The sequence below is a fragment of the Botrimarina sp. genome (assembly GCF_040219535.1).
Taxonomy (GTDB): Bacteria; Planctomycetota; Planctomycetia; order Pirellulales; family Lacipirellulaceae; genus Botrimarina.
Genome location: NZ_JAVJSH010000031.1, coordinates 1 through 57,302 on the forward strand (window position 1 = coordinate 1; position 57,302 = coordinate 57,302).

A 57,302-nucleotide genomic window follows, 5' to 3' on the forward strand; every position below is an offset into this window, starting at 1 on the left:
CCGGCAAGAAACGTCGGAGCGGTACGTGGGCGACTTCTCGTGGAAGCCGGTCGAGCCCAGCAAGCGGGAGAAGTCGCCAGCCGACTACGAGCCGCCCAGCGGCGACGACTACGAGTTCCTGAAGCTCGAGGCGGCGACCGCGTCGCAGCTGGCCGCCGAAGCCGCGGCGGAGTGCGAGCGGCTGAGGCAAGCGATTCGAGACGAGTGACAGAGTGCGCCCGCGCGGTCGGGTCGAGGGTCAGGGGCTAGGGCCTTCGCCCCGAGCTTTCGACCCGGCCCGCACGGGTGAGTGGTTCCCGCCGGTTCACCGGCTTTCACCTGGTGATGAACCCGATGAGAGACCCCCGGCTTGTCGAGAACTTCCACGGCGGCGGCTGGCGATTCGGACCGGACGCCAAGCGACCCGACGCCGGAAGAGATACGAGAGGCCTGCGCCGCGATCAGGGCGACGTGGGACGCCGAGACGCGGCGCAGACGAACGGTGGTCGAGGCACGGCCGGTCGAGCTGGCGATCGTGCGGGTGGCTGAGCTGGGGCAGTAGGCGCCGACGACGTTGTTGTCGACGCGATGGTCACGCTGCCGGTCGAGTGGGCGCCGCCCGTGGCGCCGGCGCCGTGGCTTGCTGGTTGGCGAGCCGCGGCGGCGTGACAGGCGCCGCGGCGCCGATCACTGGCGCCACCGCGACTACCGGCCGGCGGTACGCCGCAGCCTTCTCTGCCAATCGGGTCGGAAGCTCTACGGCTTCGGCGCGGCGGTCGGCATAGCGATTGGCATCGCCCAGGATGATGCATCGCTGATAGGCGAAGCCATCTTCTTCGCCGTGGGCGTGGTGCTGCTATTCCTCGGCATCCGCCTGACGATTGAGGGCACGCAAGTTCTCCTCGATATCGAAGAGAACACCCGGCGATCCGCCGAGCGGCGCCTGTGACCGCGATCACGGCGCCCCCGCCCATCCCGACCATGGTGTCGACGATCACGGCGCCGGCGATCACCACCACGACGCCCGTGTCGACCGGGTTCTCGGCGCCCTCTCTCTGTGAGCCCCCAGGAGCCCGTCTCACGCGTTTCGGCGCAGGGGCGGCTCCGTTGTCACGGGTGGGGCTTCGAGCGCGCTAGGCGGCGCGTGCGGGGCTCGTTTCTCCCCCGGTTGCCAGCTATCGCCGCTATCGGTATATATTTGGTCATGCCCGACCACCCGATCGCCGACCGGCTGCGCGAGGCCGTGCTCGCCGACCCTCAGTCCTACAACGCGTTGTCGCGTGAGACGGGGATCGCGCGGCCGACGCTGACCCGGTTCGCCGACGCGGTTGGCACGCTGCGGCTCGACCACGCCGAGACGCTTTGTCGGTTCTACGGCCTAGAGCTGCGCCCAACGAAGGAGCGGAACGCATGAACGACCAAGTCGTCGTGCACGTGGTCAGGTACAAAGACCGGCCGAACTGGGTCATGAGGTACACCGACCCGACGACCGGGAAGCAGGTGGCCAAGTCGACAGGCACCGATCGCCGAAAAGACGCCGAGAAGCTGGCGGCGCAGTGGGAGGCGGACATCCGCGCCGGCCGCTACCAAAAGGGCGCCCGCGTCCCCTGGGGCGCCTTCCGCGACCTGTTCATCGAGCAACACCTCGGCGACTTGGCGCCGCGGTCGAGGTCCAGCTACGTAGTCGCCCTCAACGCGTTCGAGCGGGTCGTGAATATCCAGTGGCTGCACGACGCGACGACTCCGACCGTGTCGCGTTTCCGGGCGGAGCTGCGCAACAAAGGGCTCAGGCCGACGACTGTTGCCAACTACCTCCGCCACCTCGCCGCCTCGCTGAAGTGGGCTCAGCGGCACGGGATGCTCGCCGAGGTTCCCGACTGCCGGCCGCCGAAGGGCGCCGGGTTGGCCTCCGGGATGAAGGGGAGACCGATCACGACCGAGGAGTTCGATCGGATGCTGACCGCCGTGCCGAAGGTGGTCGCGAAGGACCTGGACCCGGACGCCGACGACGACGTTATCGACGCCGACCCGCGCGTCGCGACGTGGAAGTTCTACCTGCGGGGCCTGTGGCTCTCTGGGCTGCGACTCAGCGAGTCGCTGACCCTGACGTGGGAGGACGACCCGGACGCGATCAGCGTGGACCTGCGCGGGCGTAGGCCGATGCTCCGAATCCCGGCGGTGGTGGAGAAGGGGAAGAAGAACCGCGTGCTGCCGATCACGCCCGACTTCGCCGAGCTGCTTGAGACGGTCCCGGCGGCGCGGCGGCGCGGCCGCGTGTTCGCCGTGCACCGCCACGCGGTCAGCGTGTCGCAAGTGGTCTGCGCGATCGGGAAGCAAGCGGGCGTGAAGGTCACGGACAAGAAGTTCGCCAGCGCCCACGACCTTCGCCGCGCGTTCGGGACGCGGTGGAGCCGGTCGTTGTCGCCGGCGCGGCTCAAGGCGTTGATGCGGCACAGCGACATCGCCACGACGATGCGCTACTACGTCGAAGAGGACAGCGAAGAGCTGGCCGACGCGTTGTTCCAGACGCTCGACCCGGCCTCAGGTAACGTTCAAGGTAACGCTGCCCAAACTCAGAATCCGCCCGCGGGCCGAAAACCCCTTAAAAACAAGGGGTAAAAGAGAGCTGGGGATCAGGGACTTGAACCCCGACTAACGGAATCAGAATCCGTCGTGCTACCGATTACACCAATCCCCAAGAGGGCCCCGCGGCGGCTTGTGGCGACACCGGGCCCGAGGGACCAAAGGTAGAGCGCGCCGGGGTGGCGATCAAGGTAGGTGGCTGGCCGCAGGGCCCAGGGGGCAGGACCCTACCGAGACCCTCCGCTGGCCGTTTCCCGCTTCCCTCTTCCCGCTTCCCTCTTCCCTCATCCCCGCCACCTCCCCCCCAACCCCTCGCCCGCTCTCGGCAGGCGCTCTAAACTCCGTCGGTGGCCGTGGGTCGGGTCGTCGCCTGACGCGGCCCACAGCAGGCACCCCGACGCGCGTCGCGAATGGCATTGCTCCGAACGATTCTAGGGCTCCAGCCGGGGCAGGCATTCGATTTGCCGACGCCCACGGCGGTGATCGGCCGGTCGAGCGATTGCGAGGTCGCGCTGGACGTGGCCGCGGTGAGCCGGCGGCACGCGAAGGTCAGCCGCGATGGCGACCACTACCTGATCGAGGACCTCGGCAGCCGCAACGGCACGTTCGTCAACGGCGAGCGGATCGCCGCGCCGACCCCGCTGTGGCCCGGCGACCGGATCGCGATCTGCGACCACGAGTTCACGTTCGAAGACCCCGACGCGCCGCACCGGTCGCCGATGCTCAGCGGCCTGTCGGGCGAGACGTCGAGCCTCGTCGAGATGGTCGACGACACGCACGGCGGGGCGCCGATCGAGGGCTCCTCGGACCGCCTGGCCACGATCCAGCTCGGCGGCACGGAGACCACCGACACCGGCTGGTCGATGTCCGCCCGCCCCGAGGCGAAGCTCGCCGCGCTGGTCGAGATCTCCAAGGGCATCGGCCGCGCGATCTCGATCGACGAGGTGCTCCCGAAGCTCCTCGACAGCCTGTTCAAGATCTTCACCCAGGCCGACCGCGGCTTCGTCGTCATGCGGCCCCGCCCCGACGGGCCCCTCGTGCCGGTCGCCGTGAAGGGCCGCCGCGGCGAGCTCGAGGAGCAGGCGCGGATCAGCCGGACCATCGTCGAAGAGGCGATGACCGGCAAGAAGGCGATCCTCTCGGCCGACGCGGCCACCGACGAGCGGTTCGGCATGGCCGAGTCGATCGCCCAGTTCCAGATCCGCTCGATGATGTGCTGCCCGCTGATCGACAGCGAGGGCGAGTCCATCGGCGTGATCCAGATCGACACGCTCAACCAACGCAGCCGCTTCACCGACGAGGACCTCGAGGTCCTCGCCGCCGTGGCCAGCCAGGCCTCGGTGGCCGTCGACAACGCCCGCATGCACGAGCAGATGCTCACGCAGCAGGCGCTGCAGCGCGACCTCGAGCTGGCGACCCGCATGCAGCGGGCCCTGCTGCCGCCCGGCCCGCCCACCGTAAACGGCTACGGTTTCTTCGATTACTACGAGTCGGCGCGCCAGGTCGGCGGCGACTACTACGACTACGTGAACCTGCCGGGCGGCCGCTTCGCGGTGATCCTCGGCGACGTGGCCGGCAAGGGCGTGGCCGCGGCGATCGTGATGGCCAAGCTGTCGAGCGACGTGCGCTTCGCGCTGGCGACCGAGCCGGACCTCGGCGCGGCGGTGAACTACGTGAACCGCAACTTCGCCGCCCAGGGCCTGGACGACCGCTTCGTCACGATGATCTTCACCGTGGTCGACCCGGCCAAGAGCGAGGTCCAGCTCGTCAACGCGGGCCACATGCCGCCGATCCTCCGCCGCCGCGACGGCGACGCGGAAGAGATCTACGAAGAGATCACCGGCTTGCCGATCGGCGTGGTCGACGACTTCCAGTTCGAGTCGGCGACCCTCACCCTCGCGCCCGGCGAATCGCTGACGGCCTACACCGACGGCTTCAGCGAGGCGATGAACGCCAACCGCGACCTGTACACCACCGAGCGGCTGCTCGCGCAGGTGAAGCTGGCCGCGGCGAGCGTGGCGGACCTGGGCCAGCACGTGCTGGACGACGTGCAAAAGTTCGTCGACGGCCACGACCAGTCCGACGACATGTGCCTGTGCGTGTTCGGCCGCGACCCCGAGTGAGTCCCCACAGCCGCCCCGACCGGGGGAACCGCCAAGACGCCAAGAGCGCCAAGCAAGTGGAGCCCTCGCGCGTGATCGCGACCAACGTCGCGAAGAGGGATTCGCAACGCAGGCTGCTGTGCCGCGAAGCAGAATCGCACCATTCTTGGGTATGTCATACGATCAACGCGGTTCGGCTCCGTCGAATAGCGCCCTGTGAGCTACTCGCCGCCAAGCGACAGCTTGGACAGCTCGCCATCAAGCGTCGCCCACACCTTTAGCGATCTGTACTCCAATGCCTCGCACGGCTCCCAATTCGCGTCTGTGAAGCCCATCTCCCAGGCTCGGTGCTCGCCTAGCCGGATGATCCCCTGCGTCTGTAGTCGCCAACGAAGCGCTTCGCCTTGACCGCGCGATTCCTCTGCACTTCCAACGGACTCGAGCGAGTGCTTGTCCGAAAACTCGGACAGGGTTTTCTTCGCCAGTTCCGCGATCTGCTCGCCGAGAAGCACGCCCTCCTCACCGGTTGGGTCGCGATTCTCCAGCGCGAACTCGGAGCGGATGAACAGGCCCTCGCCGTTTACAGGAAAAGCGCTCCAAAGCGACACTTCGGGAGGGATCAACTCGCCGCTGCCAGTCGCGATGCCTTGGTAGACCCAGGGCGCCCCAGTGAATCCGGCCTCCGATGGGAAAATTTCCCACGAGACAAGCCAAAGGTACGAAGGCTTGTCGTGCGGCCACCCCAGACCACCGTGTCTTCGCCGAATGAGCGCGGCGTCTCGAAAGTGAAGTCGATGGCTCGGCAGTTGATCGTCAATCAATGCCTCGATGCGAGAGCTAGGGAAAGCTGTATCGATGACGTCCGGCACGGAAGCGAGGCCCTCCAGACCCTCGGCGCCCTCTTTGTCGTGGGGCTTCGACGGGGGTGGGTGAACGAACCGCAGGTCGCCTACTCTGAACGGCTTGGGATCGGCAATAGCCGGAACGAGATGCTCCTGGCCAAAGGCTGATGGGAAGCTCAGAACTTGGATCCCAACGACGACTGCTGCTAGTGCTGTTGCACCTTGGGGCAGTCCGAACGCTCGCATTCTGTTCTCCAGTGCGATAGGTCAGGATCCGCCTGACGCCCTTCCAGGTAGTACAGAGGTCGAGTCTTCGCCTGACGCTGATTCTCGTCGTGCGGCGAGGCGTCAGCAACGGCCCGACCTACGAAACTTACGGCCCCCGTTCGTTTGAAACAAACGCGGCGCGCCCGCGAACGCGTTGTCACGCTTGAACGTGTCGAAACCGGCGTTAAGCGCCTCGCCGCCAACGACTTAGCGAAGCGTTACAACTGCCCCGATCGGCTCCGGGGTGTAACGAAACGGCGCCGCTCCGCGCAACGCGCCTGCGGCGTTCGACGCTGGCTCGGCGCTTCTCACGCCGCAACGAACCCCGCATTGTCGCCCAAGCGGCGCGCCGCTAGTTGCGTTTTGGCCACGCCGGGGCGTGCGCCTAATCACCTGGGTGGCGCCAACAGTCGGCCGACGACAGCGTCGCGCTCGGGGTGAGCCCATTCAGCCGTTTGTCGGTGTCCGGCTCTTGGTCGTAAGTTCGTCGGGGGGCGTAGCGGCACGAGGCAACCGCTCCGCCTCTTGTGCTGCCGCACCCCGACAAGCGTTCGGACGACGTCGCTCGGTAAGCTAAGCCGCTCGCTCACGATTGTCGGGGCTACCCGCTGCGTCAGGCACAGCCTGACCTACGGAACTAGCACGTTTAGTTAGATCGCCTCAGCCTCACTTGTCCGACTCTGCATGATTGCGCAATTCGCGAATCCAATCGTCGGCATCGGCGCCATGATCAAGACCCGTTGCGTCACGCAGCATTTCAATGATCCGAGATTCAGCGTTCGACCTCGAACGCTCGACTATTCGGTCCAAAGCTGAGCCGTGTGTTTGTTTGGTGCCCGTTGGGTAGTATCCGTGGGTGTATTCTAGAAATCCAACAGCTGCTTTCACGTCCGGTGGTTGTCTCTTTAGTGCCTCGGTCGCCTTGCTAGTCATTTCGGAGAAGACCTCGGTTTGTTCATCCGCGAACGACTGCTGAATTGTCATCCAGGTGTTGCGGCCGTATTGCCATGCCGAAGCCGCGCACAACATAGCGATTACAGCAGCAATGAAAGCTGTGCGTATGCGGTTCATTCATTCGGCCGTCGTGATTGAAGTGCTTCCGACAAAACGACGGCGATGACCGGGCCGCGGCGAGCCAACCTTGGATTCAAGGCCGACGCGAACCGCGACTCCTCGTCCAACGCTTTGTTCTGCTTTCTTGTGTCAGAAATCCCAGATGGAAAGCCGGGTGCCATGCTCACCCCCGCAGGGGATGAGCATGTGAGCCCGCTTTTTCCGCGCCGCATGCTCATCCGCTACGCGTGTGAGCATGGCGTCCGGCTCCAGGCTACGCCAAAGGATCTAGATTCTCCACGATGTGCCACCAGAATAACGCGAGCGCACCGGCGCCGCCGAGGCAAACGGAGGCAATTGCGACGCCGACGAACCGGCGCGTGTCGGAAGAGCCGCAAGTGCAGCGACCGGCAGCGTAAGCAGCAATCGTCAGGAATGCCGCCTCGTTGACGATGACGGCGCCGCCGTCGTAGTAGCTGCGAAACGCTGGGGGTGTGAAAGCCGCGGAGAAAGCCACTGCCGCCGATATAGCGAGTAGGTCGGCGATGCGGAATCGAATCCGCTGTCGCCCAACAGCGAAGCTTGGCCAAGTCGCGACTAACGCTCCGATCGCCGACACAAGTCCAACGAACCAAAGACGATTGACAATTCGCCAACTGAGGAGATCGTCGGGCCGCGGGATCTTGCCGCCGTGCCACCGGAGTGCGGCGGCGTACCAATCGAAGTTTGGAAACGACTCTATTCTTACGGTTGGTACTACCAGTAATCTCGAACTTGATTCCGGTGCAGTTAGCGCCAAGGTGCGCCGTGGCAAAGGCGTCAAGGGCGTATCCCAACGCCCGAAGACAAAGCAGAGCGCCCGGTATTGCCGACCATCTTGGCCGCATACATCTACGCAGTCGTGGTAGAAGTAGCTTCTTGGCCATAGCGCCAGCGACAACACCAGGATGACGCAGCAGCAAACCGCCCCGGTCCAACGCAGCCAGAGGCGGGCGTAGCGGATAGGTCGGCTCACAGCATCACCACGGCGAACGGCGTGTCTGGCTGTCTGGCTGTCTGGCTGTTTGGCTGTTTGGCTACGCTAACCGACGAGGAGCTTGCGTCAAAGCGGTAGCACAATAGATCAGGCTTCGCCTGACGCCGGTTCCCGTCAACCGCGGCGGCGTCAGGCACAGCCCGGCCAACCAGCGGTCCTCGTTTCCCGCCCAACCTCTCTGCGTCTCTGCGTCTCTGCGTCTCTGCGCGAGTCGCCTCACTCCCCGCCGGTCGCCGGGGCGGGGGCGGCGGGGCGAGTTGCGACGCTCGGGCTGCCGGCGGCGGCCCAGCGGACGCCGTGGGCGATCAGGCCGTTCGGGCCGCCCGGTTTCTCTGGGTGGGGGCTGAACAGGATCACGCGGCCCTCGCCGTACTCGCTCCGGACGATCGCGTGCATGCCGACCATCGCCCCCTCCGGCGCCCCCTTCTTCGCGACCTCGGTCGCGTAGCTCGCCAGCACCTGGTACGCGGGCAGGTCGGGCTCGTCGTCGGGCGCGAGCATCGGCCCTTGGCCGTAGTAGCACTCGAGTTGGCCCGACGCGTCGAACAGCTTCTCCGCGGCCGGCGCCATCGCCAGGCGGACCTTGCCCGTGCCGCGGGCCCAGTGCACGCGGTCCCAGCAGCGCGCGTTGACCAAGCCGAGCGACCACTCGTACTGCGACGAGGCCAGGTACGCGCCCGCGCAGATGCCCACGTAGCCCCCGCCGTGCTCGACGAATTGCTTGATCGCGGCGCGGCCGCTTTGTTCGAGCTTCTCGGACTGCTTGCTGCCCGACCCGCCCGGCATGACGAGCACGTCGAAGCGGTCCAGCGCGCCGTCGCGGATCTGTTGCGGGGTGACCGGCCGGGTGTCGAACCGCGCGTCGGCGGTGAGGATGCGGGCGAGGTTCTCCGAACCTTCGTAGGGCTCGGAGTGGTCGTAGACGGCCACGCGCGGCGCCGCCGCGGGGTCGGCGGGCCGCTCGTCGGCGCGCCAGCTCGCCGGGGCGACCGGCGCGGCGAGGGCGGCTTGTTTGGCTTCGGCTAATTCCTTGACCATCGCGGCCATCGCCCAGTCGGCGGCCGCTTCTTGCCAGGCGATGATGTCGGCGACCGGCGCGTCGGATTCCGGCGCGAGGGCTGCCGCCCAGCGGTTCTTCTGCTCGAGCGTTTGCTCGACGAGCCGGTCCTCCTCGCGCCAGAGGTCGCTCCAGATTCCCGGCAGGCGCCGGCCGACGACGCCGTCGCGCCGGTGGGTCAGGTTCCAGTCGCGGAGCGTAAGGGCGATCTCGCCGATCTCGCCGCCGTGCTCGTCGGCCAGGTCGTCCGGCGCGGGGCCGACCGGGAACACGGGCGTGGCGATCGTGAAGCTCGGGTCGCCTAGCATCGTCCACATGGTCGTCAGCCGCGGGTCCTCGCCGGGCCGCACGCCGTGGAACACGACGGCCGACACGGTCGTCAGCCGGCTGATGGTGCTGGCGGTGGGGATCCGGTCGGGCAACGAGCCGTCGGGGCCGTTCACCGCGCCGGGGTAGGGCCGGCCCGACTGGTCGCTCAGGTCGCGCGCGAGGCGGCGGAGCAGCTCGTCGACCGAAACGCCGTCGGACTTGCACTCGGCGAGCAACGCGGCGGCCCGGCAGTAACGCTCGCCCGAGTAGACCTCGGCCAACGCGTCGGGCGTGGGCCGGGCCGGCAGGCCGCGGGCGGTGGTGGCGAAGTTCGCGCGCACGACGATCCCGTCGGGCGCCTGGTCGGGGTCGTTGGCGTCGAACGCCGCGTAGGAGTTCGGCCCGGTCTCGAACAGCACGGCGCCGCCGTGGGCGTCGATCACGCCGTAGTTGGCCAGGGTGGTGCGGCCGGACTGGTTGGTCTCGTCGAGCAGCCGGCGGAAGTCGTCGACCGTCGCGCAGCGGCCCAGCGCCATCCGCATGAAGCCGCCGTTGTTCGGGCCGGAGACTTCTTCGTCGACTTTCAGGTCGCGGCTCAGCGAGTTCTCGATGCAGAAGCCGGCCTCGTTGACGCCCATCCAGACCGACCGGCGCTCGCCCGCGTTGACGACAACGATCGCGCCGAACCGCTCGCCGTCGAGCAGGACGACCTCGTTGTGCTGGCTCGAGCGCGTGTCGCGGTTCTTCCACAGCAGCGGCCGCCCGTCGGGGGTCGCGCGGCCGCTGACCACGGCGGTCGTGCACGCGTGGCTGTGGGTGGGGGTGGCCGCGAGGAGGAGCGGCAGGCAGAGCGACAAGCGGCCGACGGCCCGGCTCGGGCGGCGTGTCGTGGTCACGATCTCGATGCCCTCGAGTTGGTAGGGAAGTTAAGAAACCCGACCCGCCCGGTCTCTCAGAGCATGGCCGCTGGCGCGGGCGGGTTCTACCCCCGGGGCTTGCGAGCGGGGGGACTCACTCGCCCTCGGCGCCGAGCGTGGCGAGGAACTCGCTCATCTCGGCGGCCGCGTGCGCGTCGCCTTGGGAGCGGGCCGCCTCGATGCCGTCGCGCAGGTAAGCGCGGGCCTCGTTGACCCGCTCGAGCCGCGCGAGCTGCTGCGCGGCCATGAAGAAGGCGGGCACGTACGGCGGGTCGTCCTTGGTCAGTTCGTCGAAGCGGGCGAGGCTGGTGTCGTGGTCGCCTTCCTTGTCGAGCTCCATCGCCAGGCTGTAGCGCAGGAACGCGTCGCGCGGATCGTCGGCGAGGAGGGCTTCGATTTTTTCGCGTCGGGACATGGCTTTGCTTGTAGAGATAAGCCGTCGGGCCTTGTCGAGATAAGGCGCCGGGCCTTGTCGAGATCTGGCGTCGGGACTTGTCGAGCGAGGGCGCCGGGCCGCCCCGTCGTCGCGGCCGTCGGCGGGTGACTCAGTCGGGCGGCCAGCTTAGCACGCGGCCGTCGCCCGTGGTCACGTACGCCGCGCCGTCGGTCGCGGCGGCGAGGGAGCGTGGGTCTTCGATCTCGGCCAGACGCTTGGCCACGCCGCGCGGGCGGCCGCTGGCGTCGAGATCCGAGTCGATTCGGCAGAGGCCGTCGGCGTCGATCGCGTAGAGGACCGCGTCGCTTGAGCGCCCGCCGAAGGCGATCGCTGTGGGTGAAGCGAGGCCCTCGACCGGCATCTCGACGGCCTGCTCGCCCGGCTCGGCCGGGTTCATCAGCGCCAGCCGCAGCGCGGTGTCGCCCTCGGTGGGGCCGAGCAGCGCGGCCAAGTAGCCGCGCGGCGCGAAGGCGGCGGCGAGGCAGTCGGCGCGGACCTCGCGCGATTCGGTCAGCCGGCCGGCCACCAAGCGGCTCCTCCGGAGCGAGCCGCTGTGTACCGTGAAAGCGTGGTCGGCGCTGGCGACCAGTGCTGTCGGCTTCCCGCCTGGCAGCTCGACCTGGGCGGCAGGCTCCGACGTCTGGGGGGCCGGCTCGTAGCGGGCGAGCAGGCCGTCGCTGGCCGCCAGGACCGCCCCGTCGGGCGTGGCGGCCAGGCGGGTCGGGCCGGGCGGGAGCTCTTCGATCACCGTCCGCACGGGCTTGCCGGCGTTCTCGCCGATCGGCAGCGCGACGACGCGGCCCTCCTCGGCCACGAGGAGCTCCGGCTCGCCCGTCGGCCGCCGCCACACGGCCAGGCCGCTCGGCGAGGAGAGCCCGTCGAGAACGAGGGTGGGCGCCGGCTCGGCCGCGGCGGCGCCGCAAGCCTGCAGGGCCGCCGCGCCGAGCACGAGCGCGCTAAGCCTGCGGCGCGGCATGCGTGTGGCGCTCCTCGAAGGCGGAGATCTTGTCTTCGTGCTCGAGCGTGAGGCCGATGTCGTCGAGGCCGTTGAGCAAACAGTGCTTGCGGAACGGGTCGACCTCGAAGCTGGCGGAGAAGCCGTGCTCGTCGGTGAGCGTTTGGGCCTCGAGGTCGGCCGTCAGCTTGTACGGCGCGTGCTGGGCCGCGCGCTGGAACAGGTCCTCCACTTCCGCTTCGCCGAGCACGATCGGCAGCATGCCGTTCTTGAAGCAGTTGTTGTAGAAGATGTCCGCAAAGCTGGGCGCGACGATCACCCGGAAGCCGTAGTCCTCCAGCGCCCAGGGGGCGTGCTCGCGGCTGGAGCCGGAGCCGAAGTTGCGCCGCGCGAGCAGCACGCTGGCGCCCTGGGCCTCGGGGCGGTTGAGCTCGAAGTCGGGGTTGGGTTTCCCCTGCTCGTCGGCGCGCCAGTCCCAGAAGAGGAACTGACCGAAGCCGGTGCGCTCGATCCGCTTGAGGAACTGCTTGGGGATGATCTGGTCGGTGTCGACGTTCGCGCGGTCCATCGCGGCGACGACGCCGGTGTGCTGGGTGAAGGGGGTCATCGAGTGCGGATTTCGGATTTCGGATTGCGGATTGCGGAATGTGCGCGTTGAGACCGCCGGCATCGAGTCATAGCGCGTCCTCTGCGGCTCAGCGGTGAGATCACTTCAGGTCAGCGTACTTCAGCGGAACAAGCCGATGTCCGAGCATATCGACGGCTACTCGCGAGCTTTCGAGCGGGATGTATCCCAATAGCGGTTCGGGTGCACCCTCGGCGCCACCCATCGGCAGAAAAAGGACTTCTCCGTAGATGGGGCTGAAACGCTCGATCGTGATGCGTGCAGGCCCGCATAGCCGAGCCTTCTGAGTGGAGCCGTCGGCAAGCCCGATCTCGATTGTTTCGTTCTTTTCAAACTCACCCAGTCGATCGCTCCACGATTCTGGGAGGGTGAGGTAGGTGGCTCCGGTGTCCACCATGGCGCTGGCTTCGATCCGCTTTTCGCGATCCATCGCGTTCTCGATCACAACTTGCGCAACAATCCGTCCCATTACCCGGTCCCCCACTCGCGCACGTCGACGAAGTGCCCGGCGCACGCGGCGGCGGCGGCCATGGCGGGGCTGACCAGGTGGGTGCGGCCGCCGCGGCCTTGGCGGCCTTCGAAGTTGCGGTTGCTGGTGCTCGCGCAGCGCTCGCCGGGGCTGAGCTTGTCCGGGTTCATCGCCAGGCACATGCTGCAGCCGGCCTCGCGCCAGTCGAAGCCGGCCTCCTTGAAGACCCGGTCGAGGCCCTCTTCTTCGGCCTGACGCTTCACCACGCCCGAGCCGGGCACGACCATCGCGTCGACGTGGCCGGCCACCTTGTGGCCCTTGATCGTGGCCGCGGCGGCGCGGAGGTCTTCGATGCGGGCGTTGGTGCAGCTGCCGATGAACACGCGGTCGAGCTTCAGCTCGGTGATCGGCTGGCCCGCCTTGAGGCCCATGTACTCGAGCGCCGCGGCGGTGGTCTTCTGGTCGGTCGGGTCGACGAAGTCGGACGGGTTGGGCACGCGGCCGTTCACGCCCGCCACCTGTCCCGGGTTGGTGCCCCACGAGACCTGCGGCTCGATGTCCGCGCCCTGGTAGACGTTCGACTTGTCGTACGCGGCGCCGTCGTCGGTCGGCAGCCCGCGCCAGCGCTCCAGGGCGGCGTCCCAATCGGCGCCTTTGGGGGCGTGTGTCTTGCCCTGGAGGTAGTCGAACGTGGTCTGGTCCGGCGCGATCATGCCCGCGCGGGCGCCGGCCTCGATCGACATGTTGCACACGGTCATGCGGCCTTCCATCGACAGGCCGCGGACGACCTCGCCCGTGTACTCGATGCAGTAGCCGGTGCCGCCCGCGGTGCCGATCTGGCCGATCAGGTAGAGGATCATGTCCTTCGCCGTGACGCCGGGGCCGAGCTGGCCGTCGACACGCAGCTCCATTGTCTTGGGCTTCTGCTGCAAGAGCGTCTGGGTGGCGAGCACGTGCTCGACCTCGCTGGTGCCGATGCCGAACGCGAGCGCGCCGAACGCGCCGTGCGTGCTGGTGTGGCTGTCGCCGCACACGATCGTCATGCCGGGCTGTGTGTAGCCGAGCTCGGGGCCGATCACGTGCACGATGCCCTGGTTGACGTCGCCCAGGCCGTAGTACCGCACGCCGAACTCCGCGCAGTTGTGCTCGAGGGTCTCGATCTGGAGCTTGCTGACCGGGTCGACGATCGGCAGGCTGCGGTCGGTCGTGGGCACGTTGTGGTCGGCCGTAGCCACGGTCCGCGCCGGACGGCGCACCTTCCGCCCGGCCAGACGCAGCCCCTCGAACGCCTGCGCGCTGGTGACCTCGTGGACCAGTTGCAGGTCGATGTAGAGGATCGTGGAGCGGCCTTCCTCGGCGTGGACGACGTGGTCGTCCCAGATCTTCTCGAACAGCGTGCGGGGCTTCGTTGGCATGGCGGTCGGCGAGGCCGGGTCAGGAACGCGGGGACAGACCCCTCAGTTTAAACGGCCCGGCGGGGCGGGCCCAGGCTCCGGGCCGCGGGTGCGTGGCTGCGAACGGAGGGCGGTTTGGTGATTCGCTCCGAGGGCATAAGCCCTCGGAGCGCACCAGAAAAAGCTTGCAAGCCCCGATGGAAGTGATAATTTGTTCACCACCCGATTGACCCGCGGAATCCGCATCAGGACCGACACCATGCCGCCAGAGTTCGCGTACTGGCTACTTACGAGCACGACCTACGGGACTTGGCTCCTACGGTACTTGGCTCCCGGGGGATCGCCGCGGCTCGGTGACCTCGGTCCGCGATCGGCGCCCCGGCGACCCGCAGTCGGACAAGCGAATCGAACACGATTGCTACGGCGACGCTCTGGAGCCGGCGATCGTAGGTCTCGCCCGGAGCAGCCGCGCTACGTTGCGAGGACCGGCAGTCCGGCTCTCACGTGAGCTGGCCCACGCGGTATGCGAGCAATTCCAAGCGACCGCGCGACAGCGCGGCTGGAAGCTGTTCGCGATCTCCGTGATGGCGAACCACATCCATCTGGTCATCGCGGCGCCGCACGCAATCCGCACCGAGACCCTCTTCCGCGACCTGAAGGGGTACGCGAGCAAGGCGATGAACGAGCGATTCGGCCGTCCGGCAAGCGGAGCGTGGTGGACCCGCAGCGGATCGCGTCGTCGGCTCCACGACGAAGAAGCGCTGTTCGGCGCGATCGACTACACGCTCAACCGGCAACGCGGAGTGCTGGCTCGATTCGACGCGAAAGTGATCGGCTCCGATTGCCCCTGCGAGCGACCACCGGAGCCGAGGGCACAAGCCCTCGTAGCGAATCACGGAACAGCTCAATCGCGCGAATGACTCCAAGCGCTAGCCCTCCGAGGGCTTATGCCCTCGGCTCGGGTGTCGATCGGTAAATCAGAACGGTATCGGCTCCGGCTCTCGGTCGCTGAGCAGAGGGTCCTGTTCTGGAGCACCGATGGGCTTGTCGGTCCAGAAGCCCGCGATTCAGACGGCCGCCGCCTCGAGCGCCGCGGCGGCCATCGCCTTGCGTTGGGGGCAGCCGTTGCAGCGCCACCACTCGGCCGCGCGGTCGGGGGACCACTCGTCGTCGAGCTGCGCGTCGAGCAACGCGTGCCGGAGGTCGTCGACCGATTGGAAGCGGTCCTCTGGGTCTTTCTCCAGGCAGTGCAGCACGATCTCTTCCAGCTCGGCCGGCACGCTGGGCAGGTGGTCGCGGAGCGGCGCGACCTGCTCCGACGCGTGCGCGATGATCACCTTCACCGCTTGGTCGTACGGGTACGGCGGCTTGCCCGTCAGCAGGTAGTACAGCACGCAGCCCAGCGAGTAGATGTCGCTGCGCGCGTCGGCCTCGCTCTCGCCGGTCGCTTGCTCGGGCGACATGAACATCGGCGAACCGGTGATCGCGCCCTCCTGGGTCAACGCGGCGTCGGCGGTTTCTGTGGCTTCGAGCGTCGGCTTGGCGAGGCCGAAGTCGAGCAGCTTCGCCACGTCGAACTCGCCGCCGCGGTACGCGCAGAAGATGTTCGCCGGCTTGATGTCGCGGTGCACCAGGCCCATGCCGTGGGCCTCGGCCAGGGCGCGGCAGACCTGGTCCATCAGGTACACGACCCGCGCCGGCGGCAGCGGCCCGCCGCGTTCGACCAGCTCGCCCACGTTGTGGCCCGGCAGGTACTCCATCGCGTAGTAGAACGTGCCGTCGTCGGTGCGGCCGTAGTCGTAGATGTCGATCGAGTTCCAGTGCGAGAGCTTCGCCGTGGAGCGAACCTCCCGCTCGAACCGGGCGAGCGTCCGCGGGTCGCCCGCCTTCTCGGGGCGGATCACCTTGATCGCGCAGGGGCGCTTCATCATCTGGTGTTCGGCCAGGTAGACCTCGCCCATGCCGCCGCCGCCGATGCGTTGTTTCAGGCGGTACTGGCCGAGCTGCTTGGCCTCGAACGCTTGCCGGCGGAGGGTGTTGATCGTCTGCACGCCGACCACCGCGATGAGCAGCGCGAAGAGCATTTCGAGGGCCTGCTCCGTGAGATAGTCCCCGTAGGCGGCCTGGGTCGCGCACTTTTGGTAGTAGGGGCAGTTGACCGCTTGGAAAGCGATCACCGCCAGCGGCAGGGCCGCCGCGGGGGCGAGGAAGCGGAGCGCGCGGCGCCACGAGTTGGGGATGAACAGGGCGTAGATAAAGATCAGCAGCAGCCACGGCGCCACGACGACCGGCAGGTGCGCGCCCTCGCCCATCGAGGCCGCCACGTGGATCCGGTTCTGGGTGATCAGCGTGAAGAACGCGGCCGCGGCGCCAAAGATCGTCCACTCGAAGACCCGCAGGACCGGGAACGACAGCTCGGCCTTGCGGGACAGCAACAGGGAGGTCAGGCCGGTGAGGCAGGTCACCGCCAGGTGCGCGTAGAAGACGTGCGTCGCCGACGCGGCGTAGGTCTCCTGGTAGAAGATCACGCCGCGCAGCAGGAACAGCACGAAGCCGCTGAAGAACAGCAGCGAAGCGATCAGCAGCCGCCGCTGCAAAACGCCGCGGGTCTCGCCGGACAGGTGGGGCGTGCTCCCCTCGACCAAGCGGACCAGGTTGAGCGCCGCCTCGCCGAGGCGACCCGTGCTGCGGGACCCGGAGCCACCGAACCCGGGATCCGCCGACCGCGAGCGCGAAAAGTGCGGCGCAGCCGCAGCGGGGGCCGCCGCAAACCCCCCCATAGGGGCTGCTATCGTTTCGGCATTTTCCAGCGAGTCACTCGACACAGCCGCTGCTCCTAGCCGCCAAGGCGGTCCGGCGGGCTCGGGTCCCAGCGGTTCGTGCTGAGGGCGGGAGCCAGGCCGAGCGTCTCCCCTGTGGGACGCACTAAAAGCTTAGTCGGTTCGGGACCGATTGGGCAGATTACCGTGGGTCCCGCTCCGGACTTCGTGCTGCCCACGTGTCGGCTAAGACCGGCAGCAACGGCGGGGCCTAGCCCTATGCGGCGAGGCGCGTCGGGCGAGCCGCCAGGCGCGCCACGGTCGAAAGCGGCACGACTTCCCACGCCCCAGCGGCTTCGGCATCGCTGCTGGCCGTCTGGCGGACAATCTGGGTGCCGGGGTGGCACATCCGCGGCACGAAGTACCAAGCGGCGGCGAGTCGCAGGTCGGTCGCGTCGCTGGTCAGGAGCAGCAAGTCGGTGTTCTCGAGCGAGTTCGACTCGCCGACCAGGCTGGCGATCGGGTCGCCCGGCACAAGGCGCAGCCGGACGCCTTTCTGCGAAAGGCGGCGGTAGGCGTCCCTCAGGGACAGCGGCGCCGCGCCGGCGGGCCGTTGGTCGAACTCGTCCAGCGCCGTGTAGTGAACGGGCTCTCCTCCCGCCTGCTTCACGACCGACGCGAGCAGCGCCTGGGTGATGGCGAACGACCCGATCCCGACCTCGACCACGCGCCGCACGGGCGTGGGCTTCACGAGCCGCAGCAACTGCTTCTCGGGCGTCGGCTTGGAGAAGAACGTCTCACGCGCGTACCGAAACAGACCGCCGACCGCCATGTCGCGCCCCGCCTGGATTGAGCCGACTCGAGCCCCGGTTCGCTTCCTTGCGACCGGCCACTCTCGTAAATCGGCCGGCGGGCGGTGGCGTATCGATGGGAATCGACCGGCGTCTGGTCCTCTGCCGAGTCGGCCTGAGAAGCCTTTCCGCCTGCGGGGCCCGTTGGGGTCGTCGCGCTGAGGTCGGCTCTTACGGCGAAGCGGGCTGGTCGTCGTCGTCGTTGGCCAGGGCGACCGGGATAGCGACGGCCGTCGCCACGACGCCCGCCACGAACAGCGGGTTGGCCATCAGCCGCTTGCCGCGGTCGAAGACCTGCTGGGTCCGCGGGTGAGCGTAGTGCTGCCCGCGCGCCACCTGTTGGTCTTCTACCAGCAACAGCGCGGGCGTGGCGCTGGGCGGAGCGGCGCCGGGCTTCCACGCACGGGTGACAGCCAGCGAATCGTTCGTCCAGACGGTGGCGAGGCCCTGCACGTCGCGGAAGGCGAAGCCGCCGTCGGCGTTGGTCGTGGCCTCGGCTTGGCGGCCGTCGGCGAGTGTCACCGTGACGCGCTCGCCCGGCAGGGGCCGGCCGCTCGCGTCGACGAGTTGGCCGACGAGCAGGTCCTGGGGTTGCAGCTCGACGTCGATCACCCGGGGGCGCGGGGCCTCGCCCCGCGCGGCTTGCGCGGCCGCAGCGCTGTGGTGCGGCGCCACCGGCGGCGGCGACTGCGAGCGGGCGACACAAGGAGCCGCGGCGAGCAACGCGGCGAGCAAGGCACGCAGCGCCGGGGCTCGGTGCGTGGGGAGTCTCATCGTTTCGCTCCAGCGAACGAGGGGCGGTCACGGCCGGCCTCGGCTCGTGAGCGCGGACCCTAGCGGAGCGTTTCAGCCGGACCAATAGCAAACCCCGCCCACCGCGGCTTGGTGCGGTGGGCGGGGTCAGGGGTGCGTTTTAGGGGCCGCGGCTCAGCGGCGAGCCGGCCGGCTCACGGCGAGGCCGGCTCGTCGTCGTCGTCGTCGGCCACAGCGATGGGGATCGCGATCGCGGCGGCGATGCCGGCGCCGACCAGCAGCGGGTGTTCGCGGACCCAGCCGAGGATGCCCGGATGGCCCTGGGGGACCGGTTCGCAATAGCCCGGGTACTGGCCGGCGAGTACCTCTTGGCCGGTCACGATCAACGCCGACTTGTTGGCCACCGGCGGCGCTATGCCGGCTTCCCACACGCGGTAGGTCACCTGGCCGTTGTCGGCGACCACCGTGTAGAGGCCGCTCCCGAGGCCCGCGACGGCGAACACGCCCTCGGCGTTGGTGGTCGCTTCGGCGACCGGCCGATCGGCCAAGCGCACCGACACCGGCGAATGGCCGACCGGCGCCCCCTGGGCGTTGACCACTTTGCCGGTGAACAGGCCGCCCTCGCCAAGGGCGATGTCGGCGACCGCCGGAACGGCCTGCGGCGCGGCGACTGGCGTGGCGGCAACCACCGGCTGCGCCAGCATACCCACACACGCGACCGCGGCCGCGACGCGCTGCATGAATTGGATTGTCATGGCGTTCTCCAGGAAAAAGGGGGCCGCCCTCGGTAGGGGCCGACCGCTTGGCTCGTTGTGTCGTTGGGCTTCAGCAGGGGGTATCGGCGCCCGCGGCCGAGCGGCTAGACCCTCGGCGCGGCGCCCAGCGCAACAGGCCCCCTGGGGTTGATCGGCAGAGCGGCGCCGAAGCGCACAGCCCGAATAGACCGCCGCGTCAGAAATCTCAGCCCTGCTTCGCGCGCGCCGAGGCGGCGCGGAGCACGTCGGGCCAACCGCGGAAGTGGTCTACGAACGACTGCGTCGGCGAGCGAAAAGCCGCGGCAAGCCGGTCCGACATCGCGCCGGGCGGCTCCCAGCGTCGGATCGACGCGAGCATCGCCCACAATTGCTGCGAAGCCTCGGCCGGCCCGTGCAACAAGAAGTGTGTCCACGCCCAAGCGGACCGGTAATCGGCCGGGGTCATCTCCCCCAGATCGCGGCGGCCCTCAAGCTCGGCGAGCGACGGCGCCACCCCGCGCCGCGCGTCGTCCAGGACCTTCGGCAGGTGGTCGGGGCCGTACGGTCGGGCGGCCGGTGGGGGCTCGAAGTACTCGGCGAGGCCCTCGTCGAGCCAAAGCGGCACCATCGGCAGGTCGGCGTGCAACAACGCGTGGGTGCCCTCGTGACGGAGATCAACCGCGAGGTCCGCGTGGCGGTACGCATAGATCACCGACCGACGGTTCGCCTTGAAAAACAGCGCTCGGCGGTACGGAGCGTCCGGGTGCCGCGAGCGGATCAATCGCTGGTGCTGGTGGGCGTCGTTGACCAGGAGCAACTCGATTTGCTCGGCGCAAGGCCTCAGCGCGAGCACGCGCCGGAGCTCGAGTTCGAGTGCGGCCAGGTCGGTCTGTGCGAGCAAGCGGTCGCCGAGCGGGAACGTCGATCGGCACACGAACGGCCCAAGCCGCCGCTGATCGACCCACAGCGGCTCGCTCGCGGCGGCCTCTCGCCCCAGCCCGGCGGTGAGCGTGGCGGCGCAGCCGGCCGCCAGCCAGCGGCGTCGGTCCAGGCGAGGTTCGGCCCCGCCGGACCGGTTCACGCGGCGCTCCGCTTGAAGAGCGACCACCCGCGTCGGGGCGGCCGGACAGCGTAATGCCCAGCCGGCACGTCGCGCCCTTGGGCCACGGCCATTGGGAACTCGACGCACCAGGCGTGGGCCGCTTGCTCGCCGACGAGGCTCTCAGCCTCGCGTAGGGCATCGCCCAAACGGGGGCGGCGGCGCGTCGCGCCGTGGGCGTCGGTGGACAAGAAATGGATCGCGCCGCGTTGCGCCATCTGACGCGCCAGCTCGCGGCTCGCCAGGCCAAACGCGCCGGTCAGGCTGCCCGCGGTGACTTGCATTAGGCAGCCGCGATCCACGAGGCTGTCGATCAGTTCCGGGCGGCTGAGGAGGCCGCCGTTGCGTTCGGGGTGGGACAACACGCCGACCATTGAAGCGGCGGCGAGCGAGTCGAGGAGCCCCTCGAGAGGAAAGTACAACTCGTGCGGCAACTCCAGCAGCACGTGACGGCCATGGTCCGCCAGGGTGAGCACGTCGCCCGACCGCAGGCGGTCGACCATCCCGTCCTCGATCCGCACGTCTGCCCCTGCTAGCACCCGCAGGGGTATTTCTGCCTGGTCGAGTTCCGCTTGCAGGCAGCCGACCCGATAGCGGATGTCGTCGCCGCGATTGAAGTGGAACGCGCCGAGCTGATGCGGCGTGCAGATGACCGTCCCGACGCCTTGCTCGACAGAGAGCCGAGCCATAGCGAGCGACTCGGTCAGATCCGCTGCGCCGTCGTCGATCTCAGGCAGCAAGTGACAGTGAATATCGACCAATTCGGTCATTTGTCGAACAGCGCATTGGATTTCCTAATGCCCGTCTGGTCATCCGTTGACCGTCCTCGGCGGAGGGGGCGGAGTGTAGGGAGCGAGCGGCCTGAGAAAAAGCCGGGATTTTTCGGGGCCCGATAGTCGGCGCCGTGGTTACGAATCGGCGCGTCCGGTCCAGCGCTTTGCGCCTGCGTGACGCTTGACGGATGAGCGCGCAGCGGCCCCGGCGAACGTCGCGCCGCGAGCCATCGCAGGGGGACCCCGACGGCCGATGTGTCGCGGGAGCCAAGAAGCCAAGAGACTTCCAGGAACCGCCCCGACGCGGCTAGCGCTGGGGAATGGAGCGTCTGCGGCCCGCTTAGTGGGTCGGTGGGGCGTCGCGCATCGCACAGGGGCTGGGACTGCTGCGTCTCAGTTCTGGAAGCCGCGTCCCAAATCGGGACACCATCCGTGCCCCCGCGATTAGGAGAATCTGCCTGTATCGGCGCGTGGGCAGCGGCTGCTTTCGCGAAATTGCCTGTTTTTCTCAATCCGCCGCGGGAGGCGATCGACACGACCGGCAAACCCTTCCCGATTGGCACGTAGATTGCTTTTCCGTCGCCGGACGATTCTCAGCTCACGCTGCGGCGGAGCCGCCCTCTCACAAAGCGTTCGGAGAAAGGAAATGCTCGTTCTTAGTCGGAAGGCCGGGGAACAGATCCTCATTGGTGACGACATCACGCTGGAAGTACGGCGGGTTGCCGGCAACCGGGTGACGATTGCGGTGCAGGCGCCCAACGACGTCCGCATCCTCCGCGGTGAGCTGAAAGAGGCGGCGACCGATTTCGAGCTGCACCACGGCCATCGCCAGTCGGGCCCGCACCTGTCGCTAATCGCTAGTGAATGCGAAGTCACGGCGGCTTCGGCTTGACGGCACGATCGGGTCTTCGATCGAGCGTCCGAGCAGCCGGTTGTCCGACTGCAGGACTCGGGTCGGCGCGACTCTAGCGGCGCCTTCCCTCTTTAGTGGTGCGTCCCGCATTGACCGCATCGGGCTTGGTGCGTAGCGTTCGCGGCGTTTGTGTCGAGTTCCGATAGGGCGGCGTCCCGGCCGCGCTTCGCGACTCCACTCGCCGACCGCCCACGCCCTGCTGGCGACTGCCTGTGCCCAGCCGCTTCAGCCCATTGATCGCCGTCCGGCTCGCGCTGGCGCTCGCGCTGCTGAGCGGCGGGTGCGCGACGACCGACCGCTGGATCGAGCAGCGCCCGCCGGACGTTTCTTGGGCCTCGCGGTGGATCTGGACCGACGACGCGGCGAAGCCGCTCTCCCCGTCGACGCACGCCGCGGCGAAATCCGTCGGCGTCGACGCGACCGACGCGAGCCAGCGGCGACGGCTGCTGGAGTTGCTCGAAGAGCAGGCCCACAGCCGGCTCGCCCCCGAGCTCGAGTTCGCTCTCTGCGAACTCGCCGCGGTCGAAGCGGAGCGGCTTGCCGGCGGCAAGCCGGACGAGGCCCTGGGCTTCTACGCCGAGTCGATCGTGCACGGCTATCGCGCGCTGGCGGCCGACCCGCACACGCGGATCGCCGGGACGACTCAGCGCTACAACGACTCGCTCAAGGCGTTGCTGCGTTTGCTGCGGCGGCAAGACAAGGTCCGGCCCGGCACGATCGTGCCCCTGCCGCTGACGCACTCCGCGTGCTCGATCGCGATCGACCTGAAGAGCAGCCGCTGGACGCAGGCGGACTTCCAGAACTTCGAGTTCGCGTGCGACTACCAGGTCACGGGCCTCAGGAACCACTACCACGCCAGCGGCGTCGGCACGCCGCTCATCGCGGTCCGCTACCACCCGGACCACGACCATCCCGCGGACCGCTACTACCCGACGAAGCTGTGCTACCCGCTCACGGCGGTCGCGCGGGCCGAGTCGTACGAGGCGGCGCCCGCCGGCGGGGTGCGGCTGGTGCTGGAGCTCCACGACACGTTGGAGCACGAGCACTTCCGTCTCGCCGGTCGCGACGTGCAGCTCGAGACCGACCTCACCACTCCGCTCGCGTACTACCTCGACCAGCCGGAGCTCCACGAGCAAGACGTGTCGACCCTCGGCCTGCTCTCACCGGGCCGGGTGAAGCAGCTCCAGGGGCTCTACCTGCTCGAGCCGTACGACGCGCGGCGTATCCCGGTGGTGATGGTGCACGGCCTCTGGTCGAGCCCGGCCACGTGGATGGAGATGTTCAACGACCTGCGTAGCGACCCGCGGTTGCGCGAGCGGTACCAGTTCTGGTTCTACCTGTACCCGACCGGCAACCCGTTCTGGGTCACCGCCGCCCAGATGCGGTCCGACATGGCCGCGCTGCGCCGCGACTTCGACCCGCACCGCGCCGCGCCCGCGCTCGACCAAGCGGTCCTCGTGGGCCACAGCATGGGCGGGCTGGTGTCGCGGCTGCAGACGGTCGACAGCGGCGACACGTTCTGGCAGACGGTGTCCGACCGGCGGTTCGATGAGCTCGACGCCGAGGACGACGTGCGCCAGTACCTGGGCAACCTGTTCTTCTTCCGCCCGAACCCCTCGGTCCAACGCGTCGTGACGATCGGCACGCCGCACCGCGGGAGCCGTTTCGCCAACGGCGTGACCCAATGGCTCGGCGCGAAGCTGATCGAGGTCCCGATGCAGACGCTCGCCGCGCAGCAGGACCTGTTCCGCCGCAACAAGGGCTTCTTCAGGCCCGAGGCGGCCGCCCGCGTCATGACCAGCATCGACTCGCTGTCGCCGGCGTCGCCGATGCTGTCGGCCCTGTTGGCGGCGCGGCCCGGTCCCTGGGTCCGCTACCACAACATCATCGGCGACGTGCCGCGTAGCCAGTTCACGAGCTGGTACCACAACCGGGGCGACGGGGTCGTGTCGGTCGCCAGCGCGCGGCTGGACGACCTGCCGCAGCTGGCCTCGCAGATCAGCGTGCCGGAGGACCACGTCGCGGTGCACCGCCACCCGCAGGCGATCGCCGAGGTCCGGCGGGTGTTGCTGGCGCACCTGACCGCGCTCGAGCCGCCGGGCTACGCCGCGGCGGCGCCCGGCCCGCGGCAGCGGCCGGTCGTCCGCGTGGCCGGCGCAACCGATTCACGCGTTGCCGACGACGTGGTCCACGCCATGGCCAACTGAGCCAAGCCCGCGAAGGAGGCCCCGTCGGCGCGGCGCCCTCAAGCGCTCGCGGCGTGCCGACGGTCGAGCATCTCCCGCAGGGGACCCGCGTCGCCGAGCACCTTCGGCAGCACCGACTGCACGCGCGACTTCTTCACCCGCGTGTATCGGACGACGGCGCCGTCGGCGCCGGCGTGGGCCGCTGGGCGATCGCCGTGCGGGGTTTGGTCGTTCGAATCGGCCGCGAAGGTGTCGCGCGCCGCGGCGAGTTCGCCACGCAAGACCGGCACGTGGGCGGGCGCCTCGATGCCAAGGCGGACCCCTTGGCCCTTGGTCTTGATGACCGTAATCGTGATGTCGTCGCCGATCCGGATCTTCTCTTGCGGCTTGCGAGTTAGAACCAACATTTGAGTCACTCCCTTAGTCGTTGGTGAAAAGCCGAGCGGGCTCCTGCCGCTCGCCGCGACCCCCACCGGGCGCCGGCGTGGCGTCCTCGGGCTGTCGCTGCCGGGAGTGCTACGCACGGGGCGTGCCACGGTTCGCGTTGTTTCGGCCGCGATTGCTTAACCCCTTGGGACGCCGCCACTTGGCAAAACGGCTCAAGTTTGCGTCGCTAGCAACCGGGCTTATGAGTTACAAACCCGGATTGCAGGAACGATCTGGCGCCTACGCCCTATTGGCGCCCCAGCCGCTCGACCACTTCCGGCAGCGGGTACTCCGTGATGGGCCCGCCGCGCTTGGGAAGCTCGCGCAAGCGGCGCCAGCCCCGGGTGACCAATTCCTCCCGGCGGGCGACGTACCCCGCGTCGAGGCGACGCTTGTCGAAGTCTCCCTCGCAGCCGACCGGCTCGAACCGCTCATCGACGATGTACTGCGCAAGCGCCGGGTTGCACCGCAGGTGGCGCTCCGCGGCGGTGTGGAGGACCTCGGGGTCGACCTCGCCGATCACGTACCGCAGGTAGAGGTCCGAATCGGTGATCGCGCCGACGTCGCGGCCGCACACCTGACAGAGATAGCCCTCATCGCACTTGGCCAATCTTCCTTCTCCTTCCCGTTGCTGGTGAGCCTTGTCGGTTCTCCGAACCGCCCGAAGCGCGCCGTCGAGTCTCTAAAGCCGCCGCCCGCATAGAGGGTGTGGCCCTGTCGCGGCACAGGCGTCACAATCGCGACGCCGCCGCCAAAGCCTACGGTCGCGCTCATCGTCGTTTCCCGGACAGCTCGCCGTTTGGCGGGCGGGCGGAAAGTCGGCTCGATGAGCTCACCGATCCTGACGAGAACGGTCGCGGGAGTCGCTCCGAGGGTCTGCGGCTTTTCTCGTGCGAGCGTGTTGATTGTATGCCGACTGACGTCTTCACCCCGAAACAAATCGCCGAGGCGCTCGGCGTCAGCGAGTCGTCCGTCAAGCGGTGGGTCGACAACGGTCGGCTGCCCGGCGCGAGGACCGTCGGCGGGCACCGCAAGGTGCCGATGGCGAGCCTCGCCGACTTCGTTCGTGAGACCGGCCAGGCCGTCGTGCGGCCCGACGTGGTCGGCATGGCGCCCGTGTCGCGGCGGCGTCGGCTCGAATCGTTGCAAGACACCCTGTTCGACGCGCTGATTAGCGGCGACGAAGCGGCCTGCCGCAACCTGGTGCTCGGCGCTTACCAACACGGGGACTCGGTCTCCGATCTGGGGGATCGGCTGATCGGGCCGGTCTTTTCCCAGATCGGCGAGGGCTGGGCGGCCGGCGAGGTCGCTGTGCGGCAAGAGCGCCGCAGCTGCGAGGTCATGATGGCGACCCTCCACGAGCTGCGTCGGTGGCTCGCCCCGGCGACCGACCGGGCGCCACGCGCCGTGGTCGCCACACCGCACTCGGACTTCGCCGAGGTCCCGGCGCGGCTCGTCGAGCTCGTGTTGCTGTCGGCGGGCTGGCGGGTCGAGGTCGCCGGCAGCGGCCTGCCGCTCGAGGAGATCCGCGCAGCGGTACAGTCCGCCGGTCCCCGGCTTTTCTGCTTGAGCGTCACCCACGTGGAAGACCCCGACCGCTTCTTACAAGAGCTGGGGTCGCGACTGATGCGGCCGCTCGGCCAGGCCGCTGCGGCCGACGGGGGTCGGATCCACCGCGCGATCGGCGGCAGCGCGCTGATGCGGCTGGCGTCGGAACCGGTCGAGTGCGAGCTGTTTGCGACGAGTTTGAACCAACTCGCCGCGCGCGAGCGCGACTTCCGCGACGCTTAAGGCGCCCCGGCGGCGCGTCGCGCGCGTCCGCGCCCCGCGGCGCCGCTTCGGCTCCCTTTTCACGGCCGCGCGAACCGGTCAGGTTGGGTGGGCGCGCCCGACCCACCCTCCTCCCCCAGGCAACCGATGTCCGATTTCCCGCCGCTCGCTTACATCGGAACCGGGATCATGGGCGCCGCGATGGCGCGCAACCTGCTGCGCGCCGGCGCGGAGGTGACCGTGTGCAACCGCACGCGCGCCAAGGCCGAGCAACTTGAGCCCGACGGCGCGATGGTCGTCGACACGCCGGCCGAGGCGGTCGACGCCGGCGCGCGGGTGGTGTTCGTCAACGTGCCAGACACGCCCGACGTCGGGGCGGTCCTCTTCGGAGAGGGGGGCGTCGCGACGGCCGCCGCCGACAAGCTCGATGGGCTGATCGTCGTCGACAACTCGACGATCAGCCCGATCGCCACCAAAGAGTTCGCCAGCCGCCTAGAAGAACGCGGCGCCCGGCTGGTCGACGCGCCGGTCTCCGGGGGCGATGTCGGCGCGCAGAAGGGGACCCTCTCGGTCATGTGCGGCGGCCAGCGCGAGGCCTTCGACGCGGTGCGGCCGCTGCTGGAGGTCGTCGGTTCGCGGGTCACCCACCTGGGCCCCCCGGGCAGCGGCCAGGCCTGCAAGGCTTGCAACCAGGTGGCTGGCGCGGCGGCGCTGGCGGGCGTGTGCGAAGCCCTCGCGCTGGCGTGGGCGAGCGGGCTCGACCTCGCGCAGGTGATCGGAGTGGTCTCCGGCGGCGCGTCGGCCAGCTGGCCGCTCGAAAACCTGGGCCCGAAGATCGCCGCGGGCGACTACGCGCCGGGCTTCATGGTCGAGCTGCTGCAGAAAGACCTGCGGCTGGTCGCGGGCGCCGCCGAGGAGCACGGCCTGCCGATGCCGGTCACGCGCCTGGTCGAGGCGTTGCTGCAATCGGCCGCCGCCGCCGGCCACGGGCGCGACGGCACGCAGGCGTTGGCGGACGCGTACCAACGGCTCGGCGCGTTCAGCTACGCGGGCGAGCCGAGCGGCGATCGCTGAGCCTGGCGCCGAGCGTACGCGGCTCAGCCGGTCAAAGCTCCACGGCGAGGGGGCTCTCGCTCTCTTCGCTCGGTGGGATGGCGACGGGATCGGCCGGGTCGCCGCCGTCGGGAGCGTCCGCCGAGGGCGCCGCGAGGTCGGCGTCGGCGAGCAGCAGCAACTCGAGGGCGGCGTCGACGGTCGCGGGCTCTAGCGGCTCCTCCGCTGGCGGGTCGGCCGAGGCCGTTGACTCGGGCGCCGCGGCGAACGCCAAGGGCGAGAGCGGTTCGGTCGTCGCGACGAACCCGACGCCGCTGGCGGACGGGAACATCACGGGCTGCGTAGCCGCGGCGAGCGTCATCAAGGAGTCGATCAGCGGCTCGCTTGGAACGAACGGCTGGACGAAACGGGCGATGGCCGGCTCCTCGGCTGGCGCCGCCAGCGATTCGGACGTGGCGAACGCGGCCGCGGCGGTCGGCTGGTAGTCGATCCGGCCGACCGAGCCGGTGACGTCGACATACCACATCCGCCCGTCGGGACCCATCGACATCTCGATCAGCGAGCCGATCCCGCCGGTGACGACCAGCGACCCGGCGAACGCCCCCTGCGAATCGAGCGTGATCGCCCGGACCGCGGGGTCGCCGAAATCCGTGAAGAACAACGCGTTGCGGAACTGCTCCGGGTAGGCGGCGCCGGTGTAGAAGTCGCCCATGACGATCGCCACCCCGCCCGCCGAGTGCGACCGGCTCCACAGCGGCGGCGTCGCCAGCGAGTCGCCGCCGGCCGCGTAGAACGCCTGGGCCTCGGGCAGGTCGCGGTAGCCTCCGGTGCGGCGGTTGACCGAGTCGCCGCCACTCGAACCGCTCGTGTCGCCCCCTTCGTAGTAGGGCCAGCCAAAGTTCTGGCCGACGCCGCCGTTGATCTCTTCCCAAGAGTTCCAGCCGACATCGCCCACGTACGGCACGCCGGTCGTCGGGTGGACCGCCAAGCGGAACGGGTTGCGGAGGCCGTAGTTGACGACCTTCGAGCGATCGTCGCTCGGGTCGCCCGTGTAGAACGGGTTGTCCGCATAGCCCATGCCGGTGAGCGGGTCGATCCGCAGCACCTTGCCCGAGAGGCTGTCGAGGTCTTGCACGCGGGTCGTGCGGGGATCGACGCGCCCGTAGCTCGTGCCGTCGCCGTTGGTGACATACAGCGACCCGTCTGGGCCGAAGTCGAGCGCGCCGATGGTGTGCGACTGGCTGTCGGTGATGAGCACGTCGGGGACCCACCCCCCGTCCGCGTCGAGTCCCGACGGCGGCAGGCCGATCTCTTGGGTGCTGTCGCGGTCCGGGAAACTGATGTTCTCCCACGTGCTGTTTGTGCCCAGCAGCACCACGCCGCTGCCCGGCGCGGCGGTCCGGAAGCCGCTGGCCGCGTCGGCCGTGAGCCTCGTCAGGCGCGCCACGCGGTTGCCGTAGTTGTCCGGCGCGGCGAGGCCGCTGGCGGACTGGGTTTCGGGAGGGTCGTACGTGTACAGCAGGTACACGTAGGGGTTGTTCTCGAAGTCGGGGTGGACGGCCAGGCCGAGCAGCCCCCGGTCGCGAACGTTGTTGACCGGCGTGCGGTAGTCGACGAACACGTCGGGCTGCAGCACGCCATCGACGGCCAGGCGGACGCGGCCGTCTTTCTGGGCGATGAACACGTAATCGCTGCCGCCGACTCGGGCGAAGTCGATCGCCGTGGGCTGAGTGAGGCCGGAGAAGAGCGTCTGGGCTACGAACTGCCCGTCGTCGGGAACGACCGCTTCGCTGTAGAGCTGCGACCGCGGGACGATCTGCAGCGGCTGGCGGGCGCTCTGCCAGCGGAGCTGTGCGACCGCGCCGCTCTGGTACTCGTTGTATTCCATCCGTAGGTCGTAGCGGCGGCCGGCTTCCAGCGCGATCTGGCCGGACCATTCGGTCGGCGCTTGGCCGGTCCAGCGGTCGACGATCAGCTGCCCGTCGACCCACAGCCGCACGCCGTCGTCGGTCGTGGTGCGGAAGGTGTAGGTCTCGCTGTAGAGCGGTTCGACCAGGCCGGTCCAAACGACCGAGAAGTTGTCGACAGGGACCTCGGCCGCCGGCGAGCCGAGCCCCCAAGTGAAGTCGATCGTGGCGTCTGTGCGTGTGAAGAGCGAGCTCTCGAAGTTCGCCCCCGCGAAGTACTCTCCGCGGAGGCCGCGGCCGTCGCCGGGCGAGGGCGCCTCGTCGTCTTGGATGGTGATGGTCGTCGTGCGGGGAGCGCCGAGGAACGCGCCGCCGGTCACACGGTCGGCCGCCAGGTTGAACGTTTCGGCGCCCTCTGGCGTGCTGTCGTCGAGGATCGCGATCCGCACCGTGCCCGACAGCTGGCCGTCGTCCAGCACGAGCGTCCCGCTGGCCGCCGTGTAGTCAAAGCCGGCGAGCGCTACGCTGTCGACCGTGGTGTAGTCGATCGTGACGGCGCCCCGCGCGGAGGTCCGCACGAACTGCACGTCGACGAAGCCACCCCCCTCGCCGACGGCGTACTGCGTGGCCCCGAGCGAGAGCACGCCGGCCTCGGCGTTGTCCTGGCCGTACCGCATCACACCGTTGGCGTGCAGCAGCTCGCTCTGCACGAAGCCCGGCCGCACGCCCAGCAGCGGCTTCCACGTGCCGGTGCTGAACGTGGTGACGGCCTCCGTCTCGTGCCGCACGCCCGCCAGCTCGATCGCGTCGATCCGCAGGTTGCGGTCGACCGGCGTGAGCGTGTCGTTGACGAACGCGACCTCGATCTGGTCGAGCCGCGTGCCCCCCGGCACGCTCGTGGCGAGCGGCACGAACACGCGGCCGTTGAAGTCGCCGCCCACGCCCGCGAACGTGGCGACCGTCGCGCCGTCGACGCGGACCTCGATCGTCTCCTCGCCGGTCTGCCCGGCCGCGTAGACGACCAGCGGCTCGGTCGCCACCGCCGCCTCGGCGTACCGGAAGTAGCCGTTGCCGTGGAGGTATTCCAGCTCCGGGTAGCCCGGCGTGATGGTGCCGTCTTTCCACGTGCCGGTGCTGAACGTCGAGGGCGCCTCCGACTCGTAGGTCACGCCGTCGACCGTGACGCCGTCCACCCGCAGGTTGCGGTCCGCCCCGGCCGCCGTGCGGCCATCGTTGGTGAACGCCACGCGCAACCGATCGACCGACACCCGCGCGGCGGGAGAATAGGCGAACGTCTGGAAGTTGCGGGCGTTGTAGTCGCCACCGACGTTCTCCCACGCGGCGACCTCGACGCCATCCAGGAGCAACGCCATCCGCTCTTGGCCCGTTGCGCCGGCCGCGCGGATCGCGATCTGGGTGTCCAGCGCCGTCGAGTACCGCAGCTCCCCGAAGTTTGCGTGCAGGTATTCCAGCTCCGCGTACCGCGGCACGATCGCCTGGGCCGCCACGTCCCACGCGCCGGTGTTGAACGTGGCGGGCGACTCCGACTCGTACTTGCGGCCGTCGATGACCACCCCGTCGACACGCAAGTCGCCGCCGCCGGCGGGGCTGTCGAGGAACCGCACGACGACGCTGTCGGCGGTAACCGTTGTCGGGTGGGTGTAGCTGAAGGTCTCGAAGACCCGGCCCGCGTAGTCGCCGCCCACGCCCGGCCACCGCGCGACCTCCACGCCGTCGATCTCTAGTGCGGCGGTCTCGAGGCCGTTGGCGCCCGCGGCCAGCACCTGGATCGGCGTGGCGGCGAGCAGTTGGCGGGGCTCCAGCCGCTCGACCCGGCGCCGCCGAGCGTGCAGGGAAAGCCGATTGCGGCGGCGGCGACCCATAGCGAGACTCCCCCGGATTGCGGCGGAAACTGAGCGAAGCCGCCGATCGACGCGGCCGGCGCGTAGGTGACAGTAGTCACGCGGCGGCGCCAGCACTACCTCCGCGGGACGCGTTTTTCTGTTGCTTCCGCGGCGATCGCTCTGGGTCGATCGAGGGCAGCCGTGGTAGCCTCCCGGCCCCGCTAGGGCAGCCGTCGCCCCCCCGACGCGCGGCGCAGGACGCGATCCGTGCGAGACGGCCCCGCCGATTGGACCCCGCTCCCGAGGACACGAGCATGGACGCTCTGTCGCGCTGCGCCGCCCGTATGCTGGCGGCCGCCGCTGTCGCCCTCCCCGTAACGATCGCCGTAGCGGCGCCGCCCGTTCGCGCGGTGTCGTTCGCGCGTTCGGCCGGCCACCGCACCGAGAACTTCACGGTCCGCGCCCCGACGCCACAGCTGGCGCGCGAGATCGGCGAGGCGGCCGAGCGCTGGCGCGCGCAGCTCGCCGTCGAGTGGCTCGGCGAGCCGATGCCCAATTGGAGCGAGCCCTGCCCGATCACCGCGAAGGTCGCCCCGAACCTGGGCGCCGGCGGCGCGACCTCGTTCATGTTCGACCGCGGCGAGGTCTTCGGATGGGAGATGAACATCCAGGGCAGCCGCGAGCGGGTGCTCGACTCGGTCCTGCCGCACGAGATCACCCACACGATCTTCGCCAGCCACTTCCGCCAGCCGCTGCCGCGCTGGGCCGACGAGGGCGCCTGCACCACGGTCGAGCACCGCAGCGAGATCGCCAAGCAAGAGCGGATGCTGATCGACTTCCTCAAGTCCAACCGGGGCATCGACTTCGTCCACATGTTCCGGATGACCGAGTACCCCAAGGACATCCTGCCGCTGTACGCGCAGGGCCACTCGCTGACGACCTACTTGATCGAGAGCCGCGGCAAGCCGGCCTTCATGGCGTTCCTGGCCGACGGCATGCGGCACAAGAACTGGCGCCGCGCGGTGAGCGACCACTACGGCCACGACAACCTCTACGCGCTGCAAGACACGTGGCTCGACTGGGTCAAGTCGGGCCGCCCCCGCCTGGACCAAGCCGCCACGCCGGCCGACGCGGTCGCCGTCGCGACGCCCGCGCCGCGGCCGGAGCCGACCGAGATCGCCGCGGTGGGCCGGAGCGTGGCGGGCCGCGCGTCGGTCTACGCGGTGCGCGACGAGGCCGGCGACACCCCGGAGCGTTCGAGCGTGTACGACGCGTCGAACCGCGCGCCGACCGTGTACCGGTAGGACTTGCTTACCGCCAAGACGCCAAGAGCGCCAAGGCCGCCAAGATTCCTGCTTGAGCCGTACGCGATATCGTCGGGCGATCGGAGGGTGGCCGCCACGCTTCGTTCGCCCGGGGCTAGCGCCCTCAGCTCGGCTCAGCTCAGCCCTGCAAGAACCACCGCACGGCGTGGTAGAAGACCGGCGCGGCGAAGCAGAGGGCGTCGGCCCGGTCGAGCACGCCGGGCTGGCCCTCGGTGAGCACGCCGTAATCCTGCACGCGGCGGTCGCGCTTGATCGCGCTCATGGTCATCGAGCCGGCGAAGCCCATCACGGCCACCAGCATCGAGGCCGCGGCCGCGTGCCACAGCTTCGTAAACGGCGTCGCGCCGATCTGGTAGAGCGCCGCGCCAACCAGGCCGATCGTCGCGCTGGAGCCGAGGAAGCCCTCCCACGTGCGGCTCTGGTTGATCTGCGGCGCGATCACGTGGCGGCCGTACAGGCGGCTCCACGCGAATTGCACCGCCTCGGAGAGCAGCGACAGCAGCACCAACAAGAAAAGCAGCCGCGCCGCACCGCTGTGGGTCAGGCCGGGCGCTTCGAGGTACAGCACGGCGGGCGCGTAGCTGAGGCAGTACACGCAGATCAGCATGCCGGTCTGGATCTTCGCCACGCGCTCGAGGAACCGCTTCGGGTCGCCGGCGATGGCCACCCGCATCGGCACGAACACGAACGCGAAGACCGGGATCATCACGCTGAACAGCGGGTACGCGTTCCGCCACACGAGCAGGTACTGCAGCGGCAAGAAGAAAAAGAACACCCAGAAGAGCGCGCGGTGGTCCGACAGCCGCGTCGGCGTGAGCGTGATGAACTCCCGCAACGCGGCGAAGCTCACCAGGCCGAAGAGCATCACGGTGAGCCACTTGCTCAGCAGCGCGACCGACAACGCCGCGCAGATGACCCACCACGCCCTCACCCGCCGGTTGAACGCGGCGATCGCGGCCGGGTTGAGCCCGAGCTGCGTCTGCCGCCCGAGCGCGCGGCCGACCAGGGTCGCCATGCCGAGCAAGACGACCACCGTCGCGGCGAAGGCCCAGTTTTCTTGAGACAAGGGAGGGGTGAGGCGTGAGGGGCGAGGGGTGAGGGATTAGGGGGTGAGGGATTGGGGGGCGGCCTTCTGTAGCCTCATCCCTCGTCCCTCAAGCCTCAAGCCTCATTCGTCTTCTCCCGGCGCGAGCCGCAGCACGGCTTGTCGGGCGCGGGCGAGGAAGTCGGCTTTGGTCTCGCCCTGCTCGAGCCAGATCGGCGGGCCGAACGTGACGGTCGCCAGCAGCGGGATCGGCAGGTACTCTTCGCGCGGGAGCACGCGGTGCATGTTGTGCAGGTGAACGGGCACCAGCTCAAGGTCCGGCCGCTTCTTGCCGAGGTAGTACAGCCCGCTCTTGAACTCGCCGACCCGCTCGCCATCGGACCTCCCTCCCTCCGGGAAGATGATCACCGAGTACCGGTCGCCCATCGCCTCGAGCATCAGGTCGATCGGGCTCTGGTGCACCTTGATGCTGCGGCGGTCGATCAGCATCGCGTTGAACGCCTTGGCGACCTGCGGACGCACCCAGCCCTTGCTCCAGTAGTCCTTAGCGGCGACGGGCCGCGTCACCTTCTGGCACTCCCGGGGCAGGGCGGTGCGGACCAGCACCATGTCGATGTGGCTCGTGTGGTTCGCGAAGTACACCCGCTGGCAGGTGTCCGGCTGGCAGTCGATCCAACGCACCTGCGGCCCGCTGAGGATCCGGGCGAGGCCCGTGATGACCCAATCAACGGCGGCCAGAACGGGCGTCATCGGGACCAGCAGCGGTCGGGGAGGGGCGGTCGGGGATCGGGGCAGACCCGCTAGTATGACACCCCGCCGGGTTGCCGGCGAGCCGCATCCGGGGCGCAATAAAAAGAGCCGCCCGGCTTTCCATCGGCGGGCGCCGTGGAGGAAAGCCGGGCGGCGGGTCGTTGCGAGGCGCCCCGGTGGGGCGCGACGTCAGCGGGTTGCGGCGACCACTTGCGGGCCCGTCTTGCGCTGCTGCGGGTCGAGGTCGAACCGGTCGAGGTTCATGACCTTGGTCCACGCGGCCACGAAGTCTTCGACGAACCGTTGCTCGCCGTCGTCGCTCGCGTAGACTTCGGCGATCGACCGCAGCTGCGAGTTCGAACCGAACAACAAGTCGATCCGCGTGCCGGTCCACTTGGGGTCGCCGGTCTTGCGGTCAACGGCCTCGAAAACGCCCTCTTCGCTCGGCGACGGCCGCCACTTCACGCCCATATCGAGCAGGTTGACGAAGAAGTCGTTGCTCAGCGTGCCGGGCTTGTCGGTCAGCACGCCGTGCTCGGCGCCGCCGTGGTTCGCCCCGATCGCGCGCATGCCGCCGACCAGTACGGTCATCTCCGGCGCGGTGAGGGTCATCAGCTCGGCGCGGTCGACGAGCAGCTCTTCGGCCGTGCGCGGCTGGCCCTCCTCGAGGTAATTGCGGAAGCCATCCGCGACCGGCTTGAGGGGCTCTAGGCCCTCGGCGTCGGTCATCTCGGCGGTCGCGTCGGTGCGGCCGGGGGTGAAGGGGACCTCGATGTCGTGGCCGGCGTCCTTGGCCGCCTTCTCGATCGCGGCGCAGCCGCCCAGCACGATCAGGTCGGCCATCGAGACCTTCTTGCCGCCCGCCTGGTTCGCGCCGCCTTGGGACGAGTTGAAGTCCTTCTGCACCTGCTCGAGTTTGCCGAGCACCTTCGCGAGCTGCTGCGGCTCGTGGGCCTCCCAGCTCTTTTGCGGCGCGAGGCGCAGTCGCGCGCCGTTGGCGCCGCCCCGCTTGTCGGAGTCGCGGTAGGTCGCCGCCGACATCCAAGCGGTCGAGACCAGCTCGGTCACCGAGAGCCCCGAATTCAAGATCTTGTCCTTCAGCTCGGCGGCGTCGGCTTCGCTGATCGGCTCGTGGTCCGCCTCGGGGAGCGGGTCCTGCCAGAGGAAGTCCTCTTCGGGGACCTCGGGACCCAAGTAGCGAGACTTCGGCCCCATGTCGCGGTGCGTCAACTTGAACCACGCCTTGGCGAAGGCCCGGGCGTACTCGTCGGGGTTCTCTTGGAATCGCTTGGCGATCTTCGCGAAGCCGGGGTCGACCTTCAGGGCGATGTCGGTCGTGAGCATCATCGGCGCGTTGGACTTCGACGGGTCGTGCGCGTCGGGCACCGTGCCCTGGGCGTCCGCGTCGACCGGCTTCCACTGGTTGGCCCCGCCGGGGCTCTTGGTCAGCTCCCACTCGTAGTTGAACAGGTTGTCCAGGTAGCCCGAGGACCACTCCGTCGGCGTCGACGACCAGGCGCCCTCGAGGCCGCTGGTGATCGTGTCGGCGCCCTTGCCGGACTTGTACGAGCTGGCCCAGCCGAAGCCTTGTTCCTCGATGCCGGCGCTCTCGGGTTCGGGGCCGACGTACTCGCCCGGGTCGGCCGCGCCGTGGCACTTGCCGAACGCGTGGCCGCCGGCGATCAGAGCGACGGTCTCTTCGTCGTTCATCGCCATGTTGCCGAACGTCTGGCGGATGGCGTGGGCAGCGGCGGCCGGGTCGGGGTTGCCCTTCGGGCCCTCCGGGTTCACGTAGATCAAACCCATCGTGGTGGCGCCGACCGGGTTGGGCAGGTCCTCGCCGACCGTGTAGCGGTCGTCGGCCATCCACTCCCTCTCGGGTCCCCAGTAAACGTGCTGCGGCTCCCACACGTCCTCACGCCCGCCCGCGAAGCCGAGCGTCTCGAAGCCCATCGACTCGAGCGCGACGTTGCCGGCGAGCACCATCAGGTCGGCCCACGAGAGCCTCTGGCCGTACTTCTGCTTCACGGGCCAGAGCAGGCGGCGGGCCTTGTCGAGGTTCGCGTTGTCCGGCCAGCTGTTGAGCGGCGCGAAGCGCTGCGTGCCGTCCGACGCTCCGCCCCGGCCGTCGGCCACGCGGTACGTGCCCGCGCTGTGCCACGCCATGCGGATCATGAACGGGCCGTAGTGTCCCCAGTCGGCCGGCCACCAGTCTTGCGAGGTGGTCAAGACCTCCTCGATGTCCTTCTTGACCGTTTCCAAGTCGAGCTTGCTGAACTCTTCGGCGTAGTCGAAGTCTTTGTCGAGCGGGTTGCTCTTCGCCGAGTTCTTGTGCAGCGGCTCGAGCTTCAGGCGCTCGGGCCACCAGTCGTCGATCGTCATCGCGCCGTCGGGATACGCGTTCGGATCGGGCTGCGCCGTGCCCGACGCGCTCTGCGCCGACAGGCTCAGCGCGGCCAGCGCCCGCATCGCACCGGTCACGGGGCACTTGCTGCTAGTCGAGGGCGGGGCGCCCAGCAGGTCTTGAGGGTCGCGCGAGGGCGTGGTGGGATGGTCGACCGGCGGCGCCGCGGACGCGCCGTGGACCGACATTGCCAGGATCAAGAGCAGAGACAAAGGGCGGGCCTTCATCGAGACCTCCTACAGCGAGGGCAGGGAAGAGTGTCGCGCCGGCCTACTTGCCTGGCGTTCACGGCAAAGTATAGGAAACGCCCGCGATGAGGCCAATGCATCGCTAGAATAGCGGCGATGCATATGCCGCATTAATCTCGGGGGCCCCGGGCCGTGGACATCGAGCAACTCCGGCAGTTTATCGCGGTCGCGCGTCTGGGCAACATCACCCGCGCGGCCGGCGACTTGGCAATCTCGCAACCCGCGCTGAGCCGTTCGATCCAGCGGCTCGAAGAGGAGTTCGGCCAGCCGCTGCTCGAGCGGAAGACCCGCGCGCTGGAGCTGACCGAGGCCGGCGCGTTGCTGCGGGCGCGGGCGGAGCAGGTGCTCGGCATCCTCGACGACACCAAAGCCCAAATCGCCGACGACGGCCGCAGCGGCCGCTTGCGGATCGGCGTGATACCGACGGTCGCTCCCTACTTCCTGCCGGGCTTCCTCCGCTCGTTCCGCGACGAGTTCCCCGACGCGGAGCTCATCGTCCAAGAAGACACGACCGAGAACCTCCTCGCGCGGTCGAAGCGGGGAGAGATCGACCTGGCGGTCCTTGCGCTGCCGATCGCGGCGAAGTACCTGGCCACCGAGGCGCTGTTCGAAGAGGAGCTGCTGCTCGTCGCGCCGGTCGGCCATCCCCTGGCCGAGAGGAAGCGTGTCACCCTGGCCGACGTCGAGCCGTACCCTTTCGTGCTGCTCGGCGAGGCCCACTGCTTGACCGGCAGCGTGGTGAGCTTCTGCCGACAGCGGTCGTTCCAGCCCCTCGTCGTGGAGCAAACGAGCCAGCTCATGACCGTGCAAGAGTTGGTGTCGCTCGGGCACGGCGTGTCGATGATCCCGGAGATGGCGCGGCGCTGCGACCCCTCGGTCAGTCGGGTCTACCGATCGCTCAGCGGCGCCAAGCCGCAGCGGACCATCGCGATGGCGTGGAACCCCTACCGCTTCGAGAGCCGCCTGCTGGCGAGCCTCCGCGAGCGGTTGCGGGCTTACGGGGCGAGCGGAGGGGAGTAGCTTTGACCGAAGCTCCGTCAGCGCCTGCCGTCCCACCCGACGGCCGCTCGTCAGTGCATCGAGATCGTCCGCGCCAGCGGCTCGAGGACGGACTCGATCACGTAGTTGTCGAGCACCTCGCCCGCCAGGTCGCTGAGGTCGTCCAGCGCGTCGAGGAAGGTCTGGCCCGGGTCGAGGCTGCCGTACCGCCGGGCGGTCACGTACACGCTGACCTGGTCCTCTTGGTACTCGCCGGTGCGGATGTTGTACGGCGTGGTGCGGGTCTCCACGCCCACCCGGCACTGCATGCGGCACTCCTCGTCGAGCGCGAGGGTGACCGACGGCTCGTGCGTGACGAACGACGCGCCGGGGATCGTCGTCAGCTTCTCCAGCGCGGGGCACACGCCGAGGGCCTCGGCGACCAGCTGGTTGTGGTTGCCGCGGAAGCTGAAATCGAACCCCCACAGGAGGTCGAGCGCCTCGCAATCGAGCGGGCTGACCGAAAGCTCGTACGGCGCCAGCTCCAGCGCGCGGCGGTGCTGCTCCAGCGCGTCGTCGATGCTCTCCGGGTTCACGTGCCCCGAGGAGAGCCGCCGCGGCTCGATCGAGCACCAGCGGTAGGAGCCCTTGTCTTTGTCCTCTTCGAGGATGAAATCGTTCCGGTCGCGGGCGTAGAAGTTCCGCATCTCCGGGTAGCGCTTCTGCATCTGCTCCGCGAAGTGCAGCACCACCTCGCGGCTGCTGGGCAACTCCATCTCTGTGTTGAGATTCACGTTGAGATAGAAGTCGTCCGACAGCGACGCGTAACGGTTCATCCGGGGCGGTCCGTCCGTTCGGGGGATTTTCGACAGGCTCGGCCCCGGGGGGCCTGAGCCTTCCAGTATACGGACGCGGCTCGGCGAGCGTCAAAGCGGCTCAGCAGCGTTCCCGAGCCGCCCCGCATCGAGGCTGGTTGGCGGACCCCGGCGCAAGCGGGGCTCACCACGGCAGCTTCACCTCGTCGAGCAGCGTGTCCCACTCCAGGTCCTGCGGGCGCCGGCCGCGGGGCCACTCGGTGTACGTCACGCGGCACATGAACCGCGGCCGCAGCCAAGTGGCGGACTGCGAGGTCTTGACCAACGGCCGCGGCGCGGTGCTCTCCTGCATTTTCCAGAGCAGCTCGGTCCGCTCGCGGCGCTCCAATTCCGGCCGCACGGCGCCGACGTACGCCAGCTCGCCGTACCGGTCGGCCGCCAGCAGCAGCTCGCTGAGCTGCTCGTCGGAGTCGGTGCGGAAGCCGATCACGACGGTCTCGAGCTTGCGGCGGGGCTTCGCCGCCTGGTCGGCTTTCTTTTCGTCCTCGACGCCGACGCTGCTGCCGAATTCGTTGACCGCGTCCGCGAGCTCGTCGGGGCTGCCGTCGGCGCCCGCCTTCTGCGCGACCAGATTCACGAGGTCCTTCTTTGGCGGCTGGACGAACCCCCAGTCGAGCAGCTTTTCGTACGGCACGCCGCCGACGATCAGCGCGGCCGATGCGGCGGTCGTCAGGGCGGCGTTCGCGCCGTTGACGAGCCACAGCCGCTCGGGCAGCCCGGCCAGGTAGCGTTTCCAGACCTTCAGGGGCTTGATGAGGATGTCAGCGACGCCGAAGTCGGCGCTCTCGCTCGAACCGAGCACGAAGGCCACCACGTGCAGCACCAGCGAGGTGAACAACCCGCCTGCCAGCCCGCTCACGCCGATGGTCGTCTGTGCCGAGGGAGCGGAGAGGGTCGCCACTCGGGCGACGACCGCCGCCGCGACGATGCCCAGCGTTGTGCCGATCATCATCCACGCCCAGCCGGGGATCAGGTCCCTCCAGACTGCCAGGTGCTTCCGCCAGTCGGGCCGGTCGGAAGGATCGTCTCCCTCGGGCGAATCGCTGGCGGCCGGGGCGTTCATGACGGCCTCGAACGCCTCGTCGATGTCGACGTGGATCCCGAGGCTGGGGTACCAGCCGCACTTGGGGCACGCGGCCGCCTTGGTTGCGAAGCCGCACTTCTCGCACGCCGGGCCGGCGGCGCCGGACGGATGGTCGATCTCGGGCAGGGTGGTCGCGTCAGACACGGTGGGCTCGGTGCTGGCGGAGAGGGTTCGACGCCACGCTGCGGCGGCCCCTTCGGGCGCCCGCGAACCGGCGCGTCTTCCGAGCGTAGCTCACGCTAGAGCGGCTGATCGGCCGTCCAAGAGCGACGCCTCGCCGGGTCACGCCGGTCGGGCCGGTCTTTCCGGCCGCGTGCCGCCGAGCGGCCGGGTCGGTATACTGGCGGGGTCGGCTCTCGGCGGCCTCGGGCAAGCTTCGGAACCCCCTCGTCTGGCGATAGGCAATGGAGAACGACCCGTCCTCTCACCACTCGGCCGCGGGCAATCCGGACACGGGCGGACCGATCGACCCCCACGCCCCCACGGCCCCACACTCCGACGCGGCCCAGCGTCCGCTCGACGCGGCCGAGCGGCCGATGTTCGACAAGCCGAACCTGCAGCTGCGCGACCCCGACCCGTACGCTTTCGCCAACCGAATCCGCAAGCTGCTGGTGATCGGTTGCGTGCTCGCGTGCCTGGCCGCCGCGCCGTTCGTGGCGCGGGTGGTGGCCTATCAGGTGCGGCGCGGGCAGGAGGTCGCCTCGTACGAGGTGGCCAAGGTCGCGCTGCGGGAGTACGCGCCGCAGCTCCGCGCGTTCGAAGAGACCTCGCGGATGGTCGCCAAGGCCACCTCGCCCGCGGTGGTGCGGATCCTGCGGCCGAGCTTCACGCCGGACGGCGTGTCGGGCATGCCGCCGGGCATGATGCTCGAGGGCCAAGGGTCCGGATTCGTTGTCGACAAAGAGGGGTACGTCATCACGAACAACCACGTGGTCGAGGGCGCGCAGCGGCTGCTCGTGGAGTTCACCAACGGCGAGCAATCCGACGCGTCGATCGTGGGCCGCGACCCACCGACCGACCTGGCCGTGCTGAAGATCGACGGCGGCGACCTCCCGACGCTCGAATGGGCCGATTCGGACGACTTGCAGATGGGCGACCTCGTGTGGGCGGTGGGCAGCCCGTTCGGCCTGGAGAACACGATCTCGTTCGGCATCGTCAGCAGCACCTCGCGCCGCAGCGGCAGCGGGCTCACTCGCTACCCGTACCAAGAGTTCTTCCAGTCCGACGCGGCGGTGAACCCGGGCAACTCGGGCGGGCCGATGGTCAACATGGAGGGCAAGGTCGTCGGCGTGAACACGATGATCGTCGGCGAGTTCTTCCGCGGCGTGAGCTTCTCGATCCCCAGCAACCTGGCGAAGGAGAAGTACGAGCAGCTCCGCGAGAAGGGCTACATCGAACGGGGCTACCTCGGCATGCTGCCCGCCGAGCCCAGCGCCGCCGAGCGCCGCCGATTGCAGCTAGAGCGCGGCGAGGGCGTGATGGTCACGCGCCGCTCGGCCCGCACGCCCGCCGCGGAGGCCGGCCTCCGCAACGGCGACGTGATCCTCCGCTGGAACGACCACAAAGCCGTCGACCCGACGCTGCTGAGCCGCGAGATCGGCTCGACCGCGGTGGGCTCCGAGGCGCGCGTCGTGGTCCGGCGGCTCGAGAACGGCGAGCCGGTCGACAAGGAACTCACGGTGCGCGTCGGCCGCCACCCCTACGCCCAGTCGCAGTAGCGCGCCCCCCCTTCCGCGAAGGATCGCTCCCGCCCGATGAACGCCCCCTACGACGACGCCAAGGAGCAGGTCCGTCAAGCGACCGACATCGTCGACCTGGTGGGCGGCTACCTCCAGCTCCGCCGGCAAGGCCGCAACTACGTGGGCCTCTGCCCGTGGCACGACGACGCGCGCCCGAGCTTGCAGGTCAACCCCGACCGGCAGTCGTACAAGTGCTGGGTCTGTGACCTGGGCGGCGATGTCTTCTCGTTCTTGATGCAGATCGAGAACCTCGACTTCCGCGAGGCGCTGGAGCAGCTCGCCGAGCGCGCGGGCATCGAGCTGCGGCCCGCGCAAGGCGCCCAGCGGGCGGAGCCCGGCTCGCCCGGCGACAAGCGCACGCTGCTGGCCGCGATGGCCTGGGCCGAGGAGCGCTACCACCAGTGCCTGCTCAACGCCGAAGCGGCCGAGCCGGCGCGCCGGTACCTGCGCGAGCGGGGCGTGTCGGGCGATTCGATCGCGCGGTTCCGCTTGGGCTTCGCCCCGCGCGGCTGGGACTGGTTGCTGAAGCAAGCGCCCCGCGCGGGTTATTCGCCCGCCGTGCTGGAGCGTGTGAACCTGATCGCCGCACGCAACTCCGGCGAGGGGTGGTACGACCAGTTCCGCGGACGCGTGCTCTTCCCGATCCGCGACGTGCGCTCGCGCCCCGTGGCGATCGGCGGACGCGTGCTCCCGGAGATCGCCGAGGCCGAGCGCCGCCCCGACTACACGCCGGCCAAGTACGTCAACTCGGCCGAGACCCCCATCTACTCCAAGAGCCACCAGCTCTACGCGCTCGACCTGGCGCGCGACGAGGTCGCCCAGCGCGGCGAGGTGATCGTCGTCGAGGGCTACACCGACGTGATCGCCTGCCACCAGGCGGGCGTGCGGAACGTTGTCGCCGCGTGCGGCACCGCGATGGGCGAGGGCCACCTGAGGCTCATCCGCCGTTTCACCGACCGCGTGGTGCTGGTCCTCGACGGCGACGAGGCCGGCCGCCGGCGTGCTAGCGAGCTGCTCGAATTATTTATCGCCAGCCCCATCGATCTTCGGATTCTGACCTTGCCCGGCGGGCTCGATCCGTGTGATTTTGTAGCGTCGCATGGAGGCGACAAATTCCGGGCGCTCGTCGTTGCGGCGCCCGACGCACTCGAACACAAGCTGCAGAGCGTGACCAACGGAATGGTCCTCTCGGCCGACAACACGCACGCCGCCACACGCGCCGTCGAGCAGGTGCTCGCCACGCTCGCGCGGACCCGCCCGGTGCTGGGCGAGTCGGAGTCTGCGTTGTTCCTCCGCGAGCAAGGCGTGCTGGGGCGGCTGGCCCGCCACTTCCACCTGCCCGAGGAAGGGCTCCGCGGCCGGCTCGGGGACCTCCGCCGGGCCGCTTCCAACAAGCCCGTGGCCCCCGCCCCCGAGGACGCCCCGCCCAAGCCCCGCCGCGTGCGGGCCGCCGACCTGCCGGTGTGGGACCGCGAGGCGCTGGAGCTGATGCTCAGCGGCGACTCGGCCGCCCAGCAGTTGGCGTCGCACCTGGACGAGATCGACTTCGCCGCCGAGGCGGCCCGCGACTTGTTTGCCTCGCTACGCGAGCTGGCCGAGTCCGGCGAGGCGACCTTCCAGCGGCTGATGCTCTCGACCGACGACCAGGCCCGCAAAACACTCCTGGTGGAGCTTGACGAGCGGGCCGCCGCCCACGCCCAGAGCGACCCCAACCAACGGATCGCCGACTTGCTGAGGGCCCGCGTCCGCCGCCAAGAGGGCGCGGACCGCGGGCGACAGATATCCGCGCTCCGCCAAGGAGCGCTCCCCGATCACGACGCGGACGCGGCGGTCGCCGCCCTGTTCGAGTCGCGAAGACGCCGCGAGACCGGGTCCCCGTCCACGGATGGATAGGGGGTTTCGCCGGCGAGGCCATACGCACCTTCGTCCCGCACGCTCCCCGCAAAGCGTGCAGCGACCCGGGGGCGTCTGGCCACCCACGTCACCTCGCCCGCCGCGCAGGAAGCGCGCAAGGAGTTGACCCATGCCCTCCGCTTTCACGCCCGCCCAAGCCGACCCGACCCCCTCGCTGGACCCCGGAGCCGCCGCCGCGCCGGCGCTCACGCTGTTCGATCCCGACGCGCTCGAGCCGATCGAGCTCGGCGAAGTCGAACCGGCCCGCCCCGAGTCGCCTGCCTACGGCGAGGCGCCCTGCGACGGCCGCCCCTCGCGGATGGAGGTCCCCGCCGGCCCCCCGGCCGGCATCCCCGGCGGCGTCGACGACGAGCTGCGGCGGATCGTCGCCCTCGCGCGTCAGAAGCGGGCGCTCACCTACGACGACGTCTACCACTACCTGCCCGACGAGACCTACGGCACCGACCGCATCAACGCGTTGCTGTCGGCGGTTGAGGGGCTCGGCGTCGAGCTCGCCGAAGCGCCCGGCAAGAAGCCGCGGTTCATCGAGCCGCAGGCGGCCGACATGGACCGCTCGCTGCTGATGCGCGACGGACTGCCGACCCCGTCGAGCGACCCGATCCGCATGTACCTTTCGCAGATGGCCGAGATCCCGCTGCTCACGCGGGAGGAAGAGATCAACCTCGCGAAGAAGATCGAGCTGACCCGCAAGCGTTTCCGCCGCAACCTGCTCCGTTCGTTCTACGCGCTCGAGGCCACGGTCAAGACCCTCGAGCGGGTCCAAGCGGGCGAGCTGCCGTTCGACCGCACCATCAAGGTCTCGCTCACCGAGCGGCTCACCAAGGAGCAGGTCTCCGCGCGGATGCCGCACAACCTGCGCACGCTGCGTGGGCTGATGGAGCAGCAGCGGGCCGACTACGCGCTGCTGGTCGACCGCCGTGTGACCGACGCGGCCGCCAAGCGCGAAGCCCGCACGCGCTACCTGCGGCGCCGTGAGAAGATGCTCACGCTGGTCGAGGAGCTGAGCCTCCGCACGAAGCGGGTCAGCCCGCTGATCAAGGAGCTACGCGACTACGCCGACCGCATCGACGAGGTCCGCGGGCAGCTGGCCGAGTTGAAGGCCGCCGGCGCGCCGGAGGACAAGCTGCACTCGGTCCGCGCCGAGCTGTTGCAGCTCACCAAGCGGGTGGTCGAGAGCCCCTCGAGCCTCCGCCGGCGGGCCGACATGGTCGCGCGGCAGTACCGCGAGTTCGAGAACGCGAAGCGCGAGCTCTCCAGCGGCAACCTGCGGCTCGTGGTGTCGATCGCCAAGAAGTACCGCAACCGCGGCCTGTCGTTCCTCGACCTGATCCAGGAAGGCAACACGGGCCTGATGCGCGCGGTGGACAAGTACGAGTACCGCCGCGGCTTCAAGTTCAGCACCTACGCCACGTGGTGGATCCGCCAAGCGATCACCCGGGCGATCGCCGATCAGGCGCGGACGATCCGGATCCCGGTCCACATGATCGACGTGCTCACCAAGCTGCGCAACACGGCCAAGCGGCTGCAGCAGGACTTCGGCCGCGAGCCGACTTACGAAGAGATCTCGCTGGCGGCCGACGTGCCGCTGGAGGAGACCGAGCGGGTGCTCGAGATCGGCCGCCACCCGGTCAGCCTGGACCGCCCGGTCGGCGACGGCGACGATTGCTCTTTCGGCGACTTCGTCGAGGACCACGGCACCGACAACCCGTCGAAGCTCGCCAACAACGGCCTGCTCCGCGAGCGGATCGAGGAGTTGCTCAAGACCCTCACGTTCCGCGAGCGCGAGATCATCCGCCTGCGTTACGGCCTGGCGGACGGGTACAGCTACACGCTGGAAGAGGTCGGCCGGATCTTCAAGGTCACGCGCGAGCGGGTCCGCCAGATCGAGGCCAAGGCCGTGGCCAAGCTGCAGAACCCGGTCCGCAGCGGCATGCTCTCGCCGTTCGTGCCCGAGGCCGACGAGGCGGCCGACGCCGACGCCGAGCTGATGAGCGACGAGCCCCTCGCGCTGCGACACGCCGCTTGAGGCCGTCGGCTGTGTGATCCCCCAACGGCCGGCGACGCGCGACGCGTCGCCGGCCGTTTCGTTTTCCGACATCGACGGCGGGGCGGGGCTTGTCCTCGGCGGGCCATGGCCACATAACGCAGGGGAGCCCGCCCCCGCACCGCCCGCCGCAAGAATGTCGACCGTCTCCGCCGAAGCCCTCCGCGAACTGCACCGGCTGCACAGCCAGCTGGCGGAGCTACGCGGGCGGCTGGACCGCGGGCCGAAGCAGGTCGCGGCCCACAAGGCGAACGTGGCGCAGCTAGAGGCCGACCTCGCCGCCGCGCGCCACCTGGTGCAGCAGACCCGCAAGGCGGCCGACGCCAAGCAGCTCGACGTCAAAGCCCAGGAAGACCGCATCAGCGGCTGGGAGGCCCAACTCAACGCGGCCGCCAGCAACAAGGAGTACCAGACCCTCCAGGAGCAGATCGCCGCGGGCAAGATGGCCGCTAGCGTCTTGGAGGACGAGACCCTCGACCTGCTCGGCCGGATCGACGAGCACTCCGCCGAGGCGGGCCGCGCCGAGCAGCGGCTCGCCGGCGGCCGAGCCGAACTCAAGAAGGTATCGGACCACGTCGCCGCGACGGGCGAGACCCTCCGCGCCGAGGTCGCGCGGCTCGAGGCGGACCTCGCCCAGGCGGAGAAGAAGCTGCCCACCGACTTCAAGGCCGACTACCAACGCGTCGTGTCGGCCAAAGGCCCCGACGGGCTGGCCCCGTACGAGGACGGCGTCTGCCAGGGCTGCGGCCAATCGGTCACGCTGCAGATGCAGAGCGACCTCCGCGCCAACAAACCGATCTTCTGCAGGTCCTGCGGCGTGCTGCTGTACCTGCCGGAATAGGGCGTGAGGCTCGAGGGGTGGGGCCTGAGCCTTGGACGGGGGCCAGCCAGCCCGGTGGTCGGCGGCCTTTACACGGTGCGGGCTCAGTGACAAACTGAGGCAGAAGAGCAGGGCCCCGCAGGCCCTGCTCGTTTTCGTTTATCCCCACGCAGCGGACCGTCCCGGCAATCCGACCGGACGCCAACCCCTCGGGGCGTCAAGCCGCACGTCTCAAGCCTCCCCGCCTTCCCATGTCCGACATCCTCCCGATGACCCGCGTCGGTTACGACAAGCTGCGGGCAGAGCTCGACGAGCTCGAGAACGAAAAGATGCCGGAAATCACCAAGCGGCTCGCCGAGGCGCGCGCCGAGGGCGACCTCAAGGAGAACGCCGAGTACCACGGCGCACGCGAGTCGCAGGGCATGCTGCAGGCCAAGATCAACTTGCTCAAAGACAAGCTCAGCCGCGCCGAGATCATCGACACGTCGAAGCTCCCCAAGGACGAGGTCGTCTTCGGCTGCACGGTGACCGTCAAAGACCTCGACTTCGGCGACACCGAAGAGTTCACCCTCGTCGGCGCGGGCGAAGAGGACTTCGACAACGGCAAGATCAACATCACCAGCCCGCTGGCGCAGGGCCTGGTCGGCAAGAAGGTCGGCCAGACCGCCGAGGTCGAGGTCCCCGCCGGCACGAACCGCTTCGAGATCGTGTCGATCGAATTCGAGTGATAGGCCGCTGGCGCAAGCCGCTGGCACACGGCGGAGACCCAGCGACTCACCGGACTCACCGCGCGACGAGCAGGTCGCGCACGTCGGTCACGGTCATGCCCGCCGCCCGAGCCGCTTCCAAGCCCGCGTCGGCGTCTTCGAACACGTGGCAGTTTTCAGGCGGCACGCCGAGCCGCTCCGCCGCGGTCAGGAACAGGTCGGGCGCCGGCTTGGGCGGGATTGGATCGTCGGCGGTCAGGATGGTCTGAAACCAGTCAATCGCGTCGATCGACCGGAGCGACGCCTCGACGTTGGCTCGCACCCCGCCGGAGACCACCGCCATCGGGAAGTGCCAGCGGAAGTGGTCGGCCGCGGCGACCACCGGCTCGATCGGCCCGACCTCGTGGATCAGCTCGCGGTAGCGCGACTCCTTCTCCCGCTCGAAAGCGATCGGATCGATCTCCAGCCCCCGCTGCGCGTTGATGATCTGCACGATCACGTCGGTCGGCTTGCCGGCGTGGGTGTTGATGAAATCCTCGGACAGCTCCACGCAGTACTCCGCCAGGCACTCGTTCCACAGCCGCACGTGCAGCGGCATCGAGTCGACCAGCGTGCCGTCGCAGTCGAAAATCAGGCCGCGGCGATCGTGTGGGAGCTCGAGCATCGAATGGGTCGCGTCGTACATCGGCGTCGGTTTCACAAGAGTATACCCGGTCCGGGACCCAAGCCCCAAACGCCAGCGGCCGAAGCTTGTCCGGCGGGGCCCGCTAGGGGGTGGCGGGTTTCCGCTGGCGGGGAGCGTAGCAACCGCGGCGCCACGGGCGTACCCAAGCAGCCGGATCGCGATATGCTCAAGGCATGAGCCGCTCTCGCCAGAGTGTCCGACCGGAGTCTCGGTTCCCGGAACCCCGCAACGCCGACCGCGAGGGCCTGGTCGCCGTCGGGGGCAGGCTGGACACCGACTGGCTGATCGACGCCTACCGCCACGGGATCTTCCCCTGGCCGCTCTCCGACGACGAGCCGCTCTTGTGGTGGTCGCCCGACCCACGCGCCGTGATCCCGCTGGGCGGCCTGCGATTGTCGCGGCGCCTGCGGCGCACCCTCCGCGGCGGGAAGTTCGCCGTGACCGCCAACGAGGACTTCGCCGGCGTGCTGCGGGGCTGCGCAACCGGGCCGGGGCGCGAGGAAGGCACCTGGCTCACGCCGTCGATGCGCGGCGCTTACCAACGCATGCACCGCGCGGGCTACGCACACAGCATCGAGGTCTGGGCCTGCCCGCAAGGGCAGCGCGAGCTGGCCGGTGGGCTCTACGGCGTGGCCGTCGGCGCGCTGTTCGCGGCCGAGTCGATGTTCCGCTACCAACGCGACGCGTCGAAGGTCGCGCTGGCGTGGCTCGTGGCGCACCTCAACCGCCGCGGCTACCGCCTGCTCGACATCCAGCAGCACACGCCCCACACGGGCAGCCTCGGCGCGGTCGAGCTCACCCGCGACGCCTACCTCGACCAGGTCGCCGCGGTGGTCGACGACCCGGTCACCTTCGGCGACCGCCTCGAAGTCGACCCGAGCGACTTCTGAGGACGGCCCTCAGCCCGGCGGCCACGTCATCGGCCGGCCCCCCAGCACGTGCAGGTGGAGGTGGTCGACCGATTGGCCGCCATCGTCCCCACAGTTGATGACCACCCGGTAGCCACCGGTGAGGCCTTGCTCGGCCGCGACGCGCTTGCATACCAGCAGCAAGTGGCCCGCCAGCGCCGGGTCGCCATCCTCCAGCGCGTCGATCGACTCGATCGGCTCCTTCGGCACGACCAGCAAGTGCGTCGGCGCCTGGGGCGCGATGTCGCGCACCGCGAGGCACCGGTCGTCTTCGTAAAGGATGTCGGCCGGGATCTCGCGCGCGGCGATTTTCGTGAACAGCGTCTCGCGCGCCATCGGCGTCTCCGGGGGTTCGGGCTGCGAAGCGGGCCAGTCGGATTGAAGGCTACCGCGGCGGCGCGCCCCTTCGCAACCAGTCCCCTCACGAGCACGGCCGCGCAACAAAAGCGGCGCCGCCGACCCTTCCGGTCGGCGGCGCCGCTCGAGGCAAACGCTTTGGCCCGCGTGGCCTGTCTTCAGTCGCGGCGGAAGTCCGCCGAGCTTGAACCGGATCGCAGCCGAACCGGAAGCGCGCGGCGAGGTCTTGGCGAAGCCAAGCCGAGGCCGCCCTGGATCACGTCGCCGTGCGGCCGAGGGTCGCGTAGGGGTTCACGATCGTCTTCGGGCCGACCGACCGAACCCGCACGCCCGACGGCAGCACCTGCTCCTCACCCGCCGCGGCCGCTTCACCGGTCGAGAGCGACTCGCCGGCCGAGACCGCGCGGTTGCGGACCTTCGCCTCGGACTCCGGCGCGGGCTCCGCGGCGGGGGCCGTCGAGCTGGGCACGTACGGGTTGATGATCTCGACCGGACCGCACGGAGCCCCCTCGACGTCCGGCGTGCGGGTGTCGGGCGTGTAAGCGAAGGGGCTGTAGCCGTAGGTCCGCGGCACGGGCACGCTGTAGTAGACCGGCGGGTGCGCGGCGAAGTACGGCACGCGGCGCTCGGTCGGGTAATCGAGCGAGCGGTACAGGTCGCCGATGCCGATGCCGGCGCCGGTCCACCAGTAGGCGTCGGCCGAGCCGGCGGCGCCGAGCGTGGCGACCGCCACGAGCAGGAGGGTACGCATAGGGGTGTTCTCTTGAGCTGAGGAGCCGGGGAAGCTGTGGGCAAGCTCACTTCACGCTAATCGCGACCCCGGCGGTCGCCAAACGGTTTGCCGCCGGCCGCGGGTTCTAGCGGTCGTGACGGTTATCCGCCGAAATACCCCCTCGCCGACCGTGACCGACGCCGAGCTCACCGACCGACTCCGCCGCCTGGCCGCCGAGCTGGGCTTCACCGCTGTCGGCGTGGCGCCGGCGGTTACCCCGCCCGGCGCGGCGCGGCTCGACGAGTGGCTCTCGGCCGGCTACGCGGGCGAGATGAGCTACTTGGCCGACCGCCGCGAGGCCTACGAGCACCCGCGGCACGTGCTGGAAGGGGCGCGGAGCGTGCTCATGCTCGCGCTCGACTACCAGACCGACCCGCCGCGACCCGCCCCGCCGGGCCACGGGCGAGTCGCCCGCTACGCGTGGGGCGACGCCGACTACCACGACCTGATCCGCCCCCGCCTGCACCGCTTGGCCGATTCCTTGCGCGAGTGGCGCCCCGGCGCGACCGCGCGGGGCGTGGTCGACACTGCGCCGCTGATGGAGCGAGATTTCGCCGTGATGGCCGGGTTGGGCTGGATCGGCAAGAACACGCTGCTGCTCTCCAAGTCGCGCGGCAGCTACTTCTTCCTCGCCGCGTTGGTTACCGATGCGCAGCTGGCCATCGACACGCCGCACGCGACCGACCACTGCGGCACGTGCACCGCGTGCCTCGACGCGTGCCCGACCGACGCGTTCCCCGCGCCGGGCGTGCTCGACGCGTCGCGCTGCATCAGCTACCTGACGATCGAGGCCCGCGCCCTGCCGCCCACCGAGCTGCGCGACGGCGTCGGCCAATGGCTCTTCGGCTGCGACGTGTGCCAAGAGGTCTGCCCGTGGAACCGCCACGCGAAGCGCTCCGGCGAGGCCGGGCTCGAGCCGCGCGCGGGGATGGACCCGGTCGACCTGGCGCCGCTGTTCGAGCTGGACGACGCCGCCTTCCGCGCACGGTTCCGGCACACGCCGCTATGGCGCGCGAAGCGTCGGGGACTGCTCCGCAACGCGGCGTTCGTGCTCGGCGCGACCGGGGCGCCACACGCAGAGCGGCCGCTGGGCATGGGGCTGCGCGATACCGAGCCGCTCGTCCGCTCGGCGTGCGCGTGGGCACTTGGCCGGATCGCCACGCCGGCCGCGCGGCGGCTGTTGCGGGAGCGGCTCGCCGTCGAGTCCGACGCCGCCACGCTCGCCGAACTGCACGCCGCGTGCGCTTGAGCCGCACTCGCTAGCGTCGGGCAAACGAAGCGCCGGCCGCCGCCCCGCGACCGCCCGAGGCTAGAGTTTTCGGCTCAACGGGCGCTACAGCCCGAAGCTAGCGCCTTCGGCTCAGACCGCGGGAACCGCACTAGTCGGCGAGCAAAGCGACGATCCGGTCCGCGTCCTCGAGCGTTTCCACGAGCACGTCGGGCTCGTGCAGCGCGAGCTCCTCGTAAGTCGGCTCGCCGGTCGCCACCGCGATGGCGATCGCGCCGATCGATCGCGCGCAGCGGATGTCGTTCGGTGTGTCGCCGATGACGACCAGCCGCTCGTCGCGTGCGAGCCGCCCGTGGCGGCGGCGGGCCGCGTCGGCCGCGGCCGCGGCGACGTCGTTCCGGTCGGGGTGCTCGTCGCCGAAGCCGCCGAAGCCGAAGCGGTCCCACAGCCCGTAGTGGCGGAGCTTCGCCTCGGCGGCCGCCGCCACGTTGCCCGTGAGCAGGCCGAGGTGGACGTCGCCCAGTTGCTCGAGCCGGTCGACCAGCTCCGCCACGCCGGGCAGCACGCGCCCCTGCCGCGAGCGCACGTGCCGCTCGATCCGCCGCACGTAGCCCTGCCGGAAGCGCTCCCAGTTGTCGCGCGTGTCCTCGATCCCGTGCGCAGCGAAAAGCCCCGCCGCGATCCCGCGGTCGCTGCAGCCGGAGAAAGGCACCTCGCCGGAGATCTCCGCCACGCCGAAGTCCTCGGCGAAGGTCTCGGCGAACGCGTACCGCCCTGCGTGGTCGGTGAGGACCAGCGTGCCATCCACATCGAAGAAGCAAGCTTTCACGAGAGGCTTGAGGCTTGAGGCTTGAGGCCGGAGGCCGGAGTGTACGACCTTTTCAGAGGGAGCCGGAGCCGAGGGCGTCAGCCCTCGGAGGGAACACAACTGCCGCTACTTCAGCCGTGCGAGCCCACGTTCCGTTCGGTGCTCGTTGAGGAGTTCTAGGGCGGCCGGCTCGAGCCGCAAGAGCTTAACTAGCTGGCTCCGCGATACGCCGAGCGTGTCGGCCGAGATGGCCTCGTCCCATCCGTCGGCGGCCAGGCGGTCGAGCGCTTCGGCCAACAGCGCCGGAAAATCGTCGTGCGCGGGGTTCACCGACACGCGGCCGCCGCTCGTGCGGCTCGACCACAGGTCGGTCGGTTCGCCGGAGGCCGGCGTGCGGACCTCCAGCGCCAGGCGGACCCGCAATCGGTGCGTGGCGACCAGGCGGTTCTGTTGCTGGCTCCGCCGCTCGCTCGCCTCGGCGGCCACGCCGCTCGGCCGGTGCGCGAGGGCGACGGCCGTCTCGACCTTGTTCCGGTGCTGGCCACCCGGCCCGCTGCGGCGCAGCCGCCGCTCGTCGCACTCGGCGAGCAGCTCCTCGGGCGGCAATCGGGCCGGGTGCATTGCAGCGGGCGGGGGGCGAGGCGCTCGGAAACGCGGGGCTGTTTCGCGCGGCGTTCGCGCCGGCTAACCTAGCGAGCCGCCCCTTTTCTCTCCGCCTGTCGTGGAAATCGCAATGGCTCTCCGCGTAGCTTTGGTCTTCGGCCTGCTCGCCGCCGCGTCGGCGCGAGCCGAGCGACCCAGCGTCGTGATCCTGCTAGCCGACGACCTCGGCTGGCGCGACCTGTCGGCCACCGGCAGCACGTTCTACCAAACGCCGCACATCGACCGCGTCTTCTCCGAGGGCGCCCGCTTCGAGAACGGCTACGCCAGTTGCCAGGTCTGCAGCCCGACCCGCGCCAGCCTGATGACCGGCAAGACGCCCGCTCGGCACGGGATCACCAACTGGATCGGCGCGCCGGCCGGCGACTCGCACCGCCGCAACACGGTCTGCATCTCGGCGGACTACCGTCGCGAGCTGCCCGCGGCCGACGTGACCCTCGCCGAGGCCCTGCGCGACGCCGGCTACCGCACGTTCTTCGCCGGCAAGTGGCACCTGGGGGGCGAGGGCTCGCTGCCGACCGACCACGGCTTCCAGATAAACAAAGGGGGCCACCACAAGGGCTCGCCGCCCGGCGGCTACTTCGCCCCCTACAAGAACCCGAAGCTCGCCGACGGCCCGGCCGGCGAGCACCTCCCCGCCCGCCTGGCGGAGGAGACCGCCGGCTTCATCCGCGACGCGGCCGGCGGGCCCTTCCTCGCCGTGTTGTCTTTTTACTCGGTCCACGGCCCGCTGCAGACCACCCGCGCGCGTTGGGACGCCAACCGCCGCGAGGCGCTCGCCGGCCCGCGCCCAAGCCACCGGTTCCACTTCGACCGCCGCATGCCGATGCGGATCGTGCAGGACCACCCGGTCTACGCGGGCATGGTCGAAGCGATGGACGACGCCGTCGGCCGCGTGCTCGCCGCACTCGAAGAAAACCATCTCTCCGAGAACACGATCGTCGTGTTCGCGTCGGACAACGGCGGCGTCGTCGCCGGCGACGGCCGCGCCACGAGCAACCTGCCGCTGCGCGGCGGCAAGGGCTGGCAGTGGGAGGGGGGCTTCCGCACGCCGCTGGCGATCCGATTCCCGAGCCGAATCCCCGGCGGCACGACCGTCGACGCGCCGGCCATCACCTGCGACTTCTACCCCACCGTGCTCGACCTCTGCGGCCTCCCACCCCGACCCGAACAGCACACGGACGGCCTGAGCCTCGTCCCCGCGATGCGCGGCGGCGAACTCCCCGCCCGGCCGCTCTTCTGGCACTACCCGCACTACGGCAACCAAGGGGGCGAGCCAAGCAGCGTCGTCCGCGATGGGGGCTGGAAGCTCATCCGCTACCACGAGGACGGCCGCCAAGAGCTCTACCACCTGGCCGCCGACCCGGGCGAACAAACCGACCTGGCCCAGAGCGAGCCCGAGCGGCTGGCGGGCCTCGCCCGCTTGCTAGACGATTGGCTCGCGGAGACCCACGCCGTGTTGCCCGGCAAGAATCCGAACTACGACGCCGCCGCCGCCGCGAAAGACCTCGAGCTGCTCCGCACCACCGGCATGCAGCGCGACGAACAACAGGCCGCCGCGATGCTCGAAGAAGACTGGCGCCCGAACCCAACCTGGTGGGGCTCTGAGCCCGCCGATTGACGCACGCGGCGGACCTTCTGTGTTCGTGCGCAGCTTCGCTGGCCGCCGATTCTGCTGCTTTCGCCCCTTGAGTCGATGGCCGCTCGAGGTTGAGTTAGGCTTCCTCTATCCCCTTCTCGCTGACTCCTCCGATCTGAGACCGTGATGCACCGACTCTTGCTGTTGTTGACCTGCGTGCTGGCGGCCTGCTCGGCCGCGACCCCGGCCAGCTCTGCCGAAGGCCTCGGCGTCCAGCGGCTCCGCTGCGAGTACCTCCGCGACCCGCTGGGCATCGACGAAACCCGCCCGCGGCTTAGCTGGATCGTCACGAGCGACAAGCGCAACCAGCGCCAGACCGCGTACCAGATCCAGGTCGCGTCGGGCATCGAAGCGCTCGCCGACGGGCGGCCCGACCGGTGGGACTCGGGCCGCATCGAGAGCGACCGCACCACGTTCGTCGAGTACGCGGGCAAGCCGCTCGCTTCGCGCGACCGCTGCTACTGGCGCGTGCGGTGCTGGGACGCCCAGGGCGTGCCGTCCGACTGGAGCGAGATCGCCCTGTGGACGATGGGGCTGCTCGAGGGGTCCGATTGGTCGGCCGAGTACGTGTCGTTCGCCGACGACAGCCCCGTGCACAAAGACAGCGAGTCCCTCTACTTGCCCGCCGCGCGGCAGTATCGAAAAGACTTCGAGGCCGCCAAGAAGGTCCGCCGCGCCACCGTGTACGCGACCGCGCTGGGCGTGTACGAGCTGCACCTCAACGGCCAGCGCATCGGCGACCGCTACTTCGCCCCCGGCTGGACCGACTACGACCGCCGCGCGTACTACCAGACGTACGACGTGACCGGCCTGGTCCAGCAGGGCGACAACGCCCTCGGCGCGTGGGTCGCCGACGGCTGGTACAGCGGCTACGTGGGCTTCGGCTTGCTGGTCGGCATCGGGACCGAGTCGATCGGCCGCTACACGTACGGCAAGACGCCCGCCGTGTTGGCGCAGCTCGAGATCGAGTACGACGACGGCTCGCGCGACACGATCTCGACCGATGCGTCGTGGAAAGTGACCGGCGAGGGGCCGATCCGCGAGGCCGACCTCCTGATGGGCGAGGCCTACGACGCCCGGCGCGAACTCGACGGCTGGGCCAGCCCGGGCTACGACGACAGCCGCTGGGACCCGGCCGTGCTCGCCAAGGACCAGCCGCGCGTGACCGCGCAGTTCGTCGAGTACCGCGACCCCGAGCAGCCCGGCCAAGCCCCGCAGAAGCACTCCCGCCCGATCGACCTCGGCTTCCAGCGGCCGCGGCTGGAGGCCTTCCCGGGCGAGAAGGTCGTCGTCACCCAGGAGCTGCCCACGCAGAGCGTCACCCGACAGGGCGAGGGGACCTACCTGTTCGACCTCGGCCAGAACTTCGCCGGCGTGATCCGCTTGAAGGTGAAGGGGCCGGTCGGGCAGCGTGTGAAGATCCGCTACGGCGAGATGCTCCACCCCGACGGCCGCCTGATGACCGAGAACCTCCGCACCGCCCGCGCGACCGACTTCTACACGCTGCGGGGCGACCCCGACGGCGAGACCTACCAGCCGCGGTTCACGTTCCACGGCTTCCAGTACGTGGAGCTTTCGAACTTCCCCGGCGAGCCGACCAAGGAAACCGTGACCGGCCTCGCGCTGCACAGCGACACGCCGCTGGTGAGCGAGCTGGAGTGCTCCGACCCGATGGTCAACCGCCTAATCGAGAACATCCGCTGGACACAGCGGGCCAACTTCCTCGACCTGCCGACCGACTGCCCGCAACGCGACGAGCGCCTCGGCTGGACCGGCGACGCCCAAGCCTACGTGGCCGCGGCCGCGTACAACGCCGACATCGGCGCGTTCTACACGAAGTGGCTCCGCGAGCTGATGGAGTCGCAACGCCCCGGCGGCCAGTTCCCCGGCTACGCGCCCTACCCGTTCCAGCACGAGTGGAGCTTCGGCACGGCCTGGGCCGACGCGGGCGTGATCTGCCCGTGGACAATCTGGCAGGCGTACGGCGACACGCGCGTCATCGACCACTGCTGGCCCGGCATGGTGCGGTTCATGGAGTTCCACCAGCGCACCACCAAGGACGGCCTCGGGATCGCCCACGGCAACTCGTGGGGCGACTGGCTCGCCCAAGAGGACCAGCCGCCGCTGGAGTACATCGACACGGTCTACAAGGCGATCAGCGCACAGAAGATGATCGAGATGGCCGAAGCCACCGGCCGCGACGCCGCCGCCGACCGCTACCGCGCGTACCTCGACCGGCTCAAGCGGGCGTTCGCCGACAAGTACTTCGACGACGACGGCGCTCTCAAGCTCACCATGCAGACCGCCTACGCGCTCGCGTTGCAAGCCGACCTCGTTCCGGACGAGCTCCGCGAGCGCGCCGGCGCGGACCTGGCCGCGCGGATCAAGGCCAACGGCGCGCGGATGGCGACCGGCTTCCTCGGCACGCGCCCGCTGCTGCCCACGCTGACCGCGACCGGGCAGAACGACCTGGCCGTGTTCCTCCTGCAGAGCCACGAGTTCCCGTCGTGGGGCTACGAGATCGACCAAGGCGCGACCACCATCTGGGAGCGGTGGGACAGCTACACGCGCGACGACGGCTTCGGGCGCCACAACGCGGCGATGAACTCGTTCGCGCACTACGCGTTCGGCGCGGTCGCCGAGTGGGTCTTCGCCGACCTGGCCGGCATCCGCGCGGACGGCGTCGGCTACGGCCGCGTCACGATCAGGCCGATGCCCCCCACGCCCGGCAGCAACGGCGACCACGAGCCGATCGACTGGGTCCGCGCGCGGTACGAGTCGATCCGCGGCCCGATCCGCAGCGAGTGGCGCGTCGACGGCGACCGCTTCGAGCTGACCGCCGAGGTCCCCGCGAACACGACCGCGACCGTGCACGTGCCGGCCGACTCGGCCGAGTCGGTCACCCTCGACGGCGCCCCCCTCGGCGAGACCCCCGGCGCCGAGCTAACGGGCTACGAAGCGGGCCGCGCGGTGGTGAGAGTCGGCTCGGGCGTGTGGAGCTTCGCCTCGCGCCACGGGATGGGGACCGCCGAGGAGGCGATCACGGCGACCGCCGAGGGCGGCGAGTGAGGGGCGGACTTGCGGCTTGCTATCCGTCGGCGCCGGAGACTGCTATGCGCAATCGAGGTTACGCGGACTTCGCGGTCGAGAAACCTGCCGAGGTGAGCGACGCCGCTGCCGGTTTCGGGCGACCGGAAGTCGCCGAGGTGAGCTGCGTGGC

At 69.6% G+C, this 57,302-nt stretch carries 49 protein-coding genes and 1 tRNA gene (1 of these 50 running past the window's edge); 21 read left to right on the forward strand and 29 right to left on the reverse strand.

Translation table 11 applies throughout. The annotated features are described in order from the left end of the window. From RIC11_RS17870 to RIC11_RS17885, 4 genes are all read left to right on the forward strand, one after another. The coding region (locus RIC11_RS17870; protein WP_350213633.1) for a hypothetical protein at positions 1 to 208 on the forward strand (208 nt) is incomplete at its 5' end. Between the two features lie 411 nt (positions 209 to 619). Then, entirely contained in the window at positions 620 to 928 is a 309-nt protein-coding gene (locus RIC11_RS17875; protein ID WP_350213634.1) for a hypothetical protein, read from the forward strand. A gap of 255 nt (positions 929 to 1,183) precedes the next feature. Then, positions 1,184 to 1,393: a helix-turn-helix domain-containing protein gene (locus RIC11_RS17880; RefSeq protein ID WP_350213635.1), complete on the forward strand. Its 210-nt coding sequence runs from the start codon at positions 1,184 to 1,186 to the stop codon at positions 1,391 to 1,393. Beyond that, complete coding sequence (locus RIC11_RS17885; protein ID WP_350213636.1) at positions 1,390 to 2,598, forward strand: tyrosine-type recombinase/integrase; 1,209 nt, start codon at positions 1,390 to 1,392, stop codon at positions 2,596 to 2,598. Before RIC11_RS17880 ends, RIC11_RS17885 begins: the two co-directional genes overlap by 4 nt. A 7-nt stretch (positions 2,599 to 2,605) precedes the next feature. Here the strand turns inward: RIC11_RS17885 and RIC11_RS17890 are convergent. Then, positions 2,606 to 2,677, reverse strand: a tRNA-Gln gene (locus tag RIC11_RS17890). A 295-nt stretch (positions 2,678 to 2,972) separates the two neighbouring features. On the opposite strand from RIC11_RS17890, the gene RIC11_RS17895 reads away from it, so the two are divergent. Next, entirely contained in the window at positions 2,973 to 4,685 is a 1,713-nt protein-coding gene (locus RIC11_RS17895) for a SpoIIE family protein phosphatase (RefSeq protein WP_350213637.1), read from the forward strand. Between the two features lie 200 nt (positions 4,686 to 4,885). On the opposite strand, the gene RIC11_RS17900 is transcribed toward RIC11_RS17895, so the two are convergent. The 8 genes from RIC11_RS17900 to leuC form a co-directional block, all read right to left on the reverse strand. Beyond that, complete coding sequence (locus RIC11_RS17900) at positions 4,886 to 5,752, reverse strand: hypothetical protein (RefSeq protein ID WP_350213638.1); 867 nt, start codon at positions 5,750 to 5,752, stop codon at positions 4,886 to 4,888. 687 nt (positions 5,753 to 6,439) lie between these two features. Next, positions 6,440 to 6,844 (reverse strand): hypothetical protein, encoded by a 405-nt coding sequence (locus tag RIC11_RS17905; RefSeq protein WP_350213639.1) that lies wholly within the window; start codon positions 6,842 to 6,844, stop codon positions 6,440 to 6,442. A 1,234-nt stretch (positions 6,845 to 8,078) separates the two neighbouring features. Beyond that, positions 8,079 to 10,124, reverse strand: a complete 2,046-nt coding sequence (locus RIC11_RS17910; protein WP_350213640.1) for a BPL-N domain-containing protein — start codon at positions 10,122 to 10,124, stop codon at positions 8,079 to 8,081. 115 nt (positions 10,125 to 10,239) lie between these two features. Next, entirely contained in the window at positions 10,240 to 10,560 is a 321-nt protein-coding gene (locus tag RIC11_RS17915) for a tetratricopeptide repeat protein (RefSeq protein ID WP_350213641.1), read from the reverse strand. Positions 10,561 to 10,690: 130 nt separating this feature from the next. Then, positions 10,691 to 11,557: a hypothetical protein gene (locus RIC11_RS17920; protein WP_350213642.1), complete on the reverse strand. Its 867-nt coding sequence runs from the start codon at positions 11,555 to 11,557 to the stop codon at positions 10,691 to 10,693. Further along, positions 11,538 to 12,143 (reverse strand): 3-isopropylmalate dehydratase small subunit, encoded by a 606-nt coding sequence (gene leuD, locus RIC11_RS17925; RefSeq protein ID WP_350213643.1) that lies wholly within the window; start codon positions 12,141 to 12,143, stop codon positions 11,538 to 11,540. Before leuD ends, RIC11_RS17920 begins: the two co-directional genes overlap by 20 nt. A gap of 100 nt (positions 12,144 to 12,243) precedes the next feature. Further along, complete coding sequence (locus RIC11_RS17930) at positions 12,244 to 12,606, reverse strand: aspartyl protease family protein (RefSeq protein WP_350213644.1); 363 nt, start codon at positions 12,604 to 12,606, stop codon at positions 12,244 to 12,246. A 23-nt stretch (positions 12,607 to 12,629) separates the two neighbouring features. After that, on the reverse strand, positions 12,630 to 14,045 hold the full coding sequence (gene leuC / locus RIC11_RS17935) for a 3-isopropylmalate dehydratase large subunit (protein ID WP_350213645.1): 1,416 nt from the start codon (positions 14,043 to 14,045) through the stop codon (positions 12,630 to 12,632). 455 nt (positions 14,046 to 14,500) lie between these two features. On the opposite strand from leuC, the gene RIC11_RS17940 reads away from it, so the two are divergent. Beyond that, positions 14,501 to 14,944, forward strand: coding sequence for a transposase (locus RIC11_RS17940; protein WP_350213646.1), 444 nt, complete (start codon positions 14,501 to 14,503; stop codon positions 14,942 to 14,944). 147 nt (positions 14,945 to 15,091) lie between these two features. Here RIC11_RS17940 and RIC11_RS17945 read toward each other — a convergent pair whose 3' ends face one another. From RIC11_RS17945 to RIC11_RS17970, 6 genes are all read right to left on the reverse strand, one after another. After that, positions 15,092 to 16,804, reverse strand: a complete 1,713-nt coding sequence (locus RIC11_RS17945; RefSeq protein ID WP_350213647.1) for a serine/threonine-protein kinase — start codon at positions 16,802 to 16,804, stop codon at positions 15,092 to 15,094. A 256-nt stretch (positions 16,805 to 17,060) separates the two neighbouring features. Beyond that, the gene (locus RIC11_RS17950) at positions 17,061 to 17,615 is read right to left on the reverse strand and encodes a hypothetical protein (protein ID WP_350213648.1); all 555 of its coding nucleotides are present in this window, start codon (positions 17,613 to 17,615) and stop codon (positions 17,061 to 17,063) included. Between the two features lie 190 nt (positions 17,616 to 17,805). Continuing rightward, the gene (locus RIC11_RS17955; protein WP_350213649.1) at positions 17,806 to 18,408 is read right to left on the reverse strand and encodes a carboxypeptidase-like regulatory domain-containing protein; all 603 of its coding nucleotides are present in this window, start codon (positions 18,406 to 18,408) and stop codon (positions 17,806 to 17,808) included. Positions 18,409 to 18,581: 173 nt separating this feature from the next. Continuing rightward, complete coding sequence (locus tag RIC11_RS17960) at positions 18,582 to 19,142, reverse strand: carboxypeptidase-like regulatory domain-containing protein (protein WP_350213650.1); 561 nt, start codon at positions 19,140 to 19,142, stop codon at positions 18,582 to 18,584. 205 nt (positions 19,143 to 19,347) lie between these two features. Next, positions 19,348 to 20,202, reverse strand: a complete 855-nt coding sequence (locus tag RIC11_RS17965) for a hypothetical protein (protein WP_350213651.1) — start codon at positions 20,200 to 20,202, stop codon at positions 19,348 to 19,350. Beyond that, entirely contained in the window at positions 20,199 to 20,990 is a 792-nt protein-coding gene (locus RIC11_RS17970) for a tyrosine-protein phosphatase (protein ID WP_350213652.1), read from the reverse strand. The genes RIC11_RS17965 and RIC11_RS17970 overlap by 4 nt, the downstream gene beginning before the upstream one ends. 649 nt (positions 20,991 to 21,639) lie before the next feature. Here RIC11_RS17970 and RIC11_RS17975 point away from each other — a divergent pair. Next, on the forward strand, positions 21,640 to 21,885 hold the full coding sequence (locus RIC11_RS17975) for a carbon storage regulator (RefSeq protein WP_350213653.1): 246 nt from the start codon (positions 21,640 to 21,642) through the stop codon (positions 21,883 to 21,885). A 233-nt stretch (positions 21,886 to 22,118) separates the two neighbouring features. After that, positions 22,119 to 24,113, forward strand: coding sequence for an esterase/lipase family protein (locus RIC11_RS17980; protein ID WP_350213654.1), 1,995 nt, complete (start codon positions 22,119 to 22,121; stop codon positions 24,111 to 24,113). Between the two features lie 38 nt (positions 24,114 to 24,151). On the opposite strand, the gene RIC11_RS17985 is transcribed toward RIC11_RS17980, so the two are convergent. Together RIC11_RS17985 and RIC11_RS17990 are read right to left on the reverse strand one after the other, a co-directional pair. Next, positions 24,152 to 24,499 (reverse strand): carbon storage regulator, encoded by a 348-nt coding sequence (locus RIC11_RS17985; RefSeq protein ID WP_350213655.1) that lies wholly within the window; start codon positions 24,497 to 24,499, stop codon positions 24,152 to 24,154. A gap of 266 nt (positions 24,500 to 24,765) precedes the next feature. Next, positions 24,766 to 25,128, reverse strand: coding sequence for a hypothetical protein (locus RIC11_RS17990; protein WP_350213656.1), 363 nt, complete (start codon positions 25,126 to 25,128; stop codon positions 24,766 to 24,768). A 299-nt stretch (positions 25,129 to 25,427) separates the two neighbouring features. Here RIC11_RS17990 and RIC11_RS17995 point away from each other — a divergent pair, with 299 nt between their 5' ends. Continuing rightward, complete coding sequence (locus RIC11_RS17995) at positions 25,428 to 26,309, forward strand: helix-turn-helix domain-containing protein (protein ID WP_350213657.1); 882 nt, start codon at positions 25,428 to 25,430, stop codon at positions 26,307 to 26,309. A 126-nt stretch (positions 26,310 to 26,435) separates the two neighbouring features. Continuing rightward, the gene (locus RIC11_RS18000) at positions 26,436 to 27,362 is read left to right on the forward strand and encodes an NAD(P)-dependent oxidoreductase (RefSeq protein WP_350213658.1); all 927 of its coding nucleotides are present in this window, start codon (positions 26,436 to 26,438) and stop codon (positions 27,360 to 27,362) included. Positions 27,363 to 27,393: 31 nt separating this feature from the next. On the opposite strand, the gene RIC11_RS18005 is transcribed toward RIC11_RS18000, so the two are convergent. Beyond that, positions 27,394 to 31,131, reverse strand: coding sequence for a carbohydrate-binding domain-containing protein (locus tag RIC11_RS18005; RefSeq protein WP_350213659.1), 3,738 nt, complete (start codon positions 31,129 to 31,131; stop codon positions 27,394 to 27,396). 275 nt (positions 31,132 to 31,406) lie between these two features. Here RIC11_RS18005 and RIC11_RS18010 point away from each other — a divergent pair, with 275 nt between their 5' ends. Then, entirely contained in the window at positions 31,407 to 32,396 is a 990-nt protein-coding gene (locus tag RIC11_RS18010; RefSeq protein ID WP_350213660.1) for a hypothetical protein, read from the forward strand. 139 nt (positions 32,397 to 32,535) lie between these two features. Here RIC11_RS18010 and RIC11_RS18015 read toward each other — a convergent pair whose 3' ends face one another. The 3 genes from RIC11_RS18015 to katG form a co-directional block, all read right to left on the reverse strand. Further along, positions 32,536 to 33,483: a phosphatidate cytidylyltransferase gene (locus RIC11_RS18015; protein WP_350213661.1), complete on the reverse strand. Its 948-nt coding sequence runs from the start codon at positions 33,481 to 33,483 to the stop codon at positions 32,536 to 32,538. A 102-nt stretch (positions 33,484 to 33,585) separates the two neighbouring features. Next, complete coding sequence (locus RIC11_RS18020; RefSeq protein WP_350213662.1) at positions 33,586 to 34,212, reverse strand: lysophospholipid acyltransferase family protein; 627 nt, start codon at positions 34,210 to 34,212, stop codon at positions 33,586 to 33,588. Between the two features lie 189 nt (positions 34,213 to 34,401). Beyond that, positions 34,402 to 36,843, reverse strand: a complete 2,442-nt coding sequence (katG, locus tag RIC11_RS18025) for a catalase/peroxidase HPI (protein WP_502879403.1) — start codon at positions 36,841 to 36,843, stop codon at positions 34,402 to 34,404. Positions 36,844 to 36,996: 153 nt separating this feature from the next. On the opposite strand from katG, the gene RIC11_RS18030 reads away from it, so the two are divergent. Further along, positions 36,997 to 37,884, forward strand: a complete 888-nt coding sequence (locus RIC11_RS18030; RefSeq protein WP_350213663.1) for a LysR family transcriptional regulator — start codon at positions 36,997 to 36,999, stop codon at positions 37,882 to 37,884. 50 nt (positions 37,885 to 37,934) lie between these two features. On the opposite strand, the gene RIC11_RS18035 is transcribed toward RIC11_RS18030, so the two are convergent. Continuing rightward, positions 37,935 to 38,678: a hypothetical protein gene (locus RIC11_RS18035; RefSeq protein WP_350213664.1), complete on the reverse strand. Its 744-nt coding sequence runs from the start codon at positions 38,676 to 38,678 to the stop codon at positions 37,935 to 37,937. Positions 38,679 to 38,841: 163 nt separating this feature from the next. Beyond that, positions 38,842 to 39,945 carry an ATP dependent DNA ligase gene (locus RIC11_RS18040; RefSeq protein WP_350213665.1) on the reverse strand — a complete coding sequence of 368 codons (1,104 nt, stop codon included), beginning with the start codon at positions 39,943 to 39,945 and terminating at the stop codon, positions 38,842 to 38,844. A gap of 260 nt (positions 39,946 to 40,205) precedes the next feature. On the opposite strand from RIC11_RS18040, the gene RIC11_RS18045 reads away from it, so the two are divergent. The 5 genes from RIC11_RS18045 (at position 40,206) to greA (ending at position 47,046) form a co-directional block, all read left to right on the forward strand. Continuing rightward, positions 40,206 to 41,519: a S1C family serine protease gene (locus RIC11_RS18045; protein ID WP_350213666.1), complete on the forward strand. Its 1,314-nt coding sequence runs from the start codon at positions 40,206 to 40,208 to the stop codon at positions 41,517 to 41,519. Positions 41,520 to 41,555: 36 nt separating this feature from the next. Next, positions 41,556 to 43,433: a DNA primase gene (gene dnaG / locus RIC11_RS18050; protein WP_350213667.1), complete on the forward strand. Its 1,878-nt coding sequence runs from the start codon at positions 41,556 to 41,558 to the stop codon at positions 43,431 to 43,433. Positions 43,434 to 43,752: 319 nt separating this feature from the next. After that, on the forward strand, positions 43,753 to 45,480 hold the full coding sequence (locus RIC11_RS18055) for a sigma-70 family RNA polymerase sigma factor (protein ID WP_350213687.1): 1,728 nt from the start codon (positions 43,753 to 43,755) through the stop codon (positions 45,478 to 45,480). Positions 45,481 to 45,634: 154 nt separating this feature from the next. After that, positions 45,635 to 46,339 (forward strand): zinc ribbon domain-containing protein, encoded by a 705-nt coding sequence (locus tag RIC11_RS18060; protein WP_350213668.1) that lies wholly within the window; start codon positions 45,635 to 45,637, stop codon positions 46,337 to 46,339. A 230-nt stretch (positions 46,340 to 46,569) separates the two neighbouring features. After that, entirely contained in the window at positions 46,570 to 47,046 is a 477-nt protein-coding gene (greA, locus tag RIC11_RS18065) for a transcription elongation factor GreA (RefSeq protein ID WP_350213669.1), read from the forward strand. Positions 47,047 to 47,101: 55 nt separating this feature from the next. Here greA and RIC11_RS18070 read toward each other — a convergent pair whose 3' ends face one another. Further along, a complete protein-coding gene (locus RIC11_RS18070; protein ID WP_350213670.1) occupies positions 47,102 to 47,710 on the reverse strand; it encodes an HAD family hydrolase in 609 nt (202 codons plus the stop codon). A gap of 173 nt (positions 47,711 to 47,883) precedes the next feature. Between RIC11_RS18070 and aat the strand changes: the two genes are divergently transcribed. After that, entirely contained in the window at positions 47,884 to 48,600 is a 717-nt protein-coding gene (gene aat / locus RIC11_RS18075) for a leucyl/phenylalanyl-tRNA--protein transferase (protein ID WP_350213671.1), read from the forward strand. Between the two features lie 9 nt (positions 48,601 to 48,609). On the opposite strand, the gene RIC11_RS18080 is transcribed toward aat, so the two are convergent. Then, positions 48,610 to 48,954, reverse strand: coding sequence for a histidine triad nucleotide-binding protein (locus RIC11_RS18080; protein ID WP_350213672.1), 345 nt, complete (start codon positions 48,952 to 48,954; stop codon positions 48,610 to 48,612). Positions 48,955 to 49,231: 277 nt separating this feature from the next. After that, positions 49,232 to 49,726: a hypothetical protein gene (locus RIC11_RS18085; RefSeq protein WP_350213673.1), complete on the reverse strand. Its 495-nt coding sequence runs from the start codon at positions 49,724 to 49,726 to the stop codon at positions 49,232 to 49,234. 151 nt (positions 49,727 to 49,877) lie between these two features. On the opposite strand from RIC11_RS18085, the gene queG reads away from it, so the two are divergent. After that, positions 49,878 to 50,996, forward strand: coding sequence for a tRNA epoxyqueuosine(34) reductase QueG (gene queG / locus RIC11_RS18090; RefSeq protein ID WP_350213674.1), 1,119 nt, complete (start codon positions 49,878 to 49,880; stop codon positions 50,994 to 50,996). Between the two features lie 130 nt (positions 50,997 to 51,126). Here the strand turns inward: queG and RIC11_RS18095 are convergent, their stop codons facing one another. Further along, positions 51,127 to 51,804 (reverse strand): HAD family hydrolase, encoded by a 678-nt coding sequence (locus RIC11_RS18095; RefSeq protein WP_350213675.1) that lies wholly within the window; start codon positions 51,802 to 51,804, stop codon positions 51,127 to 51,129. A gap of 105 nt (positions 51,805 to 51,909) precedes the next feature. After that, positions 51,910 to 52,404 carry a peptide chain release factor family protein gene (locus tag RIC11_RS18100; RefSeq protein WP_502879404.1) on the reverse strand — a complete coding sequence of 165 codons (495 nt, stop codon included), beginning with the start codon at positions 52,402 to 52,404 and terminating at the stop codon, positions 51,910 to 51,912. Between the two features lie 112 nt (positions 52,405 to 52,516). Between RIC11_RS18100 and RIC11_RS18105 the strand changes: the two genes are divergently transcribed. Beyond that, complete coding sequence (locus RIC11_RS18105) at positions 52,517 to 54,064, forward strand: sulfatase (protein ID WP_350213676.1); 1,548 nt, start codon at positions 52,517 to 52,519, stop codon at positions 54,062 to 54,064. A 144-nt stretch (positions 54,065 to 54,208) separates the two neighbouring features. After that, positions 54,209 to 57,151, forward strand: a complete 2,943-nt coding sequence (locus RIC11_RS18110; protein WP_350213677.1) for a family 78 glycoside hydrolase catalytic domain — start codon at positions 54,209 to 54,211, stop codon at positions 57,149 to 57,151. A 42-nt stretch (positions 57,152 to 57,193) separates the two neighbouring features. On the opposite strand, the gene RIC11_RS18115 is transcribed toward RIC11_RS18110, so the two are convergent. Further along, positions 57,194 to 57,302: the 3' end of a DUF7453 family protein gene (locus RIC11_RS18115; RefSeq protein ID WP_350213678.1), read on the reverse strand. Its footprint extends 1,805 nt past the window's final position; only the last 109 of its 1,914 coding nucleotides appear in the window; its start codon lies beyond the right edge, outside the window; the stop codon is at positions 57,194 to 57,196.

Coding starts and splice junctions, on each gene's coding strand:
- RIC11_RS17880 (WP_350213635.1), top strand. CDS start 1,184: ATGCCCGACCACCCGATCGCCGACCGGCTGCGCGAGGCCGTGCTCGCC.
- RIC11_RS17885 (WP_350213636.1), top strand. CDS start 1,390: ATGAACGACCAAGTCGTCGTGCACGTGGTCAGGTACAAAGACCGGCCG.
- RIC11_RS17895 (WP_350213637.1), top strand. CDS start 2,973: ATGGCATTGCTCCGAACGATTCTAGGGCTCCAGCCGGGGCAGGCATTC.
- RIC11_RS17900 (WP_350213638.1), bottom strand. CDS start 5,752: ATGCGAGCGTTCGGACTGCCCCAAGGTGCAACAGCACTAGCAGCAGTC.
- RIC11_RS17905 (WP_350213639.1), bottom strand. CDS start 6,844: ATGAACCGCATACGCACAGCTTTCATTGCTGCTGTAATCGCTATGTTG.
- RIC11_RS17915 (WP_350213641.1), bottom strand. CDS start 10,560: ATGTCCCGACGCGAAAAAATCGAAGCCCTCCTCGCCGACGATCCGCGC.
- RIC11_RS17920 (WP_350213642.1), bottom strand. CDS start 11,557: ATGCCGCGCCGCAGGCTTAGCGCGCTCGTGCTCGGCGCGGCGGCCCTG.
- leuD (WP_350213643.1), bottom strand. CDS start 12,143: ATGACCCCCTTCACCCAGCACACCGGCGTCGTCGCCGCGATGGACCGC.
- leuC (WP_350213645.1), bottom strand. CDS start 14,045: ATGCCAACGAAGCCCCGCACGCTGTTCGAGAAGATCTGGGACGACCAC.
- RIC11_RS17945 (WP_350213647.1), bottom strand. CDS start 16,804: ATGGGGGGGTTTGCGGCGGCCCCCGCTGCGGCTGCGCCGCACTTTTCG.
- RIC11_RS17950 (WP_350213648.1), bottom strand. CDS start 17,615: ATGGCGGTCGGCGGTCTGTTTCGGTACGCGCGTGAGACGTTCTTCTCC.
- RIC11_RS17955 (WP_350213649.1), bottom strand. CDS start 18,408: ATGAGACTCCCCACGCACCGAGCCCCGGCGCTGCGTGCCTTGCTCGCC.
- RIC11_RS17960 (WP_350213650.1), bottom strand. CDS start 19,142: ATGACAATCCAATTCATGCAGCGCGTCGCGGCCGCGGTCGCGTGTGTG.
- RIC11_RS17970 (WP_350213652.1), bottom strand. CDS start 20,990: ATGACCGAATTGGTCGATATTCACTGTCACTTGCTGCCTGAGATCGAC.
- RIC11_RS17975 (WP_350213653.1), top strand. CDS start 21,640: ATGCTCGTTCTTAGTCGGAAGGCCGGGGAACAGATCCTCATTGGTGAC.
- RIC11_RS17985 (WP_350213655.1), bottom strand. CDS start 24,499: ATGTTGGTTCTAACTCGCAAGCCGCAAGAGAAGATCCGGATCGGCGAC.
- RIC11_RS17995 (WP_350213657.1), top strand. CDS start 25,428: ATGCCGACTGACGTCTTCACCCCGAAACAAATCGCCGAGGCGCTCGGC.
- RIC11_RS18000 (WP_350213658.1), top strand. CDS start 26,436: ATGTCCGATTTCCCGCCGCTCGCTTACATCGGAACCGGGATCATGGGC.
- RIC11_RS18005 (WP_350213659.1), bottom strand. CDS start 31,131: ATGGGTCGCCGCCGCCGCAATCGGCTTTCCCTGCACGCTCGGCGGCGC.
- RIC11_RS18010 (WP_350213660.1), top strand. CDS start 31,407: ATGGACGCTCTGTCGCGCTGCGCCGCCCGTATGCTGGCGGCCGCCGCT.
- RIC11_RS18020 (WP_350213662.1), bottom strand. CDS start 34,212: ATGACGCCCGTTCTGGCCGCCGTTGATTGGGTCATCACGGGCCTCGCC.
- katG (WP_502879403.1), bottom strand. CDS start 36,843: ATGAAGGCCCGCCCTTTGTCTCTGCTCTTGATCCTGGCAATGTCGGTC.
- RIC11_RS18035 (WP_350213664.1), bottom strand. CDS start 38,678: ATGAACCGTTACGCGTCGCTGTCGGACGACTTCTATCTCAACGTGAAT.
- RIC11_RS18045 (WP_350213666.1), top strand. CDS start 40,206: ATGGAGAACGACCCGTCCTCTCACCACTCGGCCGCGGGCAATCCGGAC.
- dnaG (WP_350213667.1), top strand. CDS start 41,556: ATGAACGCCCCCTACGACGACGCCAAGGAGCAGGTCCGTCAAGCGACC.
- RIC11_RS18055 (WP_350213687.1), top strand. CDS start 43,753: ATGGAGGTCCCCGCCGGCCCCCCGGCCGGCATCCCCGGCGGCGTCGAC.
- RIC11_RS18060 (WP_350213668.1), top strand. CDS start 45,635: ATGTCGACCGTCTCCGCCGAAGCCCTCCGCGAACTGCACCGGCTGCAC.
- greA (WP_350213669.1), top strand. CDS start 46,570: ATGTCCGACATCCTCCCGATGACCCGCGTCGGTTACGACAAGCTGCGG.
- RIC11_RS18070 (WP_350213670.1), bottom strand. CDS start 47,710: ATGTACGACGCGACCCATTCGATGCTCGAGCTCCCACACGATCGCCGC.
- aat (WP_350213671.1), top strand. CDS start 47,884: ATGAGCCGCTCTCGCCAGAGTGTCCGACCGGAGTCTCGGTTCCCGGAA.
- RIC11_RS18080 (WP_350213672.1), bottom strand. CDS start 48,954: ATGGCGCGCGAGACGCTGTTCACGAAAATCGCCGCGCGCGAGATCCCG.
- RIC11_RS18085 (WP_350213673.1), bottom strand. CDS start 49,726: ATGCGTACCCTCCTGCTCGTGGCGGTCGCCACGCTCGGCGCCGCCGGC.
- RIC11_RS18100 (WP_502879404.1), bottom strand. CDS start 52,404: ATGCACCCGGCCCGATTGCCGCCCGAGGAGCTGCTCGCCGAGTGCGAC.
- RIC11_RS18105 (WP_350213676.1), top strand. CDS start 52,517: ATGGCTCTCCGCGTAGCTTTGGTCTTCGGCCTGCTCGCCGCCGCGTCG.
- RIC11_RS18110 (WP_350213677.1), top strand. CDS start 54,209: ATGCACCGACTCTTGCTGTTGTTGACCTGCGTGCTGGCGGCCTGCTCG.